This is a genomic window from Spirochaeta lutea, from assembly GCF_000758165.1.
Classification (GTDB): domain Bacteria; phylum Spirochaetota; class Spirochaetia; order DSM-27196; family Salinispiraceae; genus Spirochaeta_D; species Spirochaeta_D lutea.
Map to the genome: position 1 here is coordinate 1 of NZ_JNUP01000031.1, position 57,671 is coordinate 57,671.

At 54.5% G+C, this 57,671-nt stretch carries 47 protein-coding genes (1 of these 47 running past the window's edge); 18 read left to right on the forward strand and 29 right to left on the reverse strand.

Annotated elements, in window-relative coordinates; genetic code table 11:
* The 3 genes from DC28_RS16510 to DC28_RS04015 all read left to right on the forward strand — a co-directional run.
* Positions 1-203 (forward strand): hypothetical protein (locus DC28_RS16510; RefSeq protein WP_037546215.1); only part of this gene is annotated, 203 nt, incomplete at its 5' end.
* Between the two features lie 120 nt (positions 204-323).
* A complete protein-coding gene (locus tag DC28_RS04010; RefSeq protein ID WP_037546310.1) occupies positions 324-1,526 on the forward strand; it encodes a M20 metallopeptidase family protein in 1,203 nt (400 codons plus the stop codon).
* On the forward strand, positions 1,513-2,268 hold the full coding sequence (locus DC28_RS04015; RefSeq protein ID WP_162180184.1) for a TPM domain-containing protein: 756 nt from the start codon (positions 1,513-1,515) through the stop codon (positions 2,266-2,268). Before DC28_RS04010 ends, DC28_RS04015 begins: the two co-directional genes overlap by 14 nt.
* 290 nt (positions 2,269-2,558) lie before the next feature.
* On the opposite strand, the gene cmoB is transcribed toward DC28_RS04015, so the two are convergent.
* Positions 2,559-3,584, reverse strand: coding sequence for a tRNA 5-methoxyuridine(34)/uridine 5-oxyacetic acid(34) synthase CmoB (cmoB, locus tag DC28_RS04020; RefSeq protein WP_052078431.1), 1,026 nt, complete (start codon positions 3,582-3,584; stop codon positions 2,559-2,561).
* Positions 3,585-3,586: 2 nt separating this feature from the next.
* Complete coding sequence (cmoA, locus tag DC28_RS04025) at positions 3,587-4,312, reverse strand: carboxy-S-adenosyl-L-methionine synthase CmoA (protein WP_037546218.1); 726 nt, start codon at positions 4,310-4,312, stop codon at positions 3,587-3,589.
* A 38-nt stretch (positions 4,313-4,350) separates the two neighbouring features.
* Between cmoA and DC28_RS04030 the strand changes: the two genes are divergently transcribed.
* On the forward strand, positions 4,351-6,675 hold the full coding sequence (locus DC28_RS04030; RefSeq protein ID WP_052078432.1) for an alpha-galactosidase: 2,325 nt from the start codon (positions 4,351-4,353) through the stop codon (positions 6,673-6,675).
* Between the two features lie 177 nt (positions 6,676-6,852).
* Here the strand turns inward: DC28_RS04030 and trhA are convergent, their stop codons facing one another.
* The 6 genes from trhA to DC28_RS04055 form a co-directional block, all read right to left on the reverse strand.
* A complete protein-coding gene (trhA, locus tag DC28_RS04035) occupies positions 6,853-7,509 on the reverse strand; it encodes a PAQR family membrane homeostasis protein TrhA (RefSeq protein WP_202962952.1) in 657 nt (218 codons plus the stop codon).
* A gap of 106 nt (positions 7,510-7,615) precedes the next feature.
* Positions 7,616-7,741 (reverse strand): hypothetical protein, encoded by a 126-nt coding sequence (locus DC28_RS16830; RefSeq protein ID WP_280938006.1) that lies wholly within the window; start codon positions 7,739-7,741, stop codon positions 7,616-7,618.
* 25 nt (positions 7,742-7,766) lie between these two features.
* Positions 7,767-8,786, reverse strand: a complete 1,020-nt coding sequence (locus tag DC28_RS04040; RefSeq protein WP_037546219.1) for an ABC transporter permease — start codon at positions 8,784-8,786, stop codon at positions 7,767-7,769.
* 1 nt (position 8,787) lies between these two features.
* A complete protein-coding gene (locus DC28_RS04045; RefSeq protein WP_037546221.1) occupies positions 8,788-9,834 on the reverse strand; it encodes an ABC transporter permease in 1,047 nt (348 codons plus the stop codon).
* Positions 9,831-10,826: an ABC transporter ATP-binding protein gene (locus DC28_RS04050; RefSeq protein WP_037546224.1), complete on the reverse strand. Its 996-nt coding sequence runs from the start codon at positions 10,824-10,826 to the stop codon at positions 9,831-9,833. The genes DC28_RS04045 and DC28_RS04050 overlap by 4 nt, the downstream gene beginning before the upstream one ends.
* Before the next feature lie 71 nt (positions 10,827-10,897).
* Entirely contained in the window at positions 10,898-11,581 is a 684-nt protein-coding gene (locus DC28_RS04055) for a TetR/AcrR family transcriptional regulator (protein WP_037546225.1), read from the reverse strand.
* Between the two features lie 149 nt (positions 11,582-11,730).
* Here DC28_RS04055 and DC28_RS04060 point away from each other — a divergent pair, with 149 nt between their 5' ends.
* Both DC28_RS04060 and DC28_RS04065 read left to right on the forward strand, forming a co-directional pair.
* A complete protein-coding gene (locus tag DC28_RS04060; RefSeq protein ID WP_037546227.1) occupies positions 11,731-13,500 on the forward strand; it encodes a DNA repair helicase XPB in 1,770 nt (589 codons plus the stop codon).
* Positions 13,501-13,560: 60 nt separating this feature from the next.
* Positions 13,561-15,678: a hypothetical protein gene (locus tag DC28_RS04065; protein ID WP_037546229.1), complete on the forward strand. Its 2,118-nt coding sequence runs from the start codon at positions 13,561-13,563 to the stop codon at positions 15,676-15,678.
* A gap of 162 nt (positions 15,679-15,840) precedes the next feature.
* Here the strand turns inward: DC28_RS04065 and aroE are convergent, their stop codons facing one another.
* The 8 genes from aroE to DC28_RS04105 form a co-directional block, all read right to left on the reverse strand.
* Entirely contained in the window at positions 15,841-17,397 is a 1,557-nt protein-coding gene (gene aroE / locus DC28_RS04070) for a shikimate dehydrogenase (protein ID WP_037546231.1), read from the reverse strand.
* Positions 17,397-17,915 carry a hypothetical protein gene (locus DC28_RS04075; protein WP_156104569.1) on the reverse strand — a complete coding sequence of 173 codons (519 nt, stop codon included), beginning with the start codon at positions 17,913-17,915 and terminating at the stop codon, positions 17,397-17,399. Before DC28_RS04075 ends, aroE begins: the two co-directional genes overlap by 1 nt.
* A 161-nt stretch (positions 17,916-18,076) precedes the next feature.
* Positions 18,077-19,720: a putative bifunctional diguanylate cyclase/phosphodiesterase gene (locus DC28_RS04080; RefSeq protein WP_081941915.1), complete on the reverse strand. Its 1,644-nt coding sequence runs from the start codon at positions 19,718-19,720 to the stop codon at positions 18,077-18,079.
* A gap of 153 nt (positions 19,721-19,873) precedes the next feature.
* Entirely contained in the window at positions 19,874-21,625 is a 1,752-nt protein-coding gene (locus DC28_RS04085) for an NADH-dependent [FeFe] hydrogenase, group A6 (RefSeq protein WP_037546235.1), read from the reverse strand.
* Positions 21,626-21,643: 18 nt separating this feature from the next.
* Complete coding sequence (locus DC28_RS04090; protein ID WP_037546236.1) at positions 21,644-23,431, reverse strand: NADH-quinone oxidoreductase subunit NuoF; 1,788 nt, start codon at positions 23,429-23,431, stop codon at positions 21,644-21,646.
* A gap of 16 nt (positions 23,432-23,447) precedes the next feature.
* On the reverse strand, positions 23,448-23,840 hold the full coding sequence (locus DC28_RS04095; RefSeq protein ID WP_037546238.1) for a (2Fe-2S) ferredoxin domain-containing protein: 393 nt from the start codon (positions 23,838-23,840) through the stop codon (positions 23,448-23,450).
* Positions 23,833-24,378, reverse strand: a complete 546-nt coding sequence (locus tag DC28_RS04100) for an ATP-binding protein (protein WP_037546239.1) — start codon at positions 24,376-24,378, stop codon at positions 23,833-23,835. Before DC28_RS04100 ends, DC28_RS04095 begins: the two co-directional genes overlap by 8 nt.
* Before the next feature lie 32 nt (positions 24,379-24,410).
* Positions 24,411-24,902, reverse strand: coding sequence for an NADH-quinone oxidoreductase subunit NuoE family protein (locus tag DC28_RS04105; RefSeq protein ID WP_037546241.1), 492 nt, complete (start codon positions 24,900-24,902; stop codon positions 24,411-24,413).
* A 220-nt stretch (positions 24,903-25,122) separates the two neighbouring features.
* Here DC28_RS04105 and DC28_RS04110 point away from each other — a divergent pair, with 220 nt between their 5' ends.
* The 6 genes from DC28_RS04110 (at position 25,123) to DC28_RS04135 (ending at position 28,833) form a co-directional block, all read left to right on the forward strand.
* Positions 25,123-25,800, forward strand: a complete 678-nt coding sequence (locus DC28_RS04110) for a redox-sensing transcriptional repressor Rex (RefSeq protein WP_037546242.1) — start codon at positions 25,123-25,125, stop codon at positions 25,798-25,800.
* The gene (locus DC28_RS04115) at positions 25,797-26,153 is read left to right on the forward strand and encodes a hypothetical protein (RefSeq protein ID WP_037546244.1); all 357 of its coding nucleotides are present in this window, start codon (positions 25,797-25,799) and stop codon (positions 26,151-26,153) included. Before DC28_RS04110 ends, DC28_RS04115 begins: the two co-directional genes overlap by 4 nt.
* Positions 26,150-27,082 (forward strand): CBS domain-containing protein, encoded by a 933-nt coding sequence (locus DC28_RS04120; protein ID WP_052078435.1) that lies wholly within the window; start codon positions 26,150-26,152, stop codon positions 27,080-27,082. Before DC28_RS04115 ends, DC28_RS04120 begins: the two co-directional genes overlap by 4 nt.
* A gap of 30 nt (positions 27,083-27,112) precedes the next feature.
* Entirely contained in the window at positions 27,113-27,448 is a 336-nt protein-coding gene (locus DC28_RS04125) for a hypothetical protein (RefSeq protein ID WP_037546245.1), read from the forward strand.
* A gap of 9 nt (positions 27,449-27,457) precedes the next feature.
* Entirely contained in the window at positions 27,458-28,219 is a 762-nt protein-coding gene (locus DC28_RS04130; protein ID WP_052078436.1) for a PHP domain-containing protein, read from the forward strand.
* 65 nt (positions 28,220-28,284) lie between these two features.
* Positions 28,285-28,833, forward strand: a complete 549-nt coding sequence (locus DC28_RS04135; protein ID WP_037546247.1) for a hypothetical protein — start codon at positions 28,285-28,287, stop codon at positions 28,831-28,833.
* A gap of 180 nt (positions 28,834-29,013) precedes the next feature.
* Here DC28_RS04135 and DC28_RS16675 read toward each other — a convergent pair whose 3' ends face one another.
* The 4 genes from DC28_RS16675 to DC28_RS04155 all read right to left on the reverse strand — a co-directional run bounded on the left by DC28_RS16675 (position 29,014) and on the right by DC28_RS04155 (position 36,334).
* The gene (locus tag DC28_RS16675; RefSeq protein ID WP_037546248.1) at positions 29,014-31,746 is read right to left on the reverse strand and encodes a DNA translocase FtsK; all 2,733 of its coding nucleotides are present in this window, start codon (positions 31,744-31,746) and stop codon (positions 29,014-29,016) included.
* 195 nt (positions 31,747-31,941) lie between these two features.
* Positions 31,942-32,739, reverse strand: a complete 798-nt coding sequence (locus DC28_RS04145) for an undecaprenyl-diphosphate phosphatase (RefSeq protein WP_037546251.1) — start codon at positions 32,737-32,739, stop codon at positions 31,942-31,944.
* A gap of 42 nt (positions 32,740-32,781) precedes the next feature.
* Positions 32,782-35,286, reverse strand: coding sequence for a flagellar assembly lytic transglycosylase (locus tag DC28_RS04150; RefSeq protein WP_037546252.1), 2,505 nt, complete (start codon positions 35,284-35,286; stop codon positions 32,782-32,784).
* A 16-nt stretch (positions 35,287-35,302) separates the two neighbouring features.
* A complete protein-coding gene (locus DC28_RS04155; protein WP_037546253.1) occupies positions 35,303-36,334 on the reverse strand; it encodes a hypothetical protein in 1,032 nt (343 codons plus the stop codon).
* Between the two features lie 75 nt (positions 36,335-36,409).
* Here DC28_RS04155 and DC28_RS04160 point away from each other — a divergent pair, with 75 nt between their 5' ends.
* Positions 36,410-37,777: a tetratricopeptide repeat protein gene (locus tag DC28_RS04160; RefSeq protein WP_037546255.1), complete on the forward strand. Its 1,368-nt coding sequence runs from the start codon at positions 36,410-36,412 to the stop codon at positions 37,775-37,777.
* Here the strand turns inward: DC28_RS04160 and DC28_RS15240 are convergent.
* The 3 genes from DC28_RS15240 to mnmE form a co-directional block, all read right to left on the reverse strand.
* Positions 37,774-38,571: a 16S rRNA (guanine(527)-N(7))-methyltransferase RsmG gene (locus DC28_RS15240; protein WP_052078437.1), complete on the reverse strand. Its 798-nt coding sequence runs from the start codon at positions 38,569-38,571 to the stop codon at positions 37,774-37,776. The two genes, DC28_RS04160 and DC28_RS15240, sit on opposite strands and share 4 nt — an antisense overlap.
* Before the next feature lie 3 nt (positions 38,572-38,574).
* Positions 38,575-40,509, reverse strand: coding sequence for a tRNA uridine-5-carboxymethylaminomethyl(34) synthesis enzyme MnmG (gene mnmG, locus DC28_RS04170; RefSeq protein WP_052078438.1), 1,935 nt, complete (start codon positions 40,507-40,509; stop codon positions 38,575-38,577).
* 131 nt (positions 40,510-40,640) lie between these two features.
* Positions 40,641-42,017, reverse strand: a complete 1,377-nt coding sequence (gene mnmE / locus DC28_RS04175; RefSeq protein ID WP_037546256.1) for a tRNA uridine-5-carboxymethylaminomethyl(34) synthesis GTPase MnmE — start codon at positions 42,015-42,017, stop codon at positions 40,641-40,643.
* A 120-nt stretch (positions 42,018-42,137) separates the two neighbouring features.
* On the opposite strand from mnmE, the gene DC28_RS04180 reads away from it, so the two are divergent.
* Positions 42,138-42,818 (forward strand): PspA/IM30 family protein, encoded by a 681-nt coding sequence (locus DC28_RS04180; protein ID WP_156104570.1) that lies wholly within the window; start codon positions 42,138-42,140, stop codon positions 42,816-42,818.
* Entirely contained in the window at positions 42,818-43,588 is a 771-nt protein-coding gene (locus DC28_RS04185) for a glycerophosphodiester phosphodiesterase (protein ID WP_081941917.1), read from the forward strand. Before DC28_RS04180 ends, DC28_RS04185 begins: the two co-directional genes overlap by 1 nt.
* Before the next feature lie 23 nt (positions 43,589-43,611).
* On the opposite strand, the gene DC28_RS04190 is transcribed toward DC28_RS04185, so the two are convergent.
* The 5 genes from DC28_RS04190 to DC28_RS04210 form a co-directional block, all read right to left on the reverse strand.
* A complete protein-coding gene (locus DC28_RS04190) occupies positions 43,612-45,024 on the reverse strand; it encodes a hypothetical protein (RefSeq protein ID WP_037546259.1) in 1,413 nt (470 codons plus the stop codon).
* A gap of 437 nt (positions 45,025-45,461) precedes the next feature.
* Positions 45,462-46,061: a hypothetical protein gene (locus DC28_RS04195; protein ID WP_037546261.1), complete on the reverse strand. Its 600-nt coding sequence runs from the start codon at positions 46,059-46,061 to the stop codon at positions 45,462-45,464.
* A gap of 217 nt (positions 46,062-46,278) precedes the next feature.
* On the reverse strand, positions 46,279-47,583 hold the full coding sequence (locus tag DC28_RS04200; protein ID WP_052078440.1) for a DUF6175 family protein: 1,305 nt from the start codon (positions 47,581-47,583) through the stop codon (positions 46,279-46,281).
* 181 nt (positions 47,584-47,764) lie between these two features.
* A complete protein-coding gene (locus DC28_RS04205; protein ID WP_037546263.1) occupies positions 47,765-49,150 on the reverse strand; it encodes a hypothetical protein in 1,386 nt (461 codons plus the stop codon).
* Between the two features lie 420 nt (positions 49,151-49,570).
* Positions 49,571-51,577, reverse strand: a complete 2,007-nt coding sequence (locus DC28_RS04210; protein ID WP_037546264.1) for a hypothetical protein — start codon at positions 51,575-51,577, stop codon at positions 49,571-49,573.
* Positions 51,578-51,732: 155 nt separating this feature from the next.
* On the opposite strand from DC28_RS04210, the gene alr reads away from it, so the two are divergent.
* Entirely contained in the window at positions 51,733-52,890 is a 1,158-nt protein-coding gene (gene alr, locus DC28_RS04215) for an alanine racemase (RefSeq protein ID WP_037546266.1), read from the forward strand.
* A 340-nt stretch (positions 52,891-53,230) separates the two neighbouring features.
* Here alr and pepT read toward each other — a convergent pair whose 3' ends face one another.
* Positions 53,231-54,541: a peptidase T gene (gene pepT / locus DC28_RS04220; protein WP_081941919.1), complete on the reverse strand. Its 1,311-nt coding sequence runs from the start codon at positions 54,539-54,541 to the stop codon at positions 53,231-53,233.
* Positions 54,542-54,714: 173 nt separating this feature from the next.
* Here pepT and DC28_RS04225 point away from each other — a divergent pair, with 173 nt between their 5' ends.
* Together DC28_RS04225 and DC28_RS04230 are read left to right on the forward strand one after the other, a co-directional pair.
* Positions 54,715-55,641 (forward strand): DUF2156 domain-containing protein, encoded by a 927-nt coding sequence (locus DC28_RS04225; RefSeq protein WP_052078441.1) that lies wholly within the window; start codon positions 54,715-54,717, stop codon positions 55,639-55,641.
* Positions 55,642-55,805: 164 nt separating this feature from the next.
* On the forward strand, positions 55,806-57,671 hold the beginning of the coding sequence (locus DC28_RS04230) for a [protein-PII] uridylyltransferase family protein (RefSeq protein WP_052078442.1). The gene runs 2,013 nt beyond the window's last position; only the first 1,866 of its 3,879 coding nucleotides appear in the window; it begins with the start codon at positions 55,806-55,808; its stop codon lies off the right edge, out of view.

Consider the following 57,671-nt stretch of genomic DNA (forward strand, 5'->3'; position numbering starts at 1 on the left):
GCCGGGGTGATACCCGCACCCGGGCCGAACACATGGGCCTGAGCCGGGAGCGCTTGGCGGAGATCCTTCAAAGCCTATGGGGCCGGCGGCCGTTTCGGGGTAAGCTATCTCTCTGGACGGAGGAGCTGAAGACCTGGAATATGAAGTGGCGCAATCCCGGGGTGGACTTCGGGACCTACGTGCCGAAGTACATTTCGGCGTGATGAGGCGGGTGTGCTCTGGGGGTTTCTGAGGCACAAAAAAGTTACAGGCTTTTGCGCACTTGGCAAGGATTAGGGCACCGGGTGTTGGCCAGTTCAGTCTATTCGGGGTATCCTGCAGGTATGGATTTCGGAACAGAAATACGGCGCAAGGCTGCGGAATTGGCGGCCAAGGCGGTTGCCCGACGACGGCATATGCATCAAAACCCAGAGCTCAGTTTCCAGGAACAACGGACAAGCGCTTGGATCATGAGCCAGCTTCAGGAGATGGGTATTCCCGCTCAACCCGGGATCGGGGGAAACGGGATACGGGCAGTTATCCACGGAGAGAAACCCGGACCGGTCATCGCTCTTCGGGCTGATTTTGACGCCCTGCCCATTACCGAACTCAATGAAATCCCCTTTAAAAGCTGCAATCCCGGGGTTATGCATGCCTGCGGGCACGATGCCCATACGGCTATCCTGCTGACCGCCGGAGAGATTCTCTGGTCCCTGCGCCGGGACCTAGGCGGTACCGTGGTGTTGATTTTTCAGCCCGGAGAGGAAAAAACCCCCGGCGGAGCCCAGGGGATGATCGCCCAGGGGGTACTGGAGAATCCGGATGTTCAGCGCATTCTCGGTGAGCATATCAACCCCTCCTTGGAGGCTGGTACGGTGGGTTTCCGGCCAGGGCTCATGATGGCCAGTGCCGACGAACTCTACCTCACCGTGAAGGGCCGGGGCGGCCATGCGGCGAGTCCCCACATGGTTGTAGATCCCATCAGTATAGCTAGCCAGATTATTGTGGGTCTTCAGCAGGTGGTCAGCCGGAATGCCAACCCGGAAATTCCCAGCGTTCTCAGTTTCGGCCGGATTTTAGGGGATGGCGCGATGAATGTGATCCCCGATCAGGTGGTTATTGCCGGCACCTTCAGGACCGTAGACGAAACCTGGCGGGCGGATGCCCTGGAGCGGATACAGACCATGGCGGTGCAGACCGCCCGGGCTATGGGAGCGGATTGTGAGGTTCATATCGATCACGGATATCCGGTGGTGCACAATGACGAGGCCCTGACCCGGCGTGCCCGGGCTGCCGCCGAGGAGTACCTCGGTCCGGAACATGTGGTTGATCTGCCCCTGGTCATGTGGGCCGAGGATTTCGCGTATTTTGGCCGGAGGGTTCCGGGATGTTTTTACAATCTGGGAGTAGCCAATACCCAGAAGGGCTGGAACAGCCCCCTTCACAGCCCCACCCTCATGATTGATGAGCGGGCCCTGGAAACCGGTGCGGGGCTCATGGCCTTTCTTGCCGTACAGGAACTGAGGGATGCCCATGAGTCTCAATGAGGATCAATTTGAACGATTCAAGGTCTGGTTTCTCCGAGGCGAGCAGGACCAACAGCGGGTCCGAAGGGCAATTTCAGAGCTGGAGTCCCGGACATCAGCGGAGGTTCTCCCCCTGGTGGTGTATCAGAGCAGCTCCTACCGGTTTGCGTACTGGCGGGCGGTAGTTGCTATCCTGGTCCTAACTCTGCTGTTGAGCATCGTCTTGGTTATCGTGACCCCCCCGGCAGAAACGCTCTTCAATATTGTGGGCCGCATAATCCTGGTGTTGGTTGTAAGCAATCCTATCTTGATTCTCCTGCTCCATGTGTTTCCCACCATACGCTTAATCTTTACGACCCAGGCGGAGCGCAGGGATATCGTCCGGGATTCAGCCATGGCCTGCTTCTACCGGTTCGGGCTTGCCGATACCAGAGATAACTCAGGGGTGCTCCTCTATATTTCCGCCCTGGAGCGGGAGGTTCGCATCCTGGTGGACCAGGGGGTAGCTCAGAAGGTATCCCGGAACCGCTGGGATGCCCTGGCAGAGAGAACCCAAAAACTCCTTAACACCGGCAAGGGCGTCTATACCGTCATTGAAGCCATTGAGTGTATGTCCGCAATCCTGGGTGATAGCCTGCCCCGCAGGCCGGATGATGAGAACGAGCTTCCCGATCTCCTGGTATGCCGCATGCCCCTGGAATGGAACCCCTCCGAGGAGGATCTAGTGGTAAGGGAGCATCTCCGGGGTTTTACCAGTACATAAGATTCACCTAGTGGGCAAAGGGTTGTAACCCTTCTGTAATGCGCAAACGGTTGTAACGATTCACTCCGGCAACACCATCCCTGGGCCGGTTCCCGAACCATGCCGCTGTGTCCGGTTTGTAGTGCGCAAAAGGTTGTAACTTTAGGCCTCCGCGACACTATCCCTGGGTTAGCTTTCGGAACGCGCCGCCATATCTGGTGTAGTTTACAACCTTTTGCGCACTAGGTATCCGGTTAAAGTACCTTGGGGTTCGTTCAAAAGACGGCTGCAATGGGTTCAACCGTCTACTACTAATTACGTTCCGCCCGTAAACTGGCGCGCAGCGGCGCCGGGTATCCCTCGACGGTTCGACTGGGATCCTGGGGGTCCAGAAAGTCCTCCAGACTCTCGAAGGTCATCCAGGGGGTCGATCGCTGTTCCTGGAGGGTGGTAGGAGTAATATCCAGTACTGCCTCCCGTACAAATCCTGCCCGGCGGACCCAATGGAGTAATTCATCCAGGCTGGGAATAAACCACACGTTACGCATCTTGGCATACCGATCCCGGGGAACAAGTATCTGCCCGTATTCCTGGGGGATAATCAGGGTTTCCAATACTAGTTCCCCCTGGGGAGCCAGAGCAGCCTTGAGCTGGAATAAATGATCAAAGGGACTTCGCTGGTGGTATAAAACCCCCATGGAAAATACGGTATCAAAACACTGACTATTGGGGGGCAGCTCCTCCAGGGTCAGGGGGAGAACCCCGACCCGGGGCGGCGGTGATCCCACTAAGCCCCGGCAGAGGTAAAACTGGGCTGTACTGACCAGGAAGGGTTCTACACCCACCCCAAGATCAGCACCCTCCAACAGCATCCGCCACAAATGGTATCCGCTCCCGCAACCAACATCTAGAACCCGGCGACCCGCTAGGGGCGCGATCTGGCCGGCAATCCGATCCCATTTCCAATCAGACCGCCACTCGGTGTCCACATATACATCGCCGAACATAAAGGGGCCCTTCCGCCATGGTTTAAGGCCTGTCAGGATGTCCCGGGCTGCCGGAGGGAAGGCCAGGGCCCCGGAAGCCTTCAGATGCGGGAGACCTGGGGCAGTAGAATCCCCTTCAAAACTCGCCGCCCCAGAATTCCCCTGGGGTCCCGCCGCCTGCCGGGCACCCAGGAGCTGCTCCATCTGAGCCAGCAGGGCGTGTCCGCTTTGCCGCATCCCATCCAGGAGCTGACAGCTCCGGGCAATCGCCCCGTCCCCAAAGGCCTGGGGCAACCCTTTACTCAACCAGGGCTCGCTACCCAGCTCCCGGAGAACCTCGGTTAAGATCACATCTACCGCCTCTGGGCCAAGAAGCTGACGAACTGAAACCAGCCATACCATTGGGTAACAAAGCCGAAGCCTGCCTCAGCCAGGGCGTCCCGGTGTTCCTGGGCAGTCCAGGGAACCAACACGTTTTCTAGGGCCTGTCGCTTCTGGGCAATCTCAAGGTCCGAGTAGCCGTTTCGGCGTTTAAAATCGACATGCAAATCCGTGATCATCTGCTGCTCTTCGGGATCGGAGAATCCGATTTTTTCTGAAAGAATCAATACCCCCCCGGGCACGAGGGCACTACGAATCCGCCCTAGGAGCTCCGGCCGGTCCTGAGGGGCGACGAACTGAAGGGTAAAATTGAGTACCACCACCGAAGCATTCCCCAAGGGAGTGTCCTGGATGTTCTCCCTCCGGACCTCCACGGGAGCAAGGGAAGGATCTCCGTCCATCACCCGCCGACACCGCTCGACCATAGCCGGGGAGTTATCCACCGCCACGATGCTTGCATCCTTGGCTAACAAATTATGTCGAATCGCCAGAGTACTGGCACCGAGACTGCAACCCAGGTCGTAACACCGGGTACCATCCTGGGCAAACCGCCGGGTAAACTGACCAATCGACTCTAGAATACTCTCGTATCCCGGCACGGAGCGCTTGATCATATCCGGGAAAACCCGGGCGACCCGGTCATCGAAGCGAAATGGTTCGGGCGGTCCCTCTGCCCGGGCGTAAATTCTGTCCTTCATAATCCCACTGTAGCATAAAACCTGGTACAATAGCAGCCATGATACAACTGCATGATCGCCAGGCCATTATCCACGCCGGTCCCCTCACCTACAGTCTCGGCGCAACTCCGGAGGGTTTCCTGCTCCAAGGCTTTGCAGGCTACCTTGGATCAGGGGTTCATTCTTTTCAGGGTGATTCTAACGCCTCAGCCTCGGAAGCATCCCCGGACCCCTCGGGTCAGAACCTGCCGTTCCAGTATCTCGGCCCGAGTGCCAGAAAAGCCTACCACCCCCCCCGGCCTAACAGCTGTGCAGGCCAGATCTACGCCCCTGACATAGAGCCGGCCCAGGCCCTCATGCCCCCTGATCTCGGCCCCGACAGCGAGCTCTGGGAATTTCCGGCCCCGGGTATCGGAGACTTCCGGAATCCCGGCATCGAAATCCGCACCGGGGAAGGCCATACCACCTGTGATCTACGGGTTCGAAGTATGAGACTCCTGGATGAAAAGCCTGCCATCAAGGGATTACCCAGCGTCCGGCAGAACCCCCTGGAGGGAGACCGGACCCTGGAGATACTCTTGGAAGACCGGGTACTATCCCTAGAGATCCGGCTGCTCTACACCAGCCTGCCGGAGTACGGGGTCATTGCCCGATCTGCCCGGGTGCACAATAAGGGGTCCCGGGTACTGCATTTGGGTCATCTAGCCAGCCTCAACCTTGATCTGCCCATCCACGACTACTATTTCGGTCAACTCAGCGGTACCTGGGCCCGGGAACGACATCCCCTGTTCCGTCCCCTGCAACCCGGCCTCACCGAGGTGCATAGCCGCCGGGGGCAAAGCGGTCCTGAGACGAGCCCCCAGATATTCCTCGCCGCCCCCGGAACCACCGAAACCACTGGAGAGGTATTTTCTGCAGGTCTTGTTTACAGTGGAAATTTTTCCGGATCTGCGGAGGTCAATGGATTCGGTGCGACTCGTCTTCAAATAGGTATCAATCCCCGGGGATTCGACTGGCCCCTTGCGCCGGGAGAGAGCTTCCAGGCACCGGAGGCCTGGCTGGGATATAGCAACCGGGGATTCGGGCCCCTATCCCGCAATCTCCACCGCCTTATCCGGGAGAGGCTCTGCATCAGCCCCTGGAGCAGCCGGGAACGTCCGATTCTACTGAATAACTGGGAGGCAACCTACTTCGATTTTTCCCATAAGGATCTGGTCACCCTCGCTAAGGCCGGAGCAAAGGCGGGGATCGAACTATTCGTGCTGGATGACGGTTGGTTCGGAGAGCGGAGGAACGACAGTTCTTCCCTGGGGGATTGGGAGGTGAACCCTCAAAAATTGCCCCGGGGGCTTGAGGGACTTGCAGGAGATATCCGGGCCCTGGGATTGGAATTCGGTCTTTGGATTGAGCCCGAGATGGTCAGCCCGGACAGTCAGCTGTACCGCCGACATCCCGACTGGTGTATCCACATTCCCGGCCGGAACAGGACGCTGGGACGGAATCAGCTGGTACTCGACTTAGCCCGCCGGGAGGTTCAGGACTGGATAATTCACACCGTGGAGGGCCTGGTATCCAAGGCTCCCATAACCTACATCAAGTGGGATATGAACCGCCCCATCACCGAATCCAGCCCGGCTCACAGCCACAGCTACATGCTCGGACTTTACCGGATCCTGGAACATCTCACCCTCGGCCACCCCGAGGTACTCTTTGAGGGTTGTTCCGCCGGGGGAGGCCGCTTTGATCTGGGGATGCTGGCCTATTATCCCCAGTTTTGGACCAGCGACGACACCGACGCCATCGAACGCCTGCCGATCCAGTGGGGTACCAGCCTCGGCTATCCCACCAGTGCCATGGCAAGTCATATCAGCGCCGTACCCAACCACCAGGTAGGCCGGACCACCCCCCTGGACACCCGGGCTGTCACTGCCTTCTGGGGGGTTTTCGGGTACGAACTGAACCTCAGCCGGAGCAAGGATGAGGAACTCACCCAACTGAATACCCTAAGCGGATGGTATAAAAAGCTCCGGACTCTACTCCAGTTCGGAGATCTCTATCGCCTGGAGGGCCCCACAGCCAGGCCTTTGGGCTGCAGCAGTCCAGGAGCCCTGGATCGATGGTCTTGGATGATGACCTCCCGGGATAGGGGCCGGGCACTGGTCTGCAGCGTACAGGTACTATCCCAACCGAATCCGACCGTCCCCCGGTTTTTGCGCCTGGAAGGCTTGAATGCCAAAACAATGTACCGGGTATGGGCTGTAAGTCCCCGGGGACAAGAGGATCTCGGTTTGGTTCCCGGGGAGGTGGCGCTGTACCGGGGTATCGCACTACCCTACAGGCCTGGAGACTTCCAATCAGCGATGCTCTATCTTGAGGAATCCTAGCAGGCCGCGTCCACGGCAAATCACATTCTTAAACTGATTCAGCCGCGGCCACCCGACTCCCAGGCCGGGTGCACGGCGTATCACGATAGATAATCGCTGCCGCCGTTGACGCCACGCTATAAGGCCGCGTCCACGGCAAATCACGGGCAGGGGGACACACAGGCGAGGTAAACGCCGCTACCGCGCCACGTACATGGCATAGCCCAGGTAGAAGGAAACGCTCCCGGCCAATACAAAGAGGTGCCAGATAACATGGGCGAATCGCAGGGAACGCCATGCATAAAAGATGAACCCCAGGGAGTAGCTCAGTCCCCCGATGACCGCCCAGAGGATGAACCCCGGGGGTGATTGTCGAAGAAAGGGCCCAAGGACAAAGACGATCAACCAGCCCATGGGCAGATAGAGGGCATCAACAATGAGGGGCAACTTCTTCATGACGAAGAGTTTCATACACAAACCGATAATCGCAATTGCCCACACCACGCCGAAGAGCCACCAGCCCGCCGCACCCCGAAGGATCACCAAACTGAGGGGTGTGTAGGTACCGGCAATGAGCAGGTAAATCGCCCCATGGTCCAGACGTTCAAGACGCTGGCGGATCCTGGGAAAATCAGCGAAGCCATGGAGGAGAGCCGATGATAGATAGAGGATTATCTGGGTTGTCCCATAGATACTGAAGCTTACATACTTCCAGGGGTCAGGGTTTTCTCCGGTGACAATGAGGAGAACAACCAAGCCGGCGATGGAAAGACCCGCGCCAATTGCGTGGGTTAGACTGTTGAAGATTTCTTCCATGGCTGAAAGGCCGTCGGGGGTTGATGCGGTACGGTTCATAGGATGCCAAGGATACCTGAAAAACCGAGGTTTGTCATTCAGGGAGAAAACAACCTAGGACGAAAAAATAGGGGAGTGCAGCCTGCCGCCCCACTCCCCCGCGCTTCTACTCGTCCTCGGGCTCTTCTTCCTGTGTCTTCCGTTTATTCATTATAGAACCCAGAACCTTCAATTTTAGGTACCCTAAAAAGACTACCCCGAGTGCTATAAGCACCCACCAATACCATGCCATATCTAGCTCCTTTCCACCGCCCCAATCACCGGGGGCGGAGTTTTTTTCCTATAGTCAGGGCGATGATTCCCATGGAACCCAAGCCCATGAGGGTATTAATCCCCGCACTGATCCAGAATGAACCATTCCCGCGAAATCCGAGGTACAGATCCTCGAAGGTACGGAACATCCAGTAGTTAGGGAAGATGTAAAACAGGGGATGCCAATCCGCCGAAATGAATATCGTAATCATGGGCACCGTTAAATAGAGAAGCATCACCACCTTGAGAACCGCCACCGCCTGAATCTGATTCTTAGCCAAGCCTCCGACGATCATCGCTATGGCCAATGGCATTGCCGCCGATGAAACCAGAGCCACCAAAAACAGCCCCAGGGGCACTTCAAACCCCGCCATAATCAGATGTCCGGCCAGGGCGACCCCGGCCCCGATAATCAGGGCGAGTCCCCCCCGGGCGGTAAAATACTGCCAGGGCCGCAGGGGAGTAACGGCAAACGCCCGGCTCACCCCCTGCTCCTTCTCATCGATCATCCCGAAGGCAACCGCCAGTCCGCCTATCAACACGGCCATCATAACCAGCATAACCGCTGCGTAGGGTCCCAGCAGAGAGGGCTTGCTCGCCTGGGAAACCTGGTACTCGCCCTCAAATCCCCCCCGACTCACCACATCTATCACGGACTGAAGGATAACCCGGGAGTTGCCGTCCTCGTTTCCCTCCAGGATTATCTGCCAATCTCCATCGTCCTGCCGGATCAAGCCGCCCACGTCATCGGTACCCAGCACCCGCTTTTTCACATCCCGGGCATGGGCGAACTCCTCAATTCGGGCGAACTGAGACAGCTCTTCCGCAAAGCCCTGGGCTTGGGCACGGCCCGGACCATCCTGAGGCACCTCCACTGCCAGGGAGATAACCGCGGTTTCCAAACTTGGCAGGAAGATTTTCACCCCACCGGCCAGGAGGATGGGTGCGATAAGCAGGTAGATAATCAGGCTGTCCCGTATAGAATTGGTGGTATCAAATTTCATGAGTGAGAGTATCTTTTTCATCTCAGCCCCCCTTCAATAGTTTTTTTTGCACCGACCAGGCGGCGAATCCGGCTGCTCCAGCGGTCCAGAGCAATCCCCAGAGCAGGGTCTGGGTTATCAGTTCACCGTCCCCCGAGGGGAACAGGACCTCACGGAGGGCGTATACCAGGTTGTAACTGGGAATCACCTGAATCCACGAGGGATTGAATACCGGGTAGATGTAGCTGAAGAAGGGCAGCATATTCAGGATCAGCAGGGCCAGGCCAGGGAAAAACCAGTGGCTCAGGTTGCGGAACCACGCAGAGAATCCCAGTCCGAAGAGCGTCATAAACATACTTCCATACACAATCAGACCAAGGAGTCCGGGGGCATTAAAATCACCCCCAAACCCGAGGACCACCACACCGAAACCGTATACCAACCCGAGAAGGGTAAACACCAAGGCCTTGGACAGGATATAGGGCCATAATCCTCCCGGAGTGACCCGGTAGGCCCGGATGGTGCCTTCTTGTTTTTCCTGAAAGATAAACACCGCGACCAGGAGGAATCCGAGAATTCCCACCTCAAAGGCGAGGAAAATGGGAACTCCCGAGAGATTCAGGGGTATGGGTTCGCTTTGGGGGCGCAAATAGGTCACCGGGCGATTCAGTCCGGAATTATCCGGTTCAGGGCTGTTGAGTCGGGATACTACCACATCCACAGAAGCCTTCAGGAGATTTACCGTCTTCTCGGGAACCGGACGGGCAAGCTCGATGTGTACCACCGGATTCTCCAGAGTCCCAGAGACCACCATGCCAATGGCATCGGGATTCTCCGTCAGTACGGCTTCCAGCTGCTCGGGACTGTCGACTATTGCCTCGGATCGAGCGCCGCTATCCAAAAGGGCGGTCTTCAGGGGCGTGCCGGGCAAGGTATCCAGGATGTACTCCCCCGGGCCGGATGTTAGCTCAGCGGGTAAAAAGAGAATCATGGCCGCCATCACTACCATGATGACCCCGATGACCAGTATATGCCCATTACGCCAGGCAAGTACGAGATCCTGTTTTAGCAGGGTGAGAAGGGTTTTCACGACAGCCCCCTTCCGGTGAGTTTAATAAAAATCTGCTCCAGGCTCGCCTCCTGGCTATGCATGGTCTCAATGAGTCCCGAACCCAGAAGTTCAGCCACCCTCCGGGTGTCAGCGGGGTTTTGGGGGAAGAGAACCTCCCGCTGGACGGCTGGGGTGTGGGAGGAGGGATCCGTGGATGGTTCCCTTCCGCTTCCTTCTGCCTGATCCCCGGATGCCTGATCTCCAGATGCCTGATCTCCAGATGCCTGATCTCCAGATGCCTGATCCCCGGAGGATTTCGCGGCCCGGGTCGGGTCTTGACGGTATTCTACTACCAGAGATTTTTCCCCGTACTGGAGTTTGAGATTCCTAGGGGCATCCATGGCTACAATGGCGCCGTCGTATAGAAACGCTACGGTATCGCAGAGATCGTCGGCGATCTGCATGTTATGGGTAGTCAAAAAAACCGTACACCCTTCATCTCGCTTATCCCGGATGATCTGTTTTATCCGCTCCGCAGTTGCCGGGTCCAGACCGCTGGTAGGTTCATCCAGGAATAGGATCCTGGGATTATTAACCAGGGCCCGGGCAAACACCAGACGCTGTTTCATCCCCTTTGAGTAGGCGCTGGTCCGCTTATGGGCTGCATCGGTGAGTCCTACTGCATCCAGGAGAGCCCGGGGGTCGGCTGTTCCCCCGGAAAACAGTCCTGCGAAGTAGGTTAGGTTTTCAAGGCCCGTCAGTTTTCCATAGAGATTCGGATGTTCGAAGCTCATGCCAATTTGGTTGTAAAAATCCTGATGTTGTTTTTGAATCGGCGTCCCATCATAGAGCACCTGGCCCTGTTGGATCCGCAGCAATCCGGTCATAAGGGCCTGGGTCGTGCTTTTACCAGCTCCACTCGGCCCGAGAAACCCGAAAATGGTTCCTTCGGGGATCTGAAAGCTCACATCCTTTACCGAAGCATTGCCCTTCCCCTCATAATCATGGGTTAGATTGTGTACAGTAATCATTCGTTCCTCCGTAAGAATAGGTTGTACCACCCAGGGGCTGATGGTTTGCTCCCGGGCTCAAAGTTCAAGGGTTATGACTGGCCGGTCACAACCCGGATAATCGATTCATCCACCAGTCCAAGGCTTCCGGGCTCCGCCCCGATGATGCGCTCCACCGCCTGGTTATACATGTTCAGATGCCGGAGCACACCCGCTACACCCTCGGTATCTTCCGGATCAAGGGGGAGCTGCTTCGCAATGCCTTCTACCAGGCTTGCGCCGATGCGCAGGATGAATACTGCGGTTTCCTCGGGGTAATCCACAGACATACTGCCCTGGGCATTTCCCTGATGCAGAATCTCGGCAATGACCGGAGACAGCACCTGGAGGTTATGTTCCAATAGGCGGTACCGCAGGATGAGGTTTGTATCGCTGTAGAAAACCTGCAACAGGGTCATAACCAGGTCTCGATTCTCGGCTTTATAGGCGTTTGTCGTGGTAAAGATGGCATTCAGCCGCTCAATAGCACTCAAAGCCGGATCCTGTAAAATGGAGTGGATAGCAACCATTGCTTGGTCGGTAGCCCGGGCGGACAGCTGATCCAGCAGATCCTCTTTAGTTTTGAAGTAGTGGTAAAACGCTCCCTTAGACACACCTACCGCTTGAATAATGGCTGCCACACTGGTTTGCTCATACCCCTGGGTCATAAATAACCCCATGGCGGTATCCAAAAACTCATTCTTTCGCTCGTCGTATTCCTTCACAATGTGAACCATGGCTTCCTTCCTTATGACCGACGGTTGGTACATACCGACCGTCGGTCTGTATTCAAATACTACATCCTCACACACACCCTGTCAAGTTTTTCCTGCAAAAAACCCATCCCCCTTGCCCTCCCAGAGCCCCTAGGATACCCTATGAGACAATGTTCAACCCGACCAACAAGCCCCTAATTGTTCAAAGTGATTCTACCGTCCTGCTGGACGTTCATGATCCCGGTGCAGAAGAAGCCCGGCGAAGCCTCTCCCAATTTGCCGAGCTGGAAAAAAGCCCGGAACATATCCATACCTACCGGATAACCAACCTATCCCTCTGGAACGCTGCCGCTGCAGGATTCAGCCCTGAGGAACTCCTAGGCAGTCTGCAGGACTTCAGCCGGTTTCCCCTGCCGGACAGCCTCGGCATCTCCATGAAGGAAACCATGAACCGCTTCGGAGCCCTCCAACTCTTCCCGACCTCGGAGGATAAGGTGTTGTACCTCGGCACAAGGCAGAAGGCCATTTATGCAGAACTGGAGGCTCATCCGCGGCTTAAAAAACTGCTCATTCCCTATGACCCCCAATCCGCCAGGGGTATCCAGACCGAGCCGGCTGTGCCGCCCCTGGGGTTTCTGGTGCAGCTGCTTCACCGGGGCACCATTAAACAACAGCTCATCAATCTCGGCTATCCAGTGGAAGATATGGCCCCCCTCAGGGAAGGCAGCCCCCTGGATATCACCCTCCAGGACCGCACCCCCAACGGCCAACCCTTTGAAATCCGGGATTACCAGACCCAATCCGTACAGGCCTTCCTGGGAGAAAAACGTCCGGGCACGGGGTTTGGCACCATCGTACTGCCCTGCGGGGCCGGTAAAACCATCGTAGGGTTAGCCGCCATGGCTGAGCTCGGCCAGGAAACCCTGATTCTCACCACCAATTCATCGGCGGTTCATCAATGGATCCGGGAGCTTCGCGAAAAAACCACCCTGGAAGAGGACCAGATTGGGGAATACACCGGGTCAAAAAAACAGATCCGACCCGTCACGGTAGCTACCTACCAGATCCTGGTTTGGCGCCCGGATAAAGAATCGGATTTTCCCCATTTCGATCTGCTCCGAAGCCGTAATTGGGGGCTGGTCATCTACGATGAGGTTCATCTCCTGCCAGCCCCGATGTTCCGGGTTACAGCGGAGCTGCAGGCCCTGCGGCGCCTAGGACTCACTGCCACCCTGGTCCGGGAGGACGGCCTGGAACGAGAGGTGTTCAGCCTGGTAGGTCCAAAACGCTTTGATATTCCCTGGAAGGATCTTGAGGGCCGCGGCTGGATTGCCCAGGCATTCTGTGTGGAATACCGGTGTGACCTTCCCGAAGCCCGCAAAATCCCCTACGCCACCGCAGACCGCCGTCAGAAATACCGGATTGCTTCGGAAAACCCCATAAAATACGATATCGCAGAATACCTCATCGCCAAACACCGGGGTGAAAGCATTCTGGTTATCGGTCAATACCTGGATCAGCTCCGCACCATTTCCAAGGAACTAGGGGCCCCCCTGCTCACCGGCGAAACACCCCAAACCGAGCGGGATGTGCTGTACAGTAAATTCCGGGAAGGCAGCATCAAGGTACTGGTGGTAAGCAAGGTTGCGAATTTTGCTATTGATCTCCCGGATGCATCGGTCGCCATCCAGATTTCCGGAAGCTTCGGCAGCCGACAGGAGGAGGCCCAGCGCCTGGGGCGCATCCTACGACCTAAAAAGCAGCACAGCTTTTTCTACACCATCATCAGCCGCAATACCAGTGAAGAGGAGTTCTCCCTCAATCGCCAAAAATTCCTAACCGAGCAGGGATACCGGTATTCCATTGAGATCTGGGATGGAGATCCCCGGACCGATCCCGCCCCCCACACCCGGAGCAGCGGAGAGAAAACCGAGGCGTAACCCAACCCGTCTCTAGGGCAAACATTGCCACTCAACGGCCCAGAGGATACAATAGTCCGGATGAACACCATAACTCCGGACAACCAGGATACCCAAGAATGGAAAAGCGCGCTCATGAAACTCCCCGACCGGAGTTTCTTTGATATTCTCCGCAACTACCTCGGCCCGGTAAAGACTCCATACAACAAACACACCCTCATTACCCGGCTGACCGCCTTCATCACAAAACCGGACATCGTGCAGCGTATCTCATCCCTCATTACCCCGGGAGAAGAGCAAATCCTCAGTGCCCTGGATATTCTCGCTCCCGTTACCCGGGCCCACCTTCTGGACTTTCTCCAAGATCAGGGTTCCGCTGCATCGCATGTCCAGCTTCTCCGTAACCTTGAAGACCGGTTGCTGATATTCACCGACAGCGAGGGCTGTCTGGCTCTCAACCCCTACCTTGCTCCCCATCTGCGCTCCCACCATGTTCACCGAAAGCTGCTCATCCCCTCAAGCCCAAGGCCACCCGAGGACCGCTCCGGGATGCCCATCCCCTGGCTCAATGAGGCCCTGATACTATCGATCCTTCTCATAATCCAGGAAGGTAATCCGGTGTATAAACAAGACGGCAAGGTACGGAAAAAGTTCCACCAGGATCTGCTGGAGCGCATCACCGTCTTTCTCGGAAGCTCCCAGGATGCGGATCTTGCCGTGGAGGTCATGCTCCGCCTCGGTCTTATTCGTCGGGACGGCCGCGGTTTGGTGATCAACCGCCGACGCCTCGATTCCTTCGGCTCCCTCACCTCCCAACAGCGACACTTCTACCTCTGGGCGGGAGCGCTAACCCAGGAAGAACCCCAGCATGACCCCCAGACCGACCTGCCGGATTATTCGGATTACTTTTTTTTAGGATCCTTGAACCGCCGGGCGGAGGAACTAGCGTTACTCATTCAAAGCCTTGATCCCGATCAATGGTACAGCACCGCGTCGGTACCACGATTATGGGCCCTTCGCATCCAGAACCGTATGGGAACCCACACCTCGGTAAGCGAACTCTCCAAGGCCATCCGGATCCTCACCGCCGTGGGCGTCTTGAATGCCCAGACGTCATCCCAATCCCTGGGCATAAACCCGAATATTCTCAATCTCGATTCGGATCATTCCCAACTCATCCGTCCCGGAGGTCTTATTCTTCAGAGTGATTTTACTGCTACCCTTCAGCCATGGATGCCGCTGAACAAGGTACTCCCCCTCTCTCCCCTCTTCCGGCTTACCAAGGCAGATTACCTGCTCCATTTTAAACTTGACCAGGGAGGTGCCGAAAGCCTGTTCATGGTGGGATACTCCCACGAAACCCTCATCCAAGCCATTCAGGAACTAACCCAATCACCCATTCCTCAGAATATTCTAGTGAGTATCGGAGAATGGTATCGACGCTTCTCCGCAGTATCGGCTCAAAAGGGTATTCTGCTCAGGATTGAGCCGGAATACCGGGCTATGCTCTCCGATCCCCAGGTACAATCCCTGGGAATAATTGAAGTCATCCCCGGGTGTTATTTCCTGCCAGAACCCCTGGATCCCCAATGGCGGCAGACCCTCAATCAGGCAGGCCTACCCACCCTTGGACTACCGTCCTTTGAGGATTCCCGGGAACCCGGTCTGCCCCCCTTCCAAACCATCCGAATACCCCGACCGCTCCACCATCTCCAACAAGACCTGGAATTGGAACATTCCCCCTCTACCACCCCCACCTCTGAGAACTCCACGCCTACCCCCGAACGTTCCCAGCACATCCAAAAGCTGAAACACCATCTTGCCTCCATGGAGCTCGGACAGGATACCCGGTTGGAGCTCACCATGAGGATTGAACGGGGATTAATTCTTATTCCTGACCAGTTACGCCCAGAGGTCATCCGGAAGGAACAAACCGAAGCAGGGGCCTTAGACCACACTGCCAAAATCCGCCTGATAGAGCAGGCTATCCAGCTGAAGGATTACCTGGAGCTCACCTTAAGCAAGGACTCCGGGCAAACCTACCGGCTGCTTGTTAACCCCCTATCCATAAAGCATCCCCACCAGGACACCATGCTTCTGGGTGAAACCATTCCGGAATATAAGGAACTGAGCATAACCGTGAGCAGGATCCAGCACATGCGCCGTATCAGGGGGCCTCTCTTCCCACAACCCTCCTGATTCTCCGGGGTATCCCGAAACCTCCCGAAGACAGATGTCGCGGAGGTAGGCTCCTGGGATTCCTGAGGGATTCCTGAAGCGCGCACCCGACCCGTGGGTGGACTTATAGATTGCTCCCCTTTATCTGGTGCTGTTTACAACCTTTTGCGCACCATGGTCCGGTTACCGGTTTCCGGATAGCTGATTCATGAACAACCGGGATTGTATCGCTGCTTGGCCTATGAACATGGGCCAGCCGTTGATAACCTCACACCCCGCCTTCTCCGCCCGCTGCAGAAACCGCGTTTTCGCCGGGGAATAGATGATGTCATAGACCACCTGGCCTTTCCTGAAGGCATATCCCGGAAGAGGATCTTCGTTGATCCGGGGACTCATGCCAAGGGATGTGGTTTGCACCACCAACTGAGCCTCAAGGCCTTCGGGCTCGTCGGTAATCGCTAATTCAGTCCCCCTTGGGACATATGCCTTGAGGGTCTTAACCAGCTCTTCAGCTCGCCGGCGGGTTCGATTCACTATATGCACCGAGATCCCCCGGGTAACCAGGGCATACACACAGGCCCGGGCTGCTCCCCCGGCCCCCACAACCAGGGCAGACCCTACATTCCGGTCAAGGCGCGAGGCGATGGGGGCCAAGAACCCTGGGGCATCGGTATTGGTTCCCCGCCACCCCCGGGGTTCCCGCAGGATGGTATTACAGGCGCCGATGGCTTGTACGCTCTCATCCATGGAATCAAGATAGGGGAATATGGTCTGCTTATGGGGAACGGTTACCGACAATCCGCGGATAGTCAGGGTTTCAGCCAGGATAAAAAAATCCTCCAGATCGTTCACCAGGAAGGGTAGGTACACCCCGGGAATACCATGCTCCCTGAATTGCCGGTTATGGTACTCCGGTGACTTACTATGACCGATAGGACTCCCGATAATTCCGAACACATCCTCGGAACCCCTTAACCCGGAGAACCCGTACACAGACTCCAGTTCATGAGGATCTATTTGCCCCGGGGCTGCAGCCTCCCCTCCGGCTACCACCGGTGATGCAAAACTCAGGGAACTGCCAATCCGGGCGGATAGAACTCGGGTCGAAAACCCCTCCTCCCCCATCCCGAGGAGGATGTAGGGACAGGATACCCCTCCGGTACCCAGCAGCCTTCCTGCCTGGAAAATTTCTGCGGTATCCGCCAGGTTTTTTGGCATTACCGCAGCCTTCACCATAAGCCGGTCTACCCCCATCTCCCGGGTTGCTGTCTCCAGGGTGGTCATACGGGCAACCAAATCACCGGGCACCCCGGAAAAATCATGAAAACTCCGAATTATTCCTAACCCGAAGGATGCTGCGCGGGATATACAAGCTTCCATTTTTGACAAAAGAGGACTCCAATCCTCGATGTCGATCCAAATTCTCTGGATGGGAATCTCACGATTTGATGTTCCAAGTAAGGCAATAACCTCGCCCAGGACCTTCAGCCGAGCTTTTTCATCCTCATCGGGCCACTGCCCGCCGTCCCGGCGGGCGCGGATGGTGAGAATTACTTCCAGCTCAGTGTTGGCAAAGATCCATCCTAGGAGGGTCTCAAGACCATTCAGGGTCTTCCAGAAATCCAGCCTGACCTCTACCACCTGGCTGACAGACCTGGTTTGTTCAATTAATTTCTGTGCTGCTCCGGCGTTATCCGCCGTCACACAGGTACATAGCTTAGATGCTCCAGGACCTTCCATTAAAACTCACTCCTATATACATAGGCATCTTCCAACCCCTGCTCACCAAAGAGTAACCGTAACCGTATGGGAAAGCCGCGCTCCGCCAGGCGGTACAGAAGTTCATCCTCTGCCTGAAACACCGGCTCCCCCAAGGTAGTCCTTACACTAGCAAGGTCCTGACCCATACGTACCCCGAAAATAGGATCGGGATGGCGGTGATCAAAACGCACCTGCCAGACCCGATCATTATTCCAGTAGATATAGCTGAAATCATTGTAAAAAAAGACAATATCATCCTGCCAGGGCTCGTCTCCACGCTGAACATACATCCTAAGGGGCATACCGTACTGTTCAAAGACCTGAAACAGCACCATCCCCAGGGCGTCCGCTTCTTGGCCGTTAATCACAGCCTGGGCCGTCCCGGAGAACCCCGAACCGATTGCCCCGTATACCAAAACCCCAAGGATGAACCCACCCAGCCGGGCGGTCGGATGAGTCCGTTTTATTCTTTTTTCTCCGGGAAATAAGCCTACCATGTGCATTCTACGTGTATCCCTCTCGGGGTGCCAGGCCCCGTATGCAATCATCTATTCGAACACCGACTCTTGGGCATACTGGTGACACCCATCGTCCCAGGCTATCCCGCTTCCCCAGGGCCCTTCAAGGGCCCGATCCATGGAATCCGGGAACCCGGCGCTTAGGAAAGGGGAAGCACCCCGCCGGTAGAGAGATAACTCTGAAACGTATCAGCGTCTACCGGGGGCGAGAAGTAGTACCCCTGAATATACTCTGCCCCCTCCGCCTCTAAGAAATCGAGTTGTGGTTTATACTCTACCCCTTCCGCGATGGTCTCAATCTTCAGACTATGGGCTAAAGAAATAATGGCCCGCACAATCTCCTGGTTGTCTTGGCTGGAGACCACATCATCAATAAAGGATTTATCAATCTTGAGGGTATTTACCGGAAGTTTCCTCAGGTAATTCAGGGAGCTGTAGCCGGTTCCAAAATCATCAATACTTAACCTGATGCCGGCATTTCTCAGGGCGGACATTTTTTCAATGGATTCATTGGGATTACTCATAATAGTCCCCTCCGTCAGCTCCAGCTTGATATGCCTTCCCCCCAGACCGTTAGCCTTCAGGATATTTAACACCGAGTCTACCAGATCCTTCTGACTAAATTGAACGGGGCTCAGGTTTACCGATAGGTACAAATCCTCCATTCCTTCCTTGATCCACCGGGAAAGCTGCCGACATGCCTGATACAGGATCCACCGGCCAATAAGCCGAATAGACCCGTTCGCCTCAGCAATGGGTATGAAGAGCCCCGGACTGACATCCCCGAGATTTGGATGGCGCCAACGCACCAGAACCTCTGCCCCTACAATCTTGCCGGAGATTCGACAAAAGGGCTGAAACACAAGATGAAACTGATCAAAGCCGCCCTGAATAGCATTATGCAGTTCAGTCTCAACCTGACGACGGTAGCGGAATTTACGCCCGATTTCATCAGTATACAGCCGATAGCGTTTCCCGTTATGCTCAGCCTCGTTTAGCGCTACCTCAAGGTTTATTAAAAGGGATTCTGATGTCTCTCCATCGTCGGGGTACAGTGTCGCAGCTCCCAAAGCACTGAATCGAATATCCTCCGCGGGGGGATCGTGAGGCTGGGCCACCGCCTGAATCAAGGACTCTAAAAGTTTCTCCACGCGTTTTGCTGAAGGCGCCTGGGGATAGAGGATATAAAACTCATCAAGTCGGTCAGATTGATACAAACAACCCTGGTCCAATTTCATCTTCAGCCGCAGGGTACTCTTGTACAATAGGGCCTTTGTCCGGTCTCTGCTGTTTTTTATCCGTCCGTAGGCATCATCCAGCCGGATGACCATGAGACAAAATCTCTGGGGTACCAAATCCGATAGCTCAAACTCGCCAGCGCATCCCGATGCGTCGCTGAGCTTGAGTTGTTCCGGAATTTGCTCGTCATGATAATGAGGCCCATCCGCATCAATTCCGGTATCCTGAATTTCTCTGGTGATCTCGCTGAGAATCTCCCGGCTATCTTCGGAGGGAAGCGACTCTGCCGATGGGTCCTCCGCATGGGTTCCCGATCCAGTCAACATATCAAGATCCTGTAATAAGTACCGGTAGATGGGTAGACCGGTATCAGGATGTACCTTCAGAAGGTTTTCCGCCTCGTGACGCCTCCGGCGTTCCCTGCGGACCATCTCCTGAAGTTTCCGGTAATTCGGTAGTATTCTCCTCAGCAGCAGCTCTAAGCGCTGGGCACGTTGTTGAGGGTCGGTGGGCAATACTGTGGTTGACGATTCTTCCTTGGGCATAGAGTACCTAAATGCAATTCTACTCTATTAGGATGCTAATAACAATTGAGGTTCTGTAAAACCCCCGCATTACCCTGCCCTGCCGGGCGCACCGATAAAAAAAAAGCCGCCGGAAGCAATGTCCCGGCGGCTTGTTGGCTGCTATTGCAACCTCTATCGCTGATATATAGGCCTATCCACATACTTGGTATGAAGTAGTTCATGAGCCTTATGGCTCCCTGGCTTTTCCAGGAACTCATCATACAAGGCCTTGATGTAGGGGTTCTGATGACTACATCGAATCTTCTGACCCTCATCATCTTTGTAGATACCGGCAATACGTTTTTTCCGGCGCTCGTCTGTGGCACCGTAGGGCTGTCCCCCTCCAGCTATACACCCGCCGCGGCAGGCCATAACCTCAATGAAGTGGAATGGCACCTCTTCACCGGCCTTCTGAGCTGCCTGAATCTGCTTGAGAACCGTCTCAATATTGCCCATCTGATGGGCCACGGCAACCTTGACCTTCGTTCCTTTGATGTCAATCTCCGCCGCCTTGATGCCCTCAAGGCCCCGAACCTGTTCGAACTCAACAGTGCCGAGCTCCTCTCCGGTCACCATGTTGTAGGCAGTCCGCAGGGCGGCTTCCATCACTCCACCGGTTGCACCGAAGATAGTCCCGGCTCCGGAGTACATTCCCAGGGGATTATCGGGCTCTTCATCCGACAGGTTAAGAAAATCGATCCCCGCCTGCTTGATCATCCTGCTAAATTCCCGGGTGGTTATCGAGACATCGAGGTCCTGCTGACCGGTGCTGAACATGTGCTCATCCCTGGTGATCTCATACTTCTTTGAGGTGCAGGGCATGATGGATATGGAGAAAATATCCTTAGGATCAATACCCTTCTTCTGGGCGTAGTAGGTCTTGATCATGGAAGCCATCATCATCTGGGGGCTTTTTGCCGTAGAGAAGTGGGGAATCATATCTCCAAAGTACTTCTCCAGGTAATCCACCCAACTTGGACAACAGCTGGTAATCAGGGGCAGCTCCTCACCCTTTGTAAAGCGGTGAACAAATTCCGTAGCCTCCTCCATAATGGTCAAGTCGGCTGCAAAATTCGTATCAAAAATGGCATCAAATCCTAGACGCCGCAGGGCTGCATAGATTTTTCCCGTTACAATAGTACCGGGCTCAAGACCGAAGGCCTCACCCAAGGCTACCCGAACGGCAGGGGCTATCTGAACAACCACATGTTTCTTCGGATCCTGAAGGGCATTCCAGACCTTTTTAGTATCGTCCTTCTCGTATATTGCACCCACAGGACAATGGGCGGAGCACTGACCGCATTTGATACAGGGGGTATCAGCGAGTTCTATGTCACCGGCGCCTGCGATCCGCGTTTGATCACCCCGGCCGATAAATTCCAGTGCCCAAACATCTTGCATACCCTGACATACCTTGGCACAGCGGCCGCAGAGTACACATTTCTCCGGGTCAAGCACGATGGATGGGGTTGAGTCATCCACAGGCAGTTGACGAACATCCTTCTCGTAGGGCTGCTCCCGGATACCGAACTCAGCAGCAAGACGCTGTAGCTCACAGTTCCCGTTCCGGGGGCAGTACAGACAGTCATCGGGATGATTCGAAAGAATCAGCTCCACAACGCTCCTTCGGACCTCAACGATCTCCGGGTCGTGGGTGATGACATTCTGCCCCTCCATTATGGGAGTAGCGCAGGCTCGTACGAGCTTAGGACTCCCCTCAATTTTAACCACACAAATCCCGCAAGCCGCCCAGGCCGGCAGGTCGGGGTGGTAACAGAGCACAGGGATTTTTACACCCATTTTTTCCGCGGCCGCAAGGATACTGGTCCCTTGGTCCACGGTCAGCTCATTTCCGTTTATTTTCACCGTTATTTGCTTAGCCATGATTATTCCTCCAGAAATCTACTTGCGCAAAATCGCGTCAAACTTACATGCGTTAAAGCACTCACCACACTTGATGCACTTATCTTGATCAATGAAGTGGGGTTGACGCTTTTCACCGCTGATACAGCTGACCGGGCACTTCCGAGCACAGAGTCCGCAGCCAATACACTTATCCTCTATGACGGTGTACCGTACCAAGTCGGTACAAACCCCGGCGGGACAATTCTTGTCTTCAATATGTGCCCTGTATTCATCTGCAAAATAGTGCATGGAAGAAAGGGCAGGGTTCGGAGCCGTCTGGCCCAATCCGCAAAGACTGGCGCGCTTCATGGCGTGGCCGATGCTCTGAATCTTCTCCAGATCTTCGGCAGTTCCCTTACCTTTGGAAATCTTGTCCAGGATATTGTAGAGCTTGCGCCCGCCGATCCGGCAGGGGGCACATTTCCCACAACTCTCCTCAACGGTGAACTCCAGGTAGAACTTGGCCACATCAACAATACAATCATCTTCATCCATGACGATCATACCGCCTGAACCCATAATGGACCCAAGTTCCTGAAGGTGTTCAAAATCGATGGGAACATCAATGTTATCCGCGGTGATCACACCACCGGACGGTCCTCCGGTTTGAACGGCCTTGAACTTCCTTCCGTTGGGGATTCCACCGCCAATATTGTAGACAATATCCCGGAGGGGAGTTCCCATGGGAACCTCAACCAGACCTGAGTTATTGATTTTACCCGTCAGGGCAAATACCTTGGTTCCCTTACTGGACTCGGTACCGATGCCTGCAAACCACTCCCCGCCCTTGGTCAGAATTACGGGGATATTCGCCCAGGTCTCAACATTGTTGATAACCGTAGGTTTGTCCCACAACCCCTTGGTTGCCGGGAAGGGAGGCCGCGGCTTCGGCATTCCCCGCTCACCCTCAATAGATGCCAACAATGCCGTCTCTTCACCACATACAAAGGCGCCTGCACCCAGCCGAATTTCGATATCAAAGCTAAATTCACTTCCGAGAATGGAATCCCCGAGAAGCCCCAGCTCTCTCGCCTGAGCGATAGCGATTTTTAGGCGGTTAATCGCCAAGGGATATTCGGCCCGAATATAAATAAATCCCTTGCTTGCACCAACGGTGTACCCTGCGATTGCCATGGCCTCCAAAACCGAATGGGGATCGCCTTCCAGAACTGAACGGTCCATATAAGCACCGGGGTCGCCCTCGTCAGCATTACATACCACGTATTTCTGGTCCGCATCCTCCACTTGTTTGGTAAACAACCATTTCCGCCAGGTCGGGAATCCCGCACCACCCCGGCCCCGGAGGCCCGATGTTTTCAGTTCCTCGATAACATCATCGGGGGACATGGAGAACAGAGCCTTTTCCAGGGCTGCATAGCCATCCCGGGCGATGTACTCGTTAATATCCTCAGGATTAATAAATCCGCAGTTGCGCAACACAACCCGCACCTGCTTCTGGTAGAAACTTATATTCTCAATTCCGGCGTTTTCTTTCCCTGCCTCACGGTATTGTAACCGAGAAACCGGCCGTCCTTTTACAATATGCTCCCCGATAATCTCTTCTGCGTCCTCGGGTTTAACCTCAACGTAGAAACTTTCCTCGGGAAGAACCTTCACTATGGGTCCCTTCTCACAGAACCCGAAACAGCCGGTTTTTACAATTTGGACATCCTTTTCAATGTTATGTCCCTCGGCTGCCGCCTTTAAATTTTTATAGATTTTGTCAGCGTTACTCGACTCACAGCCGGTTCCGCCGCAAACCAGAATGTAATGGTTAAAAGCCATGGTATCCTCCGTTCGCTTAGTCCTGGACAATGTCCCGAGCCGGCCGGTCAAACACATGTTCGTTCAGTAGTTCCTTACCGATGATGTGCTGCTCAATGATCTGTTCTGCTACCTTAGGATCGACCTTCCCGTAGATAATGTCGGGCATCCCGGGCATTCTCACCTCGACAACCGGTTCAGCATGGTCCAATCCAATACTTCCAGCCTGGCGAAGACTCACCTGGGTAAGATTTCTCTCCCGTAACAAATCGGTAAAAGCCTTTAAGGTCTGTTTTGCACCAGCGGCTATCCCGCTGGTACCCATTCCGATAATAATCTGAATGGTCTTGTTTTCTGTGTCTCTAATTTCCAGGGCCTGCTTGTTTTCTTCCCGTAGTTTTCGCAGTGCCTCAAGATTTAACTTAGCCATCTATTTCCTCCTGTGATTTGAAAAACGCCTCTGCCAGTCCCAAGGCTTCTGGATCATCCATACCGCCCAGTGCCTCATGCAGTTCCCTCCGGCTAACCCGGTAGGCTACTCCCCTGGTGCTATTGCTCCGGTGAAGAACGAACTCATGATCCCCGGGAAAGCTCATCATCTGAACCATGGTAAAGACCAGATCTCCCATGGGAGGGGTATCAATATTCGCCAGATTAAACCGAAACCGAACCGTCGTACCCACTCCGGGGGTGCTGTCTAGGGAAAATTCCCCACCGGTGGAATCAAGGAGCTGAACCAAAAAGGGAAGGCCTAGGCCAAGGGACCGCCCGGGATGCTTTTGCCCATCGCTGTAAAAGGGGTTCATGGCCTGACGAATTACCTCTTCAGCCATGCCTTTTCCGTTATCAGCAACGCAGCAATCCAAGCAATCCTCCTCCTGATCCAACCGAAGTTCGATTTGGCCCGCCCCGCTCTCTACGGCATTTTGGAAGATGTCCATTAAGAAGTCGCATAGTTCGTAGTGCATGGGTAGACCGGCAATAGGGTGCTAACCGGAACCTAAGAAGCAGTAGACCGGTGCTTGGCAAGAATCTCGGCAAGTTGATCGGTTTTAACCTTACCGTACACCTCACCGTTAACGGTAAGAACCGGAGCCAAGCCACAGCATCCGACGCAGCGCACCGATTCAATTGAGAACTCACCATCGTCGGTGGTGCAGTTCACACCGATTCCCAGCAGATTCTCGAGCTCTGAGATAAGATCTCCGCCACCCTTCAAATAACAGGCGGTTCCCATACAGACCTGAACCTGATTGCGGCCGGGTTTTTCCAGCTTGAAGAAATGATAGAAGGTAATGACCCCATAGATTTTTGCCAGGGGTACGTCAATCATTTTGGCCAGCTTTTTCGCGATTTCCCGGGGAATAAATCCGTACTCCTGCTGAGTCCGGTGAAGGATCATAATGAGATTCCCAGGTTTATCCTTCCATTCCTCGACAAACTGCTTAAGTCCGTCAGTTACTTTCAACTCTTCCGTCGTTACCTCAGGCATGAGCCCTCCTTAGATTTGAAGGGCCCCATCTGGTACATGAAGCCCTTACAGTGGTCGTGGTTTTTGGTACAATTTCATTCTACTTGCTCTCTTTATTAGTGACAAGTTCTTTCAAATAAAAGTGTGTAAGTTTATTAAAAAAACTTGTAGCAATATTTAATTCCAGATAGTATTGTATTAAGTATAGGCAAGTTGATATATTGTGAAAAAAGGTACAATAATGGGGCAAGGATTAAATAAGAGTTTGGTACTGCGTTTGGTGCGGTATTTGCGTGTTCTGAAGAAGCTGAAGAGCCTCGGAATCGTTAATGTGTTCTCCAACAACCTGGGAGATGCCGTCGGGGTTACTCCTGCGGTGGTCCGGAAGGACTTTTCACTGATTAATATCCAGGGCAATAAGCGGGGTGGCTACAATATTGATACCCTCATGGCTGAGCTTGGAAATATTCTGGGAAAACAGGAAGGACAGGATGTGATCATCGTGGGATGCGGGCGTATCGGAACCGCATTGATGAATTACAAGGAATTCGACAAGGAAGGAATCCGTGTGGTAGCCGGATTTGATTCCGATCCGGTCAAACAAAACACAGAATTAGCCATCCCTATCTATCCCATCGAAACCATGCGGGAGTACGTCAAAGAACGAGGCATCGAGGTAGGAATCTTGGCTGTGCCGGAGAGCGCAGCAAACCGGGTGTTCGACGAAATGGTAGGCGCCGGCATACGGGGCTTTTTAAACTTTACCAGTGTGGAGCTGAAGTGCGAGGGAAAATGTGAGCGTACATCCTGCCCCAGAAACTGCACCGTCCACAATGTTAACATCGGGCTGGAACTGGAGAACCTTTTCTACCTGATAAACATGGATAAAATTAAAGAAACCTCCCAGGAGAATGCATGACCTACCAAACCATTCTCCGCAGCCTTGAGGCGGAGCTACATAACACCTGTACCACCTACCAGGAAGCTGATATTACAAACTTCGTTGCCAGCGATCTGATGAGCGACGTCCTGGTGGTGGAAGACGAGGAGTTTCTGTTGATCACCTCCTTGAGCACCGAGCAAGCCGTCCGCACCGCAGATATTGTGGGAGCCAGAGGAATTCTCCTGGTGAATGGAAAACGTCCCCAGCCCGGAATGCTCACCCTGGCCAAGGAGCTGAACAAAACCCTCATCACCACCCCTTATCGGATGTTCAAGACATGTACAATCCTCGGTGATATCCTGGCCAAAGAAGGGCATCCCGTACAATGACCCCGGATAACAGCGGCTTTCGTATTCTCGGAGACAATACCCCGAGTTTTATCATCGAACTCATGTACCGTATGAAGGTTCGGGATGTTATGAGTCGACGGTTAATCACCGCCGGTAAACAGGACCCCCTGGAACACCTTCAAAACCTCATGCGGCAAAACCAGATTACCGGCATACCCGTGGTGGATGGCAAACGACTTTTGGGCATCATCAGCATGGATGATATTATCCACGCCCTGGAAGAGAATTGTATGCACTGCCCCGCTGAAAGCCGCATGACCCGGAACGTGATCGTCCTGGAAGATGACATGCCCCTGAGTTTTGCGATTTCCTACATGGAAAAATACCATTTCGGCCGGTTTCCGGTACTCACAAAAACCGGGGAGCTGGCGGGAATCCTGACCAGCCGGGATATTATTGTGCATTTACTCCTTGCCATGAATAAAGAATTGGAAGCTATGGAAAAAAACCTGGTAACCCGGGAAAACTACGAAGAGGGCGGAACCCTGTTCCGTGAATACACCACCCGAAAATTTGACTTCGAGAATGCCGGCAAGGCATCCACGGAAATAAAAAAGGTACTCACCGACCGGGGCCTCGGCCCCAAATTAGCCCGGCGGGTAGCAGTGGCAAGCTACGAATTGGAAATGAACCAGGTCGTACATTCCCTGGGGGGAACCATCAGCTTCACCCTTACCAAAGACTGGGTAGAGATCCTCGCCCGGGACCAGGGTCCCGGAATTGAAGATGTAGAAGCAGCCCTCACCGAGGGGTGGTCAACCGCCAACGAATGGGTGCGCTCCCTGGGGTTCGGCGCCGGAATGGGCCTTCCTAATACCAAACGAGTGAGTGATGAGTTTTCCATCAGCTCCTCCCCGAACGGAACCCGGGTACAAACCCGGTTTTTTATAAAACAAACCCAGGAGTAGCCTGGGGTAATTGCCCATAGGGAGTACTACATGACCGTAGAAAAAGCAGCCAAGGAACTCAATCTTGAAGAAGTTCTCACCCCGCCGGAACATACTGAGCTTCAGGGAGGCTATACCAGCGATCTTCTGAGCGACGTGATGGGGAATGCCTCGGAGGGCGAGGCCCTGATCACCATCCAGGCCCATAAAAACACCGTGGCCGTCGCCACTCTGGTGGGATCTCCCGCCATAATCATCTGTAACGCCAGGCAAATTCCCGAAGACATGATCCAGGCGGCCGCCCAAGAAAACATTGCACTGTACCGCACCGAGGAAAACCAGTTCACCGTCTCGGGAAAACTCTTCCGTCTTCTCAACAGCAAGTAAGGACCCGCCATGCCCGAAGGCCTGCCAACCCGAGAAACCACGCTGCTCGCCGATCTCCATATCCACTCCTGTCTAAGCCCCTGCGCGGATATCGATGTAAGCCCGGCGACCCTTGCCCGCCGGGGTGCGGAGCTCGGCCTCAATATGATGGCCCTGACGGATCACAATTCATCCCTGAACTGCCCTGCCTTTGCACTCTGCTGCGAACGCTGGGGCATTATCCCGGTATTCGGCATGGAGCTTACTACCGCCGAGGAGGTGCATCTTCTCTGTCTATTTGGGGATTTGAACGCCAGCATGGAATTCCACCACCGGGTTCACCGGAGCTTTCCACACATTCCTCTCAACGAAGATATGTGGAATCCCCAGTACGTGGTGGACGATCAGGAAAATGTCATTGACCAGGTACCCTACCTATTAACATCGGCAAGCACCCTGAGTCTGACCGAAGCAGTTCAGCAGGTACATTCCCTGGATGGGTTGGCGATTCCCGCCCACATCGATCGGTCCAGCTTTTCCCTATACAGTCAATTGGGCTTCATGACCAACGACCCTTTTGACGGCGTAGAAATCACCCTAACCCCAGATGAAAGCGAATTACGAATCTCCCGGGGTTCCATGCCCTGCATTGCCGATTCAGACTGCCACCAGCTTTCCGACCTCGCCCAACGCCATACCCGGCTGTCCTCAGTAACCGGGGATTTCTCAGGACTGCAGCAGGCATTGAAAAACCGGCTGACCTCCCCGGTGTTTACCTATCCCGGGGGATGATTTCAGTAGCCTATCTCCAGAGAACCTTGCTATACTACGAAGAACCGAGGAAGAAGGAGCACTGTATGAAAAAACGCGCCGTACTAATGCTTCTCAGCATCCTGGTGCTCGGAGCAGCCGGGGCTGAGAGTGTATCCCTTCGCGCAGCCACTGGGGCGGTTTTGGGCACCGGTGATGTTTTCCGCGGTCTTGGCATTGAGCTGCACGGACAGTACAATGTTTTAGGCACCGGAATACACCTTGGAATCTGGTCAAACATTCATGCAGACTTCTGGACGGAACAAATTGCCATTCCCCTGGGACTGACCCTGGGATTCGGAAAAAATGTGTACATTCTCGCCGGTACCACCCTGGGGAGCACCCCGGTTTTCGATCTCCTCAAGTCCCCGGAAACGGTGGTCACGGATATCCTCAATACCTACGGCTTAGGCGTGCACCTTCCCCTTCTCCCTCTGGGGGATTCCATGGTTTTCGGCAGCCTGAATGAAATAGTATTTACCCTTCCACGCCTGAATCCCGATGACCAGGATACAGTAAACCCCTTCGCATCCCTGGAGGCCTTCGCCATGGGATTAAAGGGGTATGTCATGGTTAGTTTTGAGATAAGTCACTAGACAGGTTTCGGGCCAGCCCCGTGGGACTCCCAAAACCCGCCCGCGGTTTTCGGAGGATCTTAGTGCGGAAAAGGTTGTAACTTTAGGCCTCCGCGACACTATCCCTGGGTTAGCTTTCGGAACGTGCCGCCATATCTGGTGCAGTTTACAACCTTTTGCGCACTATGAAAGGAGTATACCCTAGATAACCCGTTCCGGGCTCCGGAGGATCTCCCGGGGTTTCGAGCCGTTCTGCGGTCCAACAATACCCATGTCCTCTAGCATCTCAACCATCCGTGCCGCCCGGTTGTAACCGACCTTCAAACGCCGCTGGAGATAGCTGGCCGAGGCCTTCCCCGCAGTGGTAACGACCTCGATAGCCTTCTCCATCAAGGGATCCTCCAGATCATCCTGGTAGAATGGCTCGTCCTCATCCTCAATAAAAATTTCCTCATCGATGTAGTCCGGCTCACCGAGGGTTCGCACATGTTCTACCACCCGCTCCACCTCCTCCTCCGAGAGGAAGGCACCCTGCATCCGGAAGGGGAAGGGATCCCAGGCGCTGGTAAAGAGCATATCCCCTCTGCCCAGGAGTTTTTCCGCCCCCTGCGCATCTAAGATGATTCGGCTGTCCACCTTACTTGCCACCATAAAGGCAATCCTGCTGGGAATATTGGCCTTGATGAGCCCGGTAATAACATCCGTACTGGGACGCTGGGTAGCTAATACCAGGTGAATTCCCACCGCCCGGCTCATGGCTGCCAGCCGCGCAAGGGTTGATTCTAACTCCTTCCCCGTAGTTGCCATCAAATCCGCAAACTCGTCCACAACCACCACAATATACGGCAACGGTGTGGTAGCAATATTCTTCGCCTTTATCTTCTTGTTGTAGCTGCGGATGTCCCGTACGGCCATCGCATCCAAAAGGCTGTATCTCCGCTCCATTTCATAAAGGCACCACTGCAGGGCTTGAAAGGCCTTTTTGGGATCGGTGATAACAGGGGTTAGGAGATGGGGAATATCGTTGTAGAACTTCAATTCAACAATCTTCGGATCAATGAGCACCATCTTGACCTCTTCGGGACTACGCCGGTAAAGCACTGAGCAGATCAGACTGTTTACACAGACGGACTTACCGCTCCCCGTTGCACCGGCAATCAGGAGATGGGGAGTCTTGGCCAGATCAACAATCTGGGCATCCCCGGTGATATCCTTGCCCAGGGCCACTGGAATTTCATGCCGGGGGTCATTGAACTGGGGATCCTGAAGCAGTTCCGCAAAGCTGACCAGGTGACGGTTCTTGTTTGGAATCTCTATTCCCACAGCGTGTTTCCCCGGTATGGGTGCAACGATCCGAACGCTTTGGGCAGCCAGGCGCAGGGCGATGTTATCCGCTAAATTAACAATCCTGGTAAGCTTCACTCCGGGCGCAGGGAGAATCTCGAACATGGTGATGACCGGCCCCTTACGGATCCCCGTCACATCCGCTTGGATCCCGAATTCTTGGAGGGTGGTCCTCAAAACCTCAGCAGCATCGGTGGTTCCCTTATCAATTCGCCAATAATCGCCATTCTCACGGATATCTAAAATTCCACGGATGGGTACATCATAGGGGCCGGTAAATTTTGCCGGTTCCACCGGGGGCAATACGGATTCATCCACGGGCTCATCCCCAACGGAATCTCCGGATTCCTCAAGAATCAGATCCTCCTCACCTTCATCCATTTCAACGATTATTTCATCCGAATCCTGGGGTTCCTCCGGTTCAACAACCACCCCATCCTCAGGCTCCTCCTGAAAATCTTCCAGGATCCAGCTTCTTTGGGATTGTTCAGCATCATCATCCAGGGGGTCTGTGGAGATTCTTCCCCGGGTAAAAAACACCTGGAGTGGCTCCTCCTCCCCGGAGGATTCACGGTCCGTTTCTTCCACCTCTCCCGATGGGTGAATATTAGCCTGGGTTACAGCATGGGATTCCGGTTCTCGGGTGTATTCATCCGGCGAACCGGGCTCTTCCAAACCGGCATCCAATAAAAAGTCGTAGGCGTCATCCACAGATTCGAGGAATGGCGGATCATGTTCTTCGGTGTTTTCCACGTCTCCGTCCTGGTTCAGATCCTCAGGCGATAGAGCTTCAGCAGCTTCCATCTTTGCTTCAAAATCCTGCTCTGTCGCAGAATCAATTACCGGGTCCGGCCCACCTACTGCATCTGACACGGGAGCAGGCTGCTCCAGACGATCCATCTCTTCCCCGGATTCCCCGGATTCCCCGGATTCCCCGGATTCCTCGGAATCACCGTAGAACCAACTATCCTGGCGCATCAGGGATGCCTCCCGGGGATCAACCTCGGGTAACCCTTCAATATCCTGATGAAGATCCCCAGTATGCTCGGAGCGGTCGTCATACTGAGAGGGTTTATGGAGTTTCTCGTCTCGACTGGGAAAATCAACCAGGGAACCACTCCCCCTCTTCCGACGTTGATACCATCCCCCGCTATTAACCATCATGAGCATAGAAATGGCGGTAAGAAGACCGAATACCGCTGCAGCTCCCTCCCTGGACATTGCGTCGGCCGCAAACCGGGTTACAGGACTGAGCCGGTAGGTTTCAGAAAAAAGTATCCGCAGGGTAACCGCCAAGGAAAGCGACGGAACAATGCCTGCCAGAGAACCGAACCAGAGACCATGGGGAAATATGCTTTGTCCGGCACACCAGGCTTGTACAAATAAAAAAATGGGAATATAGGCGGCTGCCCAATGAACAGCCTCAAAGAGCCCCTTCATGGGCCACCCGATAAGCCGGAGAAGGTACGGCCCCGGGTTATCGGGATATACCATGTCGTAAATCCCCGCAGCCACCAGTGAAACGGCAGTAATTCCGGCTAATCCATAAAGAAGTATTGATAGTGCAACATTTTGACCCTGGTTCTTCACAACTGCCTCCGGCCTCATTATCGGACGAAGGGGTCCGCATAATTAGACCGGGGTCAGTTTTTTTCTCCGGTGTTAGGGTCTACACAGCCCCCAGAGAACTAAACAACCTACCCTTCCGGGCCATCGACCCTGCCCCCTCGAGGCAGTTCATCAAAATCCACACCCCATCCGGAGGGCTGTGCATGGTGGTTCGCATTAGGAAAGAAATAGTAACCCAGAAATACCCAGGGGAATCAGGTACAGGGCAAACCAGCCGAGTTTTCCCGCCCGTACAACCTTCATGAGGAGTACCAGAGAAACAAGCCCCACAAGAAAACTCGATATCGACCCTGCAACCAAGGGCGCCAGTGCTACCTGTGAACCTAACTCAGCCGCATCCTTCAGGGTCAATACCAATGCCCCAAGGATGGCGGGTATGGATAGTAAAAAACTGAATTCACCGGCAGTTTGCCGGTCCATCCCCCGGAATAGTCCTGCGGAAATGGTAATTCCCGCCCGGCTGATTCCCGGAAACACCCCCAACCCCTGGGCAATACCGCATACTACCCCATCAATCCAGGTCAGCTCCCCGTAGCTTTTTTCTCCTCCGAACCGTTGGGACACCAGAAGAATCCCGGCAGTCACCAAAAACAACACAGAAACCACCGGTATCGCAAAGCCCTCGGCAAAATCCTTCACCGCAAAGCCGATGCCGGCTGTAATAGCGGTCGCAATCACTAGGATTCCTGCAGCGCGAACCTGGCCAAAATCCTCTTCATCGCCCCGCCGTCTTACCCACCGGTACATACCCGTTACCATTCGGCCGATCCGGGCTCTAAACACAAGGAGCACAGCCACCAGGCTTGCACCGTGGAGCAGCACATCAAACAGCAAGCCGATATCCTGCAGCCCCATGGTGTGCTTAAGAACAGCCAGGTGTCCGGAACTTGAAACCGGTAGGAACTCAGTAACCCCCTGAAGAGCCCCGAGTAATACCGCCTGTAATACACTCATAATTATGATTCCTTTCTATTCACATACTCTGCCGGTTTCCGGCTACATTTCTCCATAAACGGTTCCTAGATCAAATAACTGCTCGAGAAAGTTCCGGTCCGGATCTTCTTGGTACTGGAGTTCATAGTAGAAGGTCGCAGTAATAATCCGTCGAATGTATCCCCTGGTCTCCTGAAAGGGTACCCGTTCGGCCCAAAGCGGCCCCCGGGAAATCTCCCAGGCTGCATACCAGTCCCTGGCCCGGCCATAGCCGGCATTATATCCCGTCAATACAGGAATCCAACCGGGAAGTCGCCGGGCGAGGTACTGGAGATAGAAAAAGGAGATTCTCATGTTGGTTTCAGGATCGTTGAGGTCTATATCTCCGAATTCAAGTCCCATTCGTCCCGCCATTTCCCGGGCGGTGGCAGGCATGAGCTGACCCAACCCCATGGCGCCCACCCAAGAGGTAGCTGCAGCATCAAACAGGCTTTCACTGCGAATCAGCCCCCAGAAAAGACTCTCCAGGCCGGTGGTTCCGACTATTTCAGAAACTATCTCACGGTAAGCCCGGGGGAAAACAGCCATCAGAAACTCAGTTTCCAGAACCGAACCTGGCTCAGCCGCCTTCAGCCCCTCCTGTGAGACCCGGATAGCTGCAGGATACCGACCCCGGTCGAGCAGCCACTCACTCACCTCTCGGAGCAATTCCAGTCCACCGGAAACCCGGCCCACCTCAGCCGGCCACCGGGGCACCACACTGCTACCGTACTCGGTTCCCCGGAGTACCCGGTTTAGTGTCAGGTTGTTTTCTAAAAATGATTTAAGGGCCTCGGATGAAAATACCTGGTGAGCCAATCGTTCTTCAATACCCGGCACATCGCTCCGGAACTCCCCAAGTCCGGATTCATCGCTCCCAGCCTCACCCCCTGCCTGAAGACTATCCCGATACCATGCGGTCAGCTCGGAGCGTCCCAACGCACCATCCTGCAAACCGGCCCTGTTTGTGAGAATCCGATAGTAGATTGACCGGGAATTACCCTGGATTTGACGGATCCTATCAGAGATCACCCGCTCATCACCCTCGGTAAACCCCGGCACACTACCCTCAGCAACTCCGGCCTGCAAGGCAAGCGAAAGCTGGCCCCGGACCAACCAAGACAGATGGTCCCAAGAATCCTTGAGCAACAAGAACAGATTATTCCAATCAGACTGTTCTATGGATGCCGCAACGTAGGGCTCCAGCAGATCTTCGAAATACTCAGGGTCGTGAACATGACCGAGCATCCGCACTACTCCTGCATGGGTATCCGAACGTCCCTGCTGTAATAGCGATCGAAGAGCCCACCAAAGAAGTCGCTGAGCAGTCAAGCCTGTTCGGTTAGGCAGGCCCTCGAATCCCCGCAAAAAAACCCTTTGGGCATTCTCATACCTCCGGTCGTTATAAGCGGCCCTGCCCGCGAACTCTAACAGCAAAGCCACCTGCTGGGCATCCAATCCGCTGATCTCCGCCAGGCTCTCAAAGCCTCGGCTTCGCTGGGCCATGGTTGTGCCAAATCCCGCCACAGGTACCTGGTCATCGGATCTCAGCAGAAACTCCGCGAAAATCTGACGGTCGCCATGGGTAATGACTACTTCCGGATCCATATCCTGCCGGGAGAGTATCCGGGCCTTCACATCCTCCGGAAGGGCGGTTATTCTCTGTTCAATACCCTGGCGCGTCCCAGGGGAAAGCCCTTGGATTTTCCACACGAGCAGGGGCGCCCAATCCCCAAGAAATGCCAGTAATGCCCTGGTTTCAGGGTGATGTTCCTGACCCCGGATCCGTGCAAGAAGCAGCCCCAGCACATCTCCATGGCCGTTTCTCGGCGAGACCCTGGTTACGTATCCGCCGATGGCCTGGGTTAACTCCTCATAGTCCTGGGATACCATGGCCGCAAGCCGGGCCCAGTAGTACCAGTAGCTGTCATGAACCGCCTCCCGGGGCAACCCAAGGCTTTTCATGGTTGCCATGACCCGGGTAATCTCTTCAAAGGCTGCCACAGACCGGTCCTGGGCGATCAGAGCCTCCAAGCGGTGGGCTGTGTACCAGGGGAAGAGCAGGATTACACCCGTATCAAGGGTTTCCGAATCCGAGAGGTTTAAGGCCGGAGCGGTTTCCAGGATGTCTTCGTACCGGCCTTCGGCTAAAAACCCCCGTAAGAGCCTCTCCATGCTGCGCCAATACCACACCTGTCCCGGTCCTGCCGAGAGTTCTGTCCGGTATAATTGTTCTACTACAGTGCCCGCAGCCGAGATATCGTAACCCCGATCGACGATCTCCTCCCCGGGGAGAGCAGCGATCATTTCTGCGGATTCAAATCCGGCTCCGGGTGAAATGCGGAGGATGTCCCCGGCCCGGAAGCTTCCGGTTTCTTCTGCCTGGAGAAGGACCTCCAACAATCCTATGGAATCCTCCTCCCGTATCAAGGAGAGTATACGATCAGAATCCACCCCAAAGATGGAACCCGTCGAACAGGAGAACAGAGAAACAAGAAGCGAGAACAAGAGAAGAAGGATCCGTATCATGGGGCACCGCTCTGGCTTACAGAAGACCCGGGGGGGGCTCTTCAGACACGCTCACTACACCGGCGGGGGGAGAAAAAGCTACCTTATCCAAGGGCGGATATTCCGGTCCCTTCAACCCGATAAATACCAGATAACTGAGTCCTAATAACGCTGCCAGGGCGGCAAGAAGGAATCCAAGAAAAACCAGGGGCCTGAAGGGTCTCTGGGAGGGTGGAGTATCCGAATCCTCATCCGTCCACTCCGATTCTAAATCAGCCTCAAGATCATCAGTCAGCTCGCTGGGGGTACGCCAGATGGCTGAATCGTCATCTGCAGACAGCTCATCCTGCCCCTCCAGAGGATTTTCAGCCAGGGCTTCTTCCAAATCCTGGGAAAAATCAATATCTTCCTCGTCCTCCAGTCCATCCTCGTAGAGATCATCCGGGAAGGCAAGATCATCCATGACGGCCTCACCCCCTTGATCACCCGGGCTGGTAGCATCCACCTGGATCTGGTCCAATTCCTGCTCCAGGCTTTCATCGAATTCCAGCCCGTCGAGGCTCTCATCCTCCAAAAACATCCCGGTGTCCTGATCACCACCGGCAATCTCTGGTTCCGGGAAGTCTGATTCATCATCAGCCTCCGGCTCTTGGGAGGACAGGCCTTGGAGCAAATCGGATTTAAAATCACCCGGATCTTCATCGCTGAGATCCACTCCGGTATCCGGATCCGTATCGGTTTGGGGTTCCTCCGCCCGGGCTCTGGCCTTATCTGGATCGAACTGGGCGCTCTCGTAATGCCCCGAAGAGGGATCGGACAGGGTTGCTGAAAACCCGCTCCCATCAGGAGAGGGGTGCATCTCCAGGGTCAGCTCATCCCCTTGGGTCTCCATGGTTATGGTTCCTACCAATAGCGCATCAGCAAAGTCCTCCCTTTCGGCGGCGTAACAGCCGAGGCGAACCAGATGCTTCTCTGGCCGAGCGGGGGTTATAATTATCTTCCGTCCCCCCGCACTCTGAGAATCTAAAACAGGAAAGAAGCTTCCGTCAGCAAGTCGTATACCAATCACCCTGGGCCTCCGTGATTATTGTAGTTCTCATAACCTTCCTTGACAAGGATATTGGAGGTAACAAATAATAGGGCTATGACCTTTACCCTCCCCCTTCTTATCGTGGGAACCGTAATCCTTGTTGGACTCCTGATTGCTGTCGTCCTATTTACCCGCAGGTCCGATGGAGATAAGAAGGAGGACGCTCCCAAAAAGAAGCGCCCCCGGGATAGAACCCAGGTGCTCAAGGAAGCAAACCGTAGGTTGGCCCAGAATCCCAAGGATACAGAAGCCCTCCTGAATCTGGCAGATATATACTACAACGATAAGGATTGGGAGAAGGCCCACAAAACCTATAGTCTCCTGGTAGATATGTGCTCAAGCCACAGCGAAATCGATGAGTTTCAGGTTACTCTACGCCAGGCACTGGCCGCCCTAAACCTGAAACTCTATGAAGAGGCTTATAAGGGGCTCATGATTGCCCGGACCTTTAACTCCGATGTATTCGAAATCAATTACAATCTTGGATATCTGGAGTACCGGCGGAAAAACTACGACCGCGCTGCAGCCAGCCTTACCGCAGCCCTCCGTCTGCAGCCTGACCACCTTCAGAGCCTTAAGTACCTCGGTATGAGCCAGTACCGAATCAAACGGTACCGAGAAGCCATAGCGAGTCTTAAACAGGTGATTGATCAGCGGGCTGACGATAAGGAGGCCATCTACTTCCAAGCCCAGGCGTATTACGAGAACGGTCAAAATGATATGGCGATTCAGCTCTTCACCCATCTGAGACCCGATCCGGCCTTCGGCCCCCAAGCCGCCCTGATGGCCGGCTCCCTGCACATGAAATCCAAACAGTGGGATTTAGCTCAACTGGATTTTGAGCTAGGATTACGCCACCAAAATATCCGGACGGAGATAGAATTAGAGCTCAAGTACCGCCTAGCCGCCACCCTCATGAAGCTACAGGATGTCAGTTCCGCCATGGGCCTGCTGCGGCAGATTCATGGAGTGAACCCCCAGTACAAGGATGTGGAAGCCCAGCTTCGGAAGAACTCGGAGCTCTCCAGAAACCAGCATCTTCAGACCTTCCTCCTATCCCCGGAATCGGACTTCGTAAGTCTCTGCCGGAGGATGTCCGAATCCTTTTTCCGCCGTGCTCATACGAAAATCACCGACATCCAGGTGCGCAAGGGCGAATACTGCGACATTCTTGCCGAGGTCGAAACTACCTCCTGGGCGGACATCGTACTCTTTCGTTTCGTCCGCACCACCGGGCAGGTGGGAGAATTTGTTCTTCGAGATCTGCATTCCAGAATAAAGGATGTGAAGGCGGGCCGCGGATTCTGTGTCTGCGCAGGAACCTTTTCAGAGGGTGCCCAGGCCTTCGTAGAAGCCAGGTTTATCGACCTCATAGACAAGCCTGAGCTGCTAAAGGCCCTCAATAAGCTGGGCTCGTTTTAATCGCCGGGGTTTTTCCAGAGCAGAATATGCCGTTCACCCCCCATGCTATTGAGGTTCCAGACGGTAAAATCACCCTGAACCCTCAAATTCTCACCAAGATCAGAGACACCCTTGCCCAGAAGACCTACTTCTTGATTGATGGATTCTCTTCGGGCCTTATACAGGGCAAGAAAGCCCCCGGGTTTGAGCAGGGCAGACTGAGCCCTAAAGCTATCCGGGGTCAGGGGACTGAAGGCACGGTTGGTCAGAATATCAGCACTCCGAAGGGCCTGGTCCTCCAGTGACTCCTGACGAATCTCAAATGAAACACCTGAACCGGGTTTTGCCAGGAGGGCCTGACAGTTGCGCAGAAATCCGCAACGCCGTCCGCTGCGTTCCACTAGAACTACCTTCAGACCGGGTTGCTTGCCTAAAAAAATGGCCAGGGGTATACCCGGGAATCCGGCTCCGGAGCCAACATCCATGAGGACTATCTCAGCACTTGGGGAGACATCTTCCGAACCAGGCCTTCCAGGATCAAACTGCAATCCGGCAGTAGCCTGTCGACGGTCTTCAATAAGGCGCTGCACCAAGGGCAACCCAAGAAGGCTGTCCAGGACATGGCGCTCTAACAGCTCTGACATCATCTCGTTCCGACTGCTGCCCCGAAGTTCAACCAAGCCGAGCTTGGGGTTCCACATGAGGATTTCGCTGCAATAGAGAGCTAACTGGGCAGTCTGCTGACGAGAATAATCCACCCCGAGGGTATCTAACCCCTGGGAAATTAAGGCCTCCAGGCTAGCTTCCCTTCCCACGATCTATCCCTGAACCTTGGATGCAGACAGCATTTCTTCGCTGATACTCCGGTCTTCGGGTTTCTGACCGGGTCTTCGGGCAACGGCAACCATGAGAACGGCTACATCCGAGGTTCGTACGCCGCTGATACGCCCTGCTTGGCCGATAGAAAGGGGCTGTATTTTTTTAAGCTTCTCCCTGGATTCATTGCTGATCCCATGAATGCCATCGTAGTCGAAGTCCCGGGGAATCTTCATCTGTTCCATCTTATTGAAACGGAGAATCTCCTGTTCCTGACGGGCGACATACCCCTCATACTTCACATCCAGCTCCACCTGCCGCAGCCACTCCAGGGGGCGGTCTCGGCCGATGGAGGGTTCCAGCTGAACCAGCTGCTCCAGATTGACCGCAGGGTTCTTCAGCAGCTGCATGAAGCTACGTCCCTTTGCCTTATCAAGATTGATTTCCTCCCGAGGGAACACCTCCCCGGCCCGTGAAAGCTCCCGTTCCCCTAGGAACCGCTGGTCCAGCAGTTCCTTAATCTCGTCAATACCCCGCTGTTTGGTCAAAAACTCCTGGTACCGCTCCTGGCTATGCATTCCTGCTTCGAAGGCCTTGCTGAAGAGCCGCATATCCGAGCTATCATGGCGGAGACTGATTCGATGTTCGGCCCTGCTGGTAAACATTCTATAAGGCTCCTTGGTGCCTAGGGTAACAAGATCGTCAATCAAAACACCGATATACGCCTCAGCCCTGGTTAGGATAAAGGGCGGGGCGCCATCCATGGCGAGGGCTGCGTTGACTCCGGCAACCAATCCCTGGGCCGCTGCTTCCTCATAGCCGCTGGTACCGTTGGTCTGACCGGCCACATAGAGACCCTGAACAAGTTTCGTCTCCAAGGTGGGAAAGAGCTGACTCGGATCAATGTAGTCATACTCCACGGCGTACCCCGGCCGCATGATATAGGCATGCTCCAATCCCGGCAGGGTGTGAATGAAGTTCTCCTGAACATCCTCCGGCAGAGAACTAGATATGCCGTTGAGGTACATTTCCTTGGTTTCCAACCCCTCGGGCTCTACAAAAATTTGATGCCGATCCTTGTCGGGAAACTTGACCACCTTATCTTCGATGCTCGGACAGTACCGCGGCCCGATGCCCTCAATCAGCCCGGAGTACAGGGGTGAACGGTGCATATTATCCCGTATGATTTGATGGGTCGTATCGCTGGTATAGGTGATATAACAGGGGATATTGGGACGCTGGGGCGTATTCGGACTAAAACTGAAGGGGAGAATATCTTCATCGCCGTACTGCACCTCCATCTTATCCAGATCGAGGCTATCCTTATGAACCCGGGCTGGGGTGCCGGTTTTCATCCTGCCCATGGCAAATCCGAGGCGTTTGAGGGGTGTTTCCAGTCCCTCGGCATTGGGTTCGCCGAGCCGCCCGCTCGGGAGGATTACATCACCGATATACACCTTTCCGTTCAGAAAGGTACCGGTGGTCAAGACAACCTTCCGGGCGGTAAATCTACGTTTACGCTGGGTCACAACCCCCTGGATTTCGCGTTCCGCCGTGTCCAGAATAAAATCAGTTACCGTATCTTGAAATAGAAAGAGGTTTGGCTGGTTCTCCAGAATCATTTTTGCTTCTATGGCGTAGCGCTGTTTATCCGCCTGGGCGCGGGGAGCTTGAACCGCAGGCCCCTTCCTTCGGTTGAGCACCCTGAACTGAATCATGGTGGAGTCAATAAGGCGCCCCATCTGCCCTCCGAGGGCGTCGATCTCCCGGACCATATTACCCTTAGCCAATCCCCCCACTGCGGGATTACAGCTCAACCGTCCGATGGTATCCAAACTCTGGGTTATCAGAAGGGTTCTCTTCTGTAATCGTGCAAGTGCCAAACCGGCTTCAATTCCGGCATGCCCGCCGCCTATAACGATAGCATCAAAATCCATATATTTACCCCTATGAGTCCTTGCGGCATCCTTTGTAGTACGTAAACCTAGGTTCGGTGGGATTGCTCTGTACCGTTACCATCGTTTACGGGTTAAAAAGTTCCTTACGGTGGACTCCAATAAAAAGGGACTTACTTCCCTACACAAAATCCGCTGAACATCCGATCCAGAACATCCTCCCGGGTAACCTCACCGGTGATCTCTCCCAGGCTATTCAGCGCGCCCTGGACATCCAGAGCAATTACATCCAGTGGCATCTGATCGGCGATTCCCTGCTCCACATGGCCCAAGAACTCGGCACATTCTTCCAGCAGTCGGTGCTGCCGGGCGGAGTCGATAACCGCATCGCCCCCATCCCCGGCGGAACCAATCTGGCCTCCGGTGATTCGGTGATACATAACCTGTTGGAGTTCCATGATCCCCTGGCCCCGCTGGGTGCTGAGCTGGATGAATTCCTCGGGAGGGGGATTATAATCCTTTTTGTCACATTTATTCCACACCCCAACCCAGGATGTCCCCCGGCTCTTCATGCCCTCTATATGCTGGAGATCCTCCTCCTCCAGTCCAACCGAACCATCCACCACGTACACTACCAGGTCTGCGGACTCGACCACTCTGGTGGTACGCCGGATGCCCTCACTTTCAATGAGCTCATCGATCCGCCGCAGCCCTGCGGTATCCACCAACCGGATGGGTATGCCCTGGAGGGATAGGGGAGCCTCAATGTAATCCCGGGTAGTTCCGTGGATCTCGGATACGATTGAGCGGTCCTCCCGTAAAAAGGCATTAAACAGGGATGATTTTCCCGCATTGGTCCGACCGGCCAGGGCAACCAGGGCTCCCTGCTGAAACAAACGCCCCGTAAGATAGGTACTCGAGAGCTCGCGTATCTGGGTTATCAGATTTCGGATGGTCTGTTCCGGTATGGGCTGGCTTTCCACCTCATCCTCGGGATAATCAAGCTGAACGGATACGGCAGCCATTACCCCGGTAAGCTCGGATTTCCAGGTATTGATCCGTTCCTCGATGGTTCCGGATAGCCGTGCCATGGCCATGCTCTGGGCCTTTTTGGTTCTTGCCGAGACGATCTCATGCACGGCTTCAGCCCGGGTTAGATCCATTTTACCGTTCAGAAATGCCCTGAGGGTAAACTCACCCCCCTCCGCCTGACGGAATCCATGGCTGAATAAGAGTTCCAGAATCGCCTGCACGCCGGGAATACTGCCATGGCAGGATATTTCCACGCCATCCTCGCCGGTGTAGCTATGGGGCGCCCGAAAAACAGAGAACAGAACCTGGTCAATGATTGACCCCTGGGGATCTTGAATATGACCGTAGAGGATTGTATTGCCGGCGGCCCGGGATAGTTTCTCCGGGCGGTCGCAGAGCTGGGCGAGTTTTTCAATGGAGCCCGCTCCGGATGTCCGGATTATTGCTAAGGCGCTTTCTCCCAGGGGGGTTGCCAGGGCGGCGATACAATCGTTTTGGAGTCCTAGGGCATGCTGCATGCTGCCATGGTATCCGAAATTCCCAGGGTTTGCCAGGGAGGTTCGAGATCCAGAGACAGTGGAATCACCCTAGAACACCCAAGACTGGACGCTCTACCAAAGCTGGGCTATCCTCATGGTATGGAAACCGAAGATACGAACCCCTTCGAGGGATTGACCCTGGAAGAACTCAGAGACCAGCTTGCCCAGTATTTATTGACCGAAAAGAACCTGAACCGGTCAATTACCCAGTGTATTACCGATTATGAGACCTGGAAGAACCGCCTGAATCTCGCCCGGGAACAGGGCCAGGAAGAGTTGGTGCAGAACGCCCAGGAGGAGTTGGGACATTTCGCACAGCGGTTAGGGGCTCTCAAGGCTGAGTCCGACAGTCTTACCGGGGAGATTCAGCGGGTTAAAAGCCAGATCAGCCAGGCGTTCTCCCGCCGGAAGAACCGTCCCTCGGGTACCGACCCGAATCAGCTGCTCCAGGCCCTGCAATCCATGGCCGGAAAATCCGCCGATGAAACGGCCTTGGAACGTACTCTCAAGGATCAGGAAGCGGATAGCGAGCTTGCCGCATTAAAACAGCGCCTCGCCCAGGGGAAGGCCGGGCAGCCGAACTCCCCGAATTCCCAGGACGCCCCGAATTCCCCTGACCTACAGGACGCCCCGAATTCCCCTGACCTACAGGACGCCCCGAACTCCCCAAATTCCCAGGACGCCCCGAATTCCCCTGACCTACAGGACGCCCCGAACACGCAGAATTCCCCGGACTCCCCGGACTCCCCTGACCTACAGGACTCCCAGGACCAGGATTGATGATGCGGTTCAACAAGGGTCAGGAACCGGTCATCTTCGGCCACCGTGGCTACTCAGCCATCGCCCCCGAAAATACCCTCGCAGCTTTGAAGTCCCTGAAGGATGCCGGTTTCCGGGCGGTGGAATTTGACGTCCGGGTATGCAGAAGCGGCGAGATCGTAGTCAGTCACGATCCGGATCTTCTCCGGGTATCGGGTGAAGGGCTCATCATCAGGGATCAGGATTACTCAACCCTCGCCGGGGTGGATATCGGCAGCTGGTTCAATCCGGCGTTCCGGGGTGAACGGCTGCCCCTATGTTCCCAATTTATCGAGACCGCCGGAGAGGAGTTCATGTTTGATATTGAGCTCAAGGAAGAGCAAACCTCCAACAGCGCCCTGGTAGAAGGTGTGGGCAGCCTTATTTATCGCCACGGCATAGAGGACCGCTGCCTGGTATCCAGCTTCAATCCCCTGATTCTCCGACATTTCGCCCGACGTTGGCCGGGTATTTCCCGAGCAATCATCTACTCTCACCACTCCGATGTCCCATGGTTCTTGCGCCGGGGGTTTGGTCGCTACCTGGGCCGCACGACCGTTGAAAAGCCCCATGTTCCCCAGGCCTTGGCGATGGTAACAAGAAAGAATCCCCCGGCCCGTCCGATTATTGCCTGGACGGTAAATTCCTACGAGGATGCGGTTGCCCTGAGCAATGCGGGGGTTTGGGGAATGATCGGGGATGATCCTGGGGTAATAAAAAAAGCGGTTCTGGATTCAACCAAAACCGCTTGAGTTTCCAGCTTACATAAGTGACTTCAGGGCAATTGACTGACCATCAATGCCCCAAAATCCCGTCCCAGGGCTGTGAACGCTGAACTTATCGCCCGGGCACTAGATGCTCCCTGGCTGTTTTTTATGCCCGACCGGCTGTACAGCAGCTCTCCGGAACGACGGTCGTAAACCTCTACGGTTCCCGAAACCTGGACTAAAAAACCGTCCCGCTGTTCAACACTCACCAGGGACGCAGTACCAATAACCAATCGCTGTACGGCTGCACTCCCTTGACTTTCCACCGTGGCATTCACCACCTGAAATTCTGGCGATACCTCCCGGGGATCCAACCCCAGGAGCCGTACAGAAAAGCCGGCTCCGGACAGCTCTTGAATGATGCCCTGGGCCGTTGCCCGCTGGTCTTCAATGGCATTTCCAGCAACATCGGTATCTATCACATAGACCCCCAGGGGTATCTCCCGGGCCAGACTTATCACCTCGTAGGGAACCTGAATGATTTTACCGGCAGCCGCATCAAGCAGGGCATCAACCATCCCTTGCTTTTCCCGGGGTACCGATTCCAGGGGTCTGAGTAGGGGGGCAATATCCAGTTGAACCGAAATCTCCTGCCTGCCTACCAGGGTAGGAGGAGGCAATTGAACACCCACACGCCCATCCTGGTTGGTCTTGACCTGTATCGATTGAATCCGTGCCCGCCCGGAATTACGAGCCTCCCGGAAACTGACCCGGAGATCCACCCCGGACACCGGTTGTTCACCCACGTACGCGCCCAAGCTAAATTGGGCTTGGTTCTGCTGGTTTACCACCAACTGTTCCGGTACCTCCAGGATCCGAAGTTCCAGTTCCTGTATGACCTGGGTCAACTTGGTAATGATACGTTCAAACTTCACATCTGCATTTCTAATATCCGAACCGAGGGCGGCGGCGGCGGCCTCGGCAAAACTCACCGCTGCCTGGTAATACCGGCCCTGTGCCAGGGCATCGTCCCCCTTCTCTTCGGGAACAGAAACAGCATCCTCTTTTTCTTCCAACAATGCCTGGCGTTTCTGACGTTCCTTTTCCAGTTCTAACCGGTCATAGGCTGCAAGAATAAAAACGGTAATACCATTCGCATTTTCGAGAACATACCGGTCCTCAATACGCAGACCGGTGACCAGTCCCGTAGCATGCAAGGTTATGGTATTTTTTATCTCCGTTTCATAGGCGTCGATGGAGCCTCTGCCCTCGCTGGTTGCGACCTGGGTTATATCTACCCCGAGGTACTGATTAATTTCACTCAACAGGGCAGCAGACGCTGCCTCCTCTGCTTCCGTCAGATTGCCCTGGGGATTGTTTCCGCTCACGACGAAGATCTCTTGGCCATCCCCGCCCTGGGGCGTGGAAAGTACCCACTCAGGCACCTGTTGGGTTACCCTGCCGCTTGCACAGCCGATCATCAGCAATCCAAGCCCCAGTATAACCAACCCGCTACCCCAAGAAGGCAACCCTTCACCGCGCATTTTTCGCTTCCGCCTTACAAATACTCCCATATCTACTCTCCCAACCAAGCTTCTGAACCTACCTTCATAATGGACTCACGGGTACACCATGGTTTACAGTCCCAGCGCAGCAGTACTAGACACCCCTATCGCTGGAGGGCTCTCGAACCACGTGATAGCAGGAAAAAGCGCGCAACCTACACCGGATAGACCGGGGTTCACTGTGGTCCGCCCCGGGTAGCACCGCCAATGGATATTGCTACAACGGTCTGCGCACAACCTCGCGGCGGGTATCCCCACTGTCCCGGTCAAGCCGAAGACTTGGAAGGAACATGGATCTACCCGCCACAAAAGAACACCGGCCCCAGTACATGAACCGTACGAGGGCGATTATGTTACAGCCCCTCGGCGAATATCTCCCGAACCCGTTCCTGGGCGGTCTTTTCTTCCTCGGTATCTGCTTCCTGGCCGTTGATCGCATCCCGGATGAGCTGATCCACCCGACTTTGATCAATGGTGTACAGGGTGTAATAGGCGTACTGTTCCTCACCGGACTCCTTATTTATGCGAAATACCCAGAAGTCGCCGTACTTCCGAAGCCCCTGAATCCGTGCATCGGTTAGTATCTTCACAGTATTCTCAAAGTAACTCTCTACCAGGTTATTATCTCCAACCTGAGCACCGGCAAACTTCTGCTGTACCCGGGTTTCGATCATCCTGGCAACCTCGGAATTAACATCGAAGAGATTGGCTTGGGTTTTTGCTCCGGTAAGATCCCGTCCAAAGGCTTCAAGCTTAAATACGTAGGATTCTTCAAACTCCCGTTCCCGTTCAAGCTCCCCTGTGGACTTGGTTACCCAGGTTGGAATGTCACCGCCAAGCTGGAGATTCTGATGATCAACTACAGTCCATGGAGACCGAGGCCCCCCTGCACATCCTGCTATCAATACAAGCAGTACTAATACCGACCCTAGAGTAATTGCTGTTTTCTTCACATTGTCCTCCTGACTAACCTCCCCTGCTTTCAGGGGTTTTGTATTATGACTATATCCCAAACGGGGATTTTTTCAGCCCTGAAGATCCTTCAACGCACGGCTTCTTCGTACCATAAAACACTAAGGATTCAGCTCTCCGGAATCTCCAGACGACCATCCATCGCCATGGCAGTAGATACCTGCTGCCGACCCGGGATTACCCTCAACGTCCCCCGCCTTACAAGCCCGTATCGAAGGTTAGGGTCTTCCCCCGGGTAAGAACAAGATCCAAGTTCTGTAAGCCCGGAATCAGATCGGCGGTGTCGTACATCATGTCTTCCAATTCATCCACCCGCCCGTAGAAGTGAATTACATACCGGGTTTCCTCGGCCGTCTGAGCTACCGTTTCTACATCCGTAACCTTACGCCGCAGAGCTCTGCGCAGGTCGCTCATGAGCCGGGAATCCGGCGTGTTAATCAGCACAACCTCGTACCGGATCCCCATCTCGAACTGCTTAGCCAGCACCGTTGTGCTCTGGTTTACCGCATGGGGCATGGCCTGGTAAACCGAGGACTGCAGGGCATTGGAAACGGCATCAAACTCATCAACCCTACTGAGGGTTCTCGGACTGGTATAGGGAACCGAACCCAGAAGCTGTCCCGTAGAGGTTTCAAAAATATTCAGGGTAATAATCGCCTGTCCGTAGTAGTTTGAGCCGTTGGTTGATGAGGTCGTAGAACCGTCAATTTCGATGTACACATCGGCATTGAGGCGTTGGGCTATATACTGCATCAGCGAACGCGCTTGCCCGGTCTGCTCTTCATAGGCAATCCGGGCGTCCTCCTTCAAGGTTTCGATCTGTTCCGGAAAAATAACGGTGTATCCCTGACTTGCAAGGTAGCCGTTTGCCTGGGTTAAGGCAGCCTTTATCAAGAATGGATCTGCAATAGCCTCTTCATTGTAGTACACCATGTAGGTCATGGTTTGCAGATAGCGCTGCAAAAACTGGCGCTGTTGAGCCGTCGGTTCTTGAAATACCGGTTCTTCAGCCTGCGCCTCAGATTGGCTTGCGGTTTGGGGGGGATTCGAATCCGCTGCCGCACCACCCTGGAGTCCCCGACCGCCGGCATCGCCGGAAATACCGTTTACCTCCAGAATCTGGCGTACTTTCGGCACATTCACCCGGATACGCAGGTCATAAATCATATCCATCTCATCAACGGTCCCGAGGTTTTCCCTCCGAAGGGTCTCCATGGACTCGGCATATACAAACTGGTTCGGATTCGTCGTACTGTAGAGGATTTCGTTCAGAAGCTCGCGGTTAGAAGCCTCCGCAGATTCTCCGATCAAATCGATCACCGCATTTCGGACCGCATCCATCTTTGCAGCAGACATGGCGGGGCCCAACCCTCCGGCTCGACCGGTACCGAGATAATAATCCCGGGTATCCGCCGGCTGGGGTGTAGACGCGCATCCCATCACCAGAATCAACACCAACCCAAAAAGCCAATACTTATGCAGCCTATTCACAAATCCCTCCATACATCTTCCTGAAGACCCGTGAGGTTCCAGCAAACACCCGTTTTTCCGAACCCCCAGCATTCCTTACATAGTGCGCAAAAGGTTGTAACTATTCACCCCGGCGACACCACCCAAGGGTAGATTGCTCGGTTACACCGCTATATCTGGTGTGGTTTACAACCTTTTGCGCACTACGCATTACTTACTTTAACAGCACCGAAAGCCCGGCAAGAATCCCGCCGAAGCTCCCGTAACTCCCGAAGGATAGATTATGAACATAGCCCCCCTCGGCAATGATTTCCACGCTGTCTGTGACCAAAAACCCTACCCGGGCCTTGAGATTCAAATAAAGGTGGCTCAGGAGGGGATCGGATTCACCGGTGGGGTCAAAAAATCCGGTTACCCCTACCCCGGCGCTGATGTGGGGACGCAGCCGTCCCAGATAGAGGCTGTATTCTCCACCCGCCCATAGGCTCCCCATCAAACCGCGTATACTTCCCACATTACCCAGTACAAACTCCAACCCCGCTGCAGGTCTCAGACCGAAGAATCCCCGGGAAATTGCCGTACGAAGCCCTACAAAACCCAAGAACCCATCTTCCGTCGGAGATGCAACCACCACATTGAAGTAGGGCTCCAGGGTCACACCCATTCGGGGAATCTCTCGCAGCTGATCCCCAGGAACCAGGGGTGTCTTCGCATAGATGATTTTCGCCCCGGAAAAATTTTCCTGGATCTCTTCAATAACCAACAAAGCGACAGGATCCTCGGCATTGTATCCCGCCACATCCCTGTACCGCAGAACCCGGTACTCATCACCGAGCTGCAATCCCATATTCCTCCCGAATTCCAGATAGACCCTGCCGCCTAACACCTCAATGATGGCGGTTTTAATCTGAAACTCAGGAACCGAACGGATCTGAAACTCCAGTTGTCCGGGAATAGAATCCACCGCGCTTTTCATGGAATCGAAGGCATTTTCATCGTAGCCCGTGGTCTCTATGGTGAAGCTTGCGAAATTCTTATATTCCTGTACATTGATGAAGGAGAAGGAGGTGGAAATACTCGTCTTATAGTCTCCGTCCTCTTCCAAGATTTGGCTGTATTGGGTTACCGAGGGAATCACAACAATGAAACTCCCTACCAAGCGGTTGAACTGAGCCTCCGTAAAGGCTACCTGGCCCAATCGAACCTCTTCCGGAATCTCAGTATTTGATTCTTTAATCTCCTGAATTCCGTCAATGAAGGCCTGGACATCCGATGAGGATAGCCGCTGGGGCAACCCGATGACATTGAAGCGCCCAAGCTCAATAAACACTTCCCGGAGACTCGCATCGATTGAACCCACAGCCTGTTGAAAAATGCGGTCGGTCTGCTCCGAGCCGCTTCCCTTCAATTCAAGACTGAAGCTACCACCCTTTCCCTCGCTCTTAATGGAAAGACTGGGAACATCGTTGGAAACCGGAGCCCCATAGTAGTTAAGATTGAAGATCGCCAGGTCCTGCTTTTCAGAAAACTCTTGTGCCCAGACCATGGCACCTGAGATCAACAATAAACAACTCAACAGGCCAACTAGTGTGTTCCGCATACCCGCTCCTTACAATTCTCCCGGCACACCATCCTCGTTTGTTCAGCCGGGCGTATTCTGCATGATACCTCATTTTATGCAAGAATGTGGTCAATTGCAAAAGCCTTTTTTTCGGTAATGCGTAGAAGAATGTACCATTGCCCATCTCCATCGCTATCCCTATCCCCTCCCTTCCCAGCACCACACCGAAAACAGTGCCGAGGCACTGCCTCCGGCATGGAAGGTTAGGAGTTCTTAGTGCGCAAAAGGTTGTAAACTACCCTACAAATAGCGGAACCATCCGGGTTTTTATCCACTGGTAGCGTGGCTAAGGCGAAACGTTACAACCTTTTGTGCACTATATAGGTGTATTGAGTACCATGCAGCCTCCTCGGCGCTTATGAGGGGTGTATGCGGGAATGCTCTAGGATTGTACCCGATCTACTGAAGGGATTGTATAATATCCTGAATTATGGGTCGTCCGTTGCGGACAGCCAGGAGATTTTGCAGAGAAAGATCACCCTCTGCCTCCTGAACCCGTTCGATCTTAAAGGAAAGGGATTGAATTGGCGTCTCACCCAGGGAGATCCGAAGGGGCTCTTCCTCCGAACCCAGCAGCAATGCACCATCCACGGCAGAAACGTTCAGACTTAACCCTGCGGGGGAAATCCCCTGTTCCAGGTACCCGAGCACAGTGGTACTCGAATCCCGTGTTACCACAGTAGTCCCATCGAAAGCAACCTGGACCAGCGTATCAGGATCATCATTCCAATGGATCTCGAGCCGGTTCTGCCCCGGATCCTCCATGGGCAGGGAAGCTAGTGCAAAGGTCATTGCCTTGCTCTCAAATGTGGATTTTGGAAGGGTGATCCAGGTGCCCGGTGGTAGAATTAGGGCCCCGGGTTCCACATGTACACCGTCTGAAACCGTTAACCCCTGGGGAATGCGGCCAGCTTCAAACCCCATGGCATATTCCAAGGAGTCCCCGTAGGTTTTCTCCATATACCGCGTAAATAACCCGTCCGCCACAACACCCACGGCATCCCCGCGCTTGAAGGAGATTCCCAGTTCGTCGAGAATTCCCGAGAGATTTTTCCCAATGACGGTGGTCCCCGGGATTGTACCTGCTCCCAGGTTGGGAACTTGTATTTCACCGCTGGCGTAGATCACTCCGTTCACGAGGAGAAGAATTCCATAGCGGGATGGCTCTAGAGCGTACACAGAAATACCGATTTGAGCCAACTCCGATTCTTGGATTACTCCCCCCGGGGTGAATACCCCCTGGGAACCCCCTGGAGTTATGAACTCAAGCCCCAAGGCTCCCTGGGGAGTAATCTCCACCCGGTACTCCAGCCCCGTCCCCGCCGTCCTGGTCGAGAAGACCTCTACGCCTCGTTCCAGGGGTAAAAAATCTAATACCAGATCAGCCAGGAAGGTGTGGTTGTGGAGAGCACCCTCGGAATTCACCGGCAATAAGAACTCAGCCAGCTCAATCCATCTATCCGGAAGGAATTCATACCCGAAGGTCTGGTTCCGGAGCCCCGGCAAGAGCTCCTTGGTGGAGGAGATCTCCGGTGACCGGTCCCCGATAATGTCCAGGGTGCCACTGAATGGCAGGAGAAATAGGAAATCCTGGGAATCGTGAACACCCTCTGTAACAGCCGCCGAACTGCTTACCACAACCTCAACCTGCTGGGTGATGGGTGCCGAAAAACTGAATCCACCCTCATCGGGAGGAACCATAGGAAACACCTCCACCTGGGCGGAATAGATGCCCGATTTATCCGGGGAGCGTACGGTTATAACCTGTTGGAATCCCTGCTCAATCGGCACTCCCGTACCCTCGCCAAGCACCTCGCCATCCTGGGTCCAGCGGAAGTAGGGCCTAAAGTCGTCGGGATAGGTTTCGGGCAGGGTAACCCGGGCCTCAAGCATGCCCATGCCGCCGGCGATGAAGGCCGACGGATAGGACGACACCGATGAGATGATCGGAAGCTGATCCTGGGAGAGGGAGAAAAAGGTCAGATATCCGGTGCGGAAGGGCTCTAAATCCCCCTCATCCTGAAAGAGTGAATACTCTACCAGATACATTCCAGGACTCAGCAGGGGGGGAAGAACGATCTCCTGGCTTCCCAGGGTCTCTTCCAAAACACCCTCCAGGGTTTTTAACTCCTCCAAAGCCTGCATCTGGTCATCCAAGAGCAAGAACTCTGCCCGGCGGATTCTGGTATCCTGATCCCCGGGGTTGCGGAGGGAGAGCTGAAGCCGACTATTCGCCCCCAAGACCGCGCCATCCCGTACCTGAACCCCGGCAAGGGAGAATACTACCCCCTGCTCGACGCCCCGGGAAATACGCGGCAACAACCCGGCGGGATCGCTGCAAGCCCCGAGAAAAACGAGAATACTTGTAATAAAAAGGACCCCTAAGAGGGGTTTTCGGGTAATCATAGTCCTACTACCAATATACCATGTCCCTTGGCAGGACTCCAAATTCCTGGGGGTACTTTTATACCCTCTCAGTGTAACAAAACTTTTAACCCTAAGGCGCTGGAGAGGGGTGTACCCAATTGTATACGCCCGCATTCCTGGGATACTATAGCAGTATGCAGGGAACCCATGCCGTTATTTATCTACCGAATCTTAGACACAATTTGGATATAGTAAAAAAATTACACCCAATAGACACAGCAATTTGCCTCGCTGTTAAGGCCGATGCCTACGGTCATGGAGCGGTAGCCGTTGCCCGGGAGGCGGAATCCTGGGGAGTGGACTGCCTGGGTGTAGCCCGGGTATCCGAGGCACGGATTCTCCGAGAGGCGGGGATTGGCATACCGATTCTATTGTACAGCCTGCCCATGCCTGATGAACTGGAGGAGGCCCTGCTCCTGAACCTCGACCTCTTTCTGGGTGATTCTGAGCTCATCAAGTCTACCGCCCGTAAACTCACTGACCTGAAAGCACGACACCCCGATATGGCTGCAAACCACCGGGCAAATGTCCACCTGAAGGTTGACACTGGTATGGGGCGCATCGGTTGCCAGCCCCAGGAGGCCTTGGCACTTGCCCGGTCAATTGAAGAGACCCCGGAACTCAGTCTCCGGGGCATCGCGACCCACCTGCCGGTTGCGGATGGAAATACCCAAGAGCACCGGGATTTTACCCGGAACCAACTCGTGCTGTTTGATCAGGTTGTGAACCGTCTTTCTGATGAGGGGATTCGACCGCCCCTGGTTCATGGGCTGAACTCTGCGGGTATTCTGGAATACCCGGAGTTCCGGTGTACCATGGTTCGACCGGGGATCATGGCCTACGGTTACCCTCCAGGGAAACATCAGCAACACCTGGCAAATCTCCTGCCGGTCATGGAACTGCGAACCTCAGTGTCTTATATAAAGGAGGTGCCCCCGGGTAGGGGCCTATCCTACGGCCACACCTATGTGACCCCGGACCTCAGAAGGATCGCGACCCTGCCGGTGGGTTACGCCGACGGATTGTTCCGCGGGCTCAGCAACCGGATCCAGATGACCACCTCCCAGGGTGCCGCTGCCCAGGTGGGTACCATCTGCATGGATCAATGTCTCCTAGATCTGGGCCCCGGGGGATCGGGGGAACACCCGGGGGTAAATCGGTATGATCAGGTCGTTATTTTCGGGCCTAAGGCATTCGAATCTGCCCAAACCCTCGCCGAAAAGCTCGACACCATCCCCTATGAGATAACCTGCGCGATAAGCAAGAGGGTTCCCCGGGTGTACAGAGACTAAGACAGATGGACCGCTCTGAGCAGCTTCGAAACAAAGGTGCCGGGGCGTACAAAGTCTAAGCAAATCTCCCAGGGCAGCCGATACCCTCCCGGTAGAAGCCCTGGCCGACCCGGGGAGAGCTCCTGGTGTATGTATCCGGAGCCGGGAATCCCCGGGAGGCTGAGGGTTTGCTTCCTTTGTAGTATCCCCCGGTAAATGTAGCCAATGCCCGGCGTCCCAGGGCAGGCTGCCTGGGGACGGTTTACCGTTCTCCGCCCGCGATTTCTCAGTCTTCAGGTTCTCAGTCTTCAGGTTCTCAATCTTCAGGTTCTCAGTCTTCGGGTTCTCAGTCTTCGGGTTCTCAGTCTTCGGGTTCTCCGCCGGCGATTTCTCCGCCCGCAGCCCAAATACAGCTCAGATTGACCACGACCTGGGCGGCCCGGACCATGGCGCGCAGACCTATCCACTCAAACCGGCTATGAAAATTATGCCCCCCGGCGAAAATGTTGGGGGTCGGAATACCCAGTTCGGACAGCCGGGCGCCGTCGGTTCCTCCTCGAATAAGCTCTGGAACAGCCGGAATACCCGTGGCTTCAATCGCCTTGACTAGGTTGGCGATGACCTCGGGATGAGGTTCAATGTACTCTTTTATATTTAGGTATTGTTTGTCGATGGAAAGCTCCACCTTGCCCCCGGGGAACCCAGCTTCAACGGTTTTAGCCAGTAATTTGAGATACTCCAGACGGCGGTCAATCTCTTCCCGGCGGAAATCCCGGATAAACAATCGGAAAAACGCCTGCTCCATGGAGCCGGACATCTCCTGGGGACAATAGAACCCGTATTCACCGTCGGTGGCTTCCGGGCTTTCCGAGCGAGGCAATCCGGCGATAAAGGCCCCTGCCATGGTTACTGCATTTGCCATGATCCCCCGGGCATCTCCCGGGTGGATCATGCGGCCCGTGAAGGTAACGCCGATGGTGTAGCCGGTGAAACACTGGGCGTTGTAGGTACCTTCGGCGCTGCCGTCCAGGGTGTAGGCGAAGGTACTTTTCAGGGATTTCACGGGGAGTTTTGCTACACCCTTTCCGACCTCCTCATCGGGTGTAAATAGTATCTCCAAGGGCCCGTGAGAGAATTCGGGGTGTTCGGTTAGAAATGCCAGGGCAGCCATGATTTCCGCAATGCCCGCCTTATCATCAGCACCGAGGAGGGTTGTGCCGTCGCTGGTAATCAAGGTTTCATTGCGGTAGTCCAGGAGAGCGGGGTTATCCCGGGGGTCGAGTATCCAACCGGGAGAAAGCTCTAAGGGCGTACCGTCATAGGACTCCCAAACCTTGGGCTTTACATTCTGTCCGGAAAAATCAGGGGCGGTATCAAGGTGGGCGAGGAATCCGATGGGGGTTGCTGTTTCGTAACCGGGACTAGGGGGAATCCGGGCGATGACGTAACAGAAATCAGTGAGGGTGACGTCTGTGATTCCCAACTCCTCTAGTTCCTGAATAAGAATTCGGGCCAGCTGCCATTGATTGTCACTGGTGGGATGGGTATCACTGTGAGGATCCGAGGTTGTGAAAATCTGAACATAGCGTAGAAAACGTCTGAGGGTCTGGGATTCGAACCAATCCCGGTAATCCGAGTTGGTTAGCAGTTGGGTTGATGGAATTGAACTCATGGTTGGATTATACGTCCCCGGACAGGGATACACAATGCCCAACACTGATCAGGGTCTGCCTGACTGATGGGGATACCCGCCGCCTGCTATCAGCGTATGTGGCTATGCCGTTTACAATGGGCTTTTGTAATGGGCTCACTTGTCTTTGAGGGATTTTTTCGTATATTAGGATCATGTCAATTTCAACGTACCCAGAATTTACACCTGTTTCCCTGGAGCTGCAAACCGAACTACAGCCGAAGTTTAATCGACTTTCAGAGGGAATCTCGGAATTTACCTTCGCCGGAATCTATTTATTCCGCAACACATACCAGTATGAAATCGCCTATCTCGATGCGGAAACCCTGATCCTCAAGGGAACGAAGGACGGCAAGGTCTTCTATGCCCTGCCCATGGGCTTCCCGAAGGACCGGGGTCTGGCCAAACAACTCCTCGAAGAGGTTGATTATGTGAAGGGACTCAGTGAACCCCATGCGGATGACCAGCGTGTTTGGCTGGAACAGCATGGATACGAGGTCTGCGAGGACCGGGATAACTTCGACTATCTATACCATCGGGAGGATCTGGCAACCCTCAAGGGTAAGAAATACCATAAGAAACGAAACCAGGTGAATGCATTCTTGAATAATTACGAATACGAAGAACAGTGTTTATCCCCAGAAAACATTGAGGATGCCTACCAAATTTTAGAGGACTGGCGGGCGGAACGGGATGACCCGGGGGATTACTCCTCCGCCAAGGAGGCCCTTGATCTCCATGAAACCCTTGGACTGACGGGATACATCATCTATGTGGACGGCCGCCCTGCAGCGTATTGTATGGGTGAAGAGATAGCCCTGGGCAGCACCTACGTTATCCACATCGAAAAGGCAATCGGTTCCTACAAGGGCATCTACCAGTTTATCAATCAAGCCTTTGCGGCCGTGCTACCCCAGGATATTCATTTTATTAATCGAGAACAGGATCTCGGGGATCCGGGATTGCGCCAGGCTAAGATGACATACCGGCCTGCTGGCTTTGTAAAAAAATACCGGGTCTGCCCCACGGGGACTGTATCCGTGCCCTTCCATACCCTTTGTACCCAGGATCAGCAGGGCTGACGGGAACCGGACTCATACCCGGGGTCAGGGTAACCTAGGTCATCCCGGCTTCTGGGGTACTCCATTCAACCCGGAGGTCATCCCGACATGGATGATGCTGTTCGGCTCCCGGATTATCTCGAATACCGCTTTGGAATAGGTTGAATTACCTTTATACTGGGGTTATGAAGCCCCATGATTACATCGAAGCACTTGCAGGCGTCCTAGACAAGACGATTTCCCGGGATTGGATTTCCCAGATTATTTCCGCCGTACCAGAACAAAAACTGGACACCCTCTCGGTGCAAAAACTCTCCAGGATCATTCCCGGGTTAGTTGCCCTTTCCCGAAGCCAAGGGCCGGATACCGGATCGCCTGGGTTCTACCTGTTCGAGGATATGCAGAACGACCCGAGGATCGAGATTACGGTCATTGCTCGGGACTATCCCGGGCTCTTTTCTACCCTCTCGGGCCTTCTTAGTGCCAGTGGCTTTGAAATCACCCTAGGCCATGTAGTAACTACCCGGGCTGTATCAGGCCAGCGGTTAATCATTGATACCTTTTCGGGAACCCTGGCAGCGGATCAGGATCCGGCGCTTTGGGTTGATGAGCTCAAGGGAACCTTGGGCAGAATCCTTCCCTACTATCAGAACCCTGAACAACCCGCTGTTCAACAGAGCAAATACAGTCCGGCCACCCAGGGTGCCCAAGGACCGGAATCTTCGGGACCCCATACATCGGGGAGAGCCCTGGTGAAACGTCTGGTTATTGAAGAGGTTGCAGCAGCGCTCTCGCGCACCGAAATTCAACCGGGGAAAATACTGGCTCCAATGACCATCACCGAAGAGAACGCCCCCGGAGTAACCCGCTTTAGCATTTCAAGCACCGACACGCCGTTTTTTCTCTTTAGCATCAGTTCGGCCTTGGCCCTTCATGAGGTTTCCATAGAAGCCATAGACATTCAGACCGAGGACGAGCGAGTTCTGGATATTCTTGATCTGGTGGATTCCCATGGCAATCCCATAACAAACCCCCTCATCCTAAACCGGATAAAGCTCTCGATTCTTCTTTCGAAGCAGTTCACCTATTTCATAGACCGGGCACCGAATCCCCTCATGGCGTTGGAGCGTTTTGACAGCCTTATCCAGGATATCGGAGAGGTGAGAGACGAGGAGGATATCCGGCGGTTTCTCGCCAGCCCCCAGTTCCAGCAGGAACTGGCCGCCCTCCTGGGGACATCGGATTTCCTGTGGGAGGACTTTATCCGGGTACAGCATGAAAACATCCTCCCGATGATAAAGAATATCGACGAAGATCATCTTCTCTCCACCCCTCCCGAGGACGTCGAGGCAGCCCTGGCGAGCCACCTCCAGGCCGCGGAAAAAGCCTCGTTGAACGGCCGCGGCGCGGTTGCAGCCATGGATCCCTTGGCGAGGCTTCAACAGAAAATAGCAGCCCAGACGAAGGCCCTGAATGAGTTTAAGAACCGCGAAAGCTTCCTGGTGGACCTGGACCATATTCTGGTAAAAAACCTGGACTTCTTTTTTCTAAGCCGGCGCCTGACGGCTCTGGCAGAGGCGGTGGTCAAGGCGGCCTTGCACATAGCCTGGCAGGAGGTGGTTCCCCGTCACGGGCTGCCCCGCACTGCCGCAGGGGTGGAAGCCGAATGGGCGGTATTTGGATTGGGAAAACTGGGCGGCAGCGCCCTGGGATACGCCTCGGATATTGAGCTGCTTTTTTTATTCGCCGACAACGGCAGCACCGACGGTCCCGAAAAGATTGCAAACCGGGATTTCTTTGAGAAGTTCTTTCGCAGCGCTGCAGCAAAAATCACGGCCCGCCGAGAGGGTATCTTTAAGGTTGACCTCCGGCTCCGACCCCACGGCATTGATGGACCGGTCGCAGTAAAACTCCAGAGTTTTATCGACTACTTCTCCAAATCCGGCCAGGCCCATAGCGCCGAACGCCTCGCCCTGGTCCGGCTACGGTACATCGGAGGCTCCAAAACCTTGGGCGATCAGGTGACCCGAATTCGGAATCAGATTATTTAC

Bases quoted from the DNA above. Each gene is read 5' to 3' on its own strand.
- DC28_RS04010 (WP_037546310.1), top strand. From the start codon at position 324: ATGGATTTCGGAACAGAAATACGGCGCAAGGCTGCGGAATTGGCGGCC.
- DC28_RS04015 (WP_162180184.1), top strand. From the start codon at position 1,513: ATGAGTCTCAATGAGGATCAATTTGAACGATTCAAGGTCTGGTTTCTC.
- cmoA (WP_037546218.1), bottom strand. From the start codon at position 4,312: ATGAAGGACAGAATTTACGCCCGGGCAGAGGGACCGCCCGAACCATTT.
- DC28_RS04030 (WP_052078432.1), top strand. From the start codon at position 4,351: ATGATACAACTGCATGATCGCCAGGCCATTATCCACGCCGGTCCCCTC.
- trhA (WP_202962952.1), bottom strand. From the start codon at position 7,509: ATGAACCGTACCGCATCAACCCCCGACGGCCTTTCAGCCATGGAAGAA.
- DC28_RS16830 (WP_280938006.1), bottom strand. From the start codon at position 7,741: ATGGCATGGTATTGGTGGGTGCTTATAGCACTCGGGGTAGTCTTTTTA.
- DC28_RS04040 (WP_037546219.1), bottom strand. From the start codon at position 8,786: ATGAAAAAGATACTCTCACTCATGAAATTTGATACCACCAATTCTATA.
- DC28_RS04050 (WP_037546224.1), bottom strand. From the start codon at position 10,826: ATGATTACTGTACACAATCTAACCCATGATTATGAGGGGAAGGGCAAT.
- DC28_RS04055 (WP_037546225.1), bottom strand. From the start codon at position 11,581: ATGGTTCACATTGTGAAGGAATACGACGAGCGAAAGAATGAGTTTTTG.
- DC28_RS04060 (WP_037546227.1), top strand. From the start codon at position 11,731: ATGTTCAACCCGACCAACAAGCCCCTAATTGTTCAAAGTGATTCTACC.
- DC28_RS04065 (WP_037546229.1), top strand. From the start codon at position 13,561: ATGAACACCATAACTCCGGACAACCAGGATACCCAAGAATGGAAAAGC.
- aroE (WP_037546231.1), bottom strand. From the start codon at position 17,397: ATGGAAGGTCCTGGAGCATCTAAGCTATGTACCTGTGTGACGGCGGAT.
- DC28_RS04075 (WP_156104569.1), bottom strand. From the start codon at position 17,915: ATGGTAGGCTTATTTCCCGGAGAAAAAAGAATAAAACGGACTCATCCG.
- DC28_RS04080 (WP_081941915.1), bottom strand. From the start codon at position 19,720: ATGCCCAAGGAAGAATCGTCAACCACAGTATTGCCCACCGACCCTCAA.
- DC28_RS04085 (WP_037546235.1), bottom strand. From the start codon at position 21,625: ATGGCTAAGCAAATAACGGTGAAAATAAACGGAAATGAGCTGACCGTG.
- DC28_RS04090 (WP_037546236.1), bottom strand. From the start codon at position 23,431: ATGGCTTTTAACCATTACATTCTGGTTTGCGGCGGAACCGGCTGTGAG.
- DC28_RS04095 (WP_037546238.1), bottom strand. From the start codon at position 23,840: ATGGCTAAGTTAAATCTTGAGGCACTGCGAAAACTACGGGAAGAAAAC.
- DC28_RS04100 (WP_037546239.1), bottom strand. From the start codon at position 24,378: ATGCACTACGAACTATGCGACTTCTTAATGGACATCTTCCAAAATGCC.
- DC28_RS04105 (WP_037546241.1), bottom strand. From the start codon at position 24,902: ATGCCTGAGGTAACGACGGAAGAGTTGAAAGTAACTGACGGACTTAAG.
- DC28_RS04110 (WP_037546242.1), top strand. From the start codon at position 25,123: ATGGGGCAAGGATTAAATAAGAGTTTGGTACTGCGTTTGGTGCGGTAT.
- DC28_RS04115 (WP_037546244.1), top strand. From the start codon at position 25,797: ATGACCTACCAAACCATTCTCCGCAGCCTTGAGGCGGAGCTACATAAC.
- DC28_RS04120 (WP_052078435.1), top strand. From the start codon at position 26,150: ATGACCCCGGATAACAGCGGCTTTCGTATTCTCGGAGACAATACCCCG.
- DC28_RS04125 (WP_037546245.1), top strand. From the start codon at position 27,113: ATGACCGTAGAAAAAGCAGCCAAGGAACTCAATCTTGAAGAAGTTCTC.
- DC28_RS04130 (WP_052078436.1), top strand. From the start codon at position 27,458: ATGCCCGAAGGCCTGCCAACCCGAGAAACCACGCTGCTCGCCGATCTC.
- DC28_RS04135 (WP_037546247.1), top strand. From the start codon at position 28,285: ATGAAAAAACGCGCCGTACTAATGCTTCTCAGCATCCTGGTGCTCGGA.
- DC28_RS04145 (WP_037546251.1), bottom strand. From the start codon at position 32,739: ATGAGTGTATTACAGGCGGTATTACTCGGGGCTCTTCAGGGGGTTACT.
- DC28_RS04150 (WP_037546252.1), bottom strand. From the start codon at position 35,286: ATGATACGGATCCTTCTTCTCTTGTTCTCGCTTCTTGTTTCTCTGTTC.
- DC28_RS04160 (WP_037546255.1), top strand. From the start codon at position 36,410: ATGACCTTTACCCTCCCCCTTCTTATCGTGGGAACCGTAATCCTTGTT.
- mnmG (WP_052078438.1), bottom strand. From the start codon at position 40,509: ATGGATTTTGATGCTATCGTTATAGGCGGCGGGCATGCCGGAATTGAA.
- mnmE (WP_037546256.1), bottom strand. From the start codon at position 42,017: ATGCAGCATGCCCTAGGACTCCAAAACGATTGTATCGCCGCCCTGGCA.
- DC28_RS04180 (WP_156104570.1), top strand. From the start codon at position 42,138: ATGGAAACCGAAGATACGAACCCCTTCGAGGGATTGACCCTGGAAGAA.
- DC28_RS04185 (WP_081941917.1), top strand. From the start codon at position 42,818: ATGATGCGGTTCAACAAGGGTCAGGAACCGGTCATCTTCGGCCACCGT.
- DC28_RS04190 (WP_037546259.1), bottom strand. From the start codon at position 45,024: ATGATCGGCTGTGCAAGCGGCAGGGTAACCCAACAGGTGCCTGAGTGG.
- DC28_RS04200 (WP_052078440.1), bottom strand. From the start codon at position 47,583: ATGGAGGGATTTGTGAATAGGCTGCATAAGTATTGGCTTTTTGGGTTG.
- DC28_RS04205 (WP_037546263.1), bottom strand. From the start codon at position 49,150: ATGCGGAACACACTAGTTGGCCTGTTGAGTTGTTTATTGTTGATCTCA.
- DC28_RS04210 (WP_037546264.1), bottom strand. From the start codon at position 51,577: ATGATTACCCGAAAACCCCTCTTAGGGGTCCTTTTTATTACAAGTATT.
- alr (WP_037546266.1), top strand. From the start codon at position 51,733: ATGCAGGGAACCCATGCCGTTATTTATCTACCGAATCTTAGACACAAT.
- pepT (WP_081941919.1), bottom strand. From the start codon at position 54,541: ATGAGTTCAATTCCATCAACCCAACTGCTAACCAACTCGGATTACCGG.
- DC28_RS04225 (WP_052078441.1), top strand. From the start codon at position 54,715: ATGTCAATTTCAACGTACCCAGAATTTACACCTGTTTCCCTGGAGCTG.